We start from the raw sequence: 57671 nt of genomic DNA on the forward strand, positions 1-57671 counted from the left end.
CCGCCCAGGTTCAGCGCCGGGATGAAGAACAGGATCGCCAGCACCGGGCTCGCCGCGGCGAGCCCGCCGAGGCGGCGCAGCGACGCCGCGCCCGCCTGCCGCTCGATCAGCCCCACGACCAGGAACAGCGTGGTCTGCACGAGGATGTGGTGCACCACGTAGTAGATCGTGGCGCTCAGGCCGAGCGGCGTCGAGAGGGCGATGCCGAAGATCATGTAGCCGATGTGGCTGACCAGCGTGAACGAGAGCAGGCGCTTGATATCGGTCTGCGCAATGGCGCCGAGGATGCCGACGATCATCGTGAGCAGGCCCGCGACCATGAGTACGTTGTCCAGCGAGCCGCCGGGGAAGAGCAGCGTGCGCGCGCGGATGATCGCGTACACGCCGACCTTCGTGAGCAGGCCCGCGAAGACGGCCGTGACCGGGGCGGGCGCCGTCGGATAGGAGTCCGGCAACCACGTGGACAGCGGGAACACCGCCGCCTTGATCCCGAACGCCACGAGCAGCACCGCGAAGAGCGTGGTCCGCGTACCGGACGGTAGGTCCTGCAGCGTGATCGCCATGTCCGCGAGATTCAACGTGCCCGTCGCGAAGTACGCGTAGGCGATACCCAGCAGGAAGATCAGCGACGACACCATCGAGACCATCACGTAGGACACACCGGCGCGCACCCGGTCGGCGCTGCCACCGACGGTGAGCAGCACGAAGCTCGCGGCGAGCAGCATCTCGAAGGAGACGAACAGGTTGAACAGATCGCCCGCGAGGAAGGCGTTGCACACGCCCGCCGCGAGGATCAGGTAGGTCGGGTAGAAGATCGACACGGGCTGGTGCTCGTCACCGTCGCGGATACCCTGGCCGACCGAGTACACGAGAACGCCCAGCAGCACGACCGCCGAGACCAGCACCATGAGTGCGGCCAGCTGGTCGGCTACCAGGGTGATGCCGAGTGGGCCGCCCCCGCCGTCCCGGTCGCCCCAGCCGCCGATGTGCAACGCGACGGTGCCGTGGCGGTCGGTGTAGTAGAGCATCGCCGCCGCGACCGCGACGATCACGACCAGCGAGAGCAGCGAGATCGCCCGCTGCAGGCGCGGATGCCGGCCCATCACCATGGTGATCGCGGCGGCCATGATCGGCAGCACCGTCGGCAGCGGGATCAGGGTGTGCATGGTCGATTCGGTCATCATCGCGCGTCCCCCTCTCCGTCGCCGGGCGGCAGTTCCCCTTCGCGCGGCTCCCGCGGAAGCGGCAGGGCGCCGGTGTCGACGGCGTCGAGCCGGGCCCGCTGCAGGTCCTCGCCGGTCAACGGCTCACCGTCGGGCCCGAAGGCGTCGCCCAGGGCCGACGGCGCACCCGTGATCGGGTCGTCCGAGGCGTCGTAGTCCGGCTCCTCGGAGGCGATGTCGCCGTCGCGCTCGAGGACCTTCGCGTCCTCGGGATCGTCGTCGACCTCGTCGTCGGTGTTGATGGTGAAGGAGCGGTAGGCCAGCGCCAGGATGAACGCCGACAGGCCCATGGTGATGACGATCGCGGTGAGGATCAGCGCCTGGGCCAGCGGGTCCGCCTCCGAGGTGCGCCCCTCGGAGAAGTACCCGACGATCGGCGGGTTGCCGGGCGGCGACGCCAGCGCGAGCACCAACAGGTTCACCGCGTTGCCGAACAGGATGATGCCCATGAGCATCCGGGTCAGACTGCGGTCGAGCAGCAGGTACACGCCGGTGGCGATCATGACGGCGACCGCGGCGAACAGCCCGATGTCGATCATCATCGGAGCTCACCTCCCGCGGCGGACTGGACCGGGATGGGCGAGGTCATGTCCGCGGGGGATCCCTCCAGGTCGAGCCGGGCGCCGAGGCTGCGCAGGACGTCGAGGACGAGCCCGACGACGATCAGGTACACGCCGGCGTCGAAGATCAGCGCCGTGACCACCTTGACGTGGCCGAACACGGGCGCCGTGAACTCGAACGCCACCGACGACATCGCCGGCGCACCGAACAGCAGCGAGACGACGGTGCCGGCCGCGGCCAGCAGCAGGCCGGTGCCCAGGATGCGGCCCGCGTCCAGCGGCAGCGCCTCGCCGATCTCGTACCGCCCACCCGCGAGGTAGCGCAGGACGAGCGCGAGGCCGGCGGTGAGTCCGCCCGCGAAGCCGCCGCCGGGCGCGTTGTGCCCGGCGAAGAAGAAGTACACCGACACGACCATGATCGTCGGGAACACGAGCCGGGCGGTGATCTCCAGGACCAGCGACCGATGCCGCGGGTCGCGCAGGGCGCTGCCGATCAGCCAGGTGGTGCCGGGGGAGGCGATCTCCGCCGCGGCGCGCTCGGCACTGACCCGGGGCGCCGCGCCGAACCGTCGATTGCGGAACACCAGCGAGGCCACGCCCGTGGCGGCCACGAGCAGGACCGAGATCTCACCGAAGGTGTCCCACGCGCGGATGTCCACGAGGATCACGTTGACGGTGTTGTGGCCGTAGCCGAACCTGTACGCCTGCTCGGGAAGACGGTCCGCGACGGGTGCTGCCGTGCGGGCCGCGCGCGCCGCGACGCCGACGACGATGACCATCGCCGCGACCGCGACGCCGAGCAGCGCCCGCACGACGCGGGAGGGCCGGCTGCCGGTGATCGGGGCTTCCGCGGGCAGCTTACGGAGGACGAGCACGAAGACGACCAGGGTGAGCGTCTCGACCAGGAACTGGGTCAGCGCCAGGTCGGGCGCCCCGTAGATCGCGAACACCACACCCGTGCCGTAGCCGGTCACGCTGACGACGAGCACCGTCGCCAACCGGTTGCGCAGGAGGACCGCGGTGAGCGATGCGATGCACATCAGCAGCGAGATCGCGAGGAAGAGCGGCGAGGCGTGCAGGTGCAGGTCGGGCCGCGCGCGGCTGCCGACGGCGAGGACGATGACCGGGAGCAGCACCAGCGTGAGCAGGATCGTGCCCTGGGTGAGCGGCAGGGATCCGCGCTGCGTGCTCTGCGTCATGCGCAGCGACAACCAGTCCGCGGTGCGCAGTGCTCCGTCGTAGAGCCGGTCCGCGTTGCCGAGCAGCACGCTGTTCCGGCGGCGCAGCCGGGCGAACGGGCTGTGCGGCTGGGCGATGACGACGCCCGCCCCGATGATGAGCGCCGTCAGCAGGAGCGGCAGCGTGAAACCGTGCCAGAGTGCCAGGTGGTAGGGCTCCGACGCGGGAGCGAAGGCATCGTCGGGATAGCCGGACAGCACCTGGTCCAGCTGCCGGGAGGCGATCCCGTCGATGAGCGAGAGCGCGGCGAGCAGCGCCGGGCCGGCGAGGAACAGCGGGCCGATGGCATGCATCTCGGCGACGGCGCGGGTGGGTGCTGCGTGCCCTTTGCTGCCGAACGCGCCCCACAGGAAGCGGATGCTGTAGGCCATCGTCAGCGCCGAGCCGACGCACATCCCGACGAGCAGCACGATCGGGAGCGGCTCGGGGAGGGAACTGTGCAGCATCGTCTCGAGCGCGGCCTCCTTGCCGACGAAGCCGTACAGCGGCGGGATACCGGCCATCGACGCGGCGGCCAGCGCCGCGATCACCGCGAGCACCTTCTGGCGGTCGCCGAGGCGGGCGAGCCGCCGGATGTCGCGCGTGCCGGTCGCGTGGTCGATGATGCCCACGACCATGAACAGCGTCGCCTTGAACAGCGCGTGCGCGGTGAGCATCGTCATGCCGGCGAGCATGAGGTTCCGCTCACCCCCGCCGACCAGCACCATGAGCATGCCGAGCTGGCTGACGGTGCCGAAGGCGAGGATGAGTTTGAGGTCGAACTCGCGCAGCGCGCGCCAGCCCGCCAGGATCATCGTGAGAACGCCCAGGCCCAGCACGATCACCCGCCAGGCGTTCAGGTGGGCGAAGGCGGGAGCCAGCAGCGCGACGAGGTAGATGCCCGCCTTGACCATCGCGGCGGCGTGCAGATAGCCCGAGACCGGCGTCGGCGCCGCCATGGCGCCGGGGAGCCAGAAGTGGAACGGGACGATCGCGGACTTGCTGATCGCGCCGATCAGGATGAGCACGACGCCCACCTCGACGCCGAGGGAGATGCTCGACGGGTCCGCGACCGCGCGGGCGATCACCTCGGAGAAGAGGTAGCTGCCGTAGTGCTCGCCGAGCTCGACGATGCCGACCAGCATCGCGAGGCCGCCGAGCGTGGTGACCAGCAGCGCCTGGGTGGCCGCGCGGCGGCTGGTGGCGCGCTCGGCGTAGTACCCGACGAGCAGGAAGCTGAGCACCGAGGTGAGCTCCCAGAAGACGTACATCGCCAGCATGTTGTCGCTGACGACCAGGCCGAACATGACGGCCATGAAGGCGACCAGTTCGGCCGCGAAGGTGGGCAGCTTGCGGGTGCTCGACACGCCGGTGAAGTAGCCCGCGCAGTAGACGAGGATGACCGCACCGATCCCGAGGACCAGGACCGACATGATCGCGCCGAGCTCGGTGAGCCGCAGATCGACGTTCATGTGCAGGGCGGGGACCCACTGCAGGGACTCGGTTCGCGCGGGTTCGCCGGCGACGGGCCAGACGGCGATGACCCACACCAGAGCCGCGGCCGGGACCACCGCGAGTCCGAGGAAGGCGCGCGCGCCGAACCGTCCGACTGCGATCGGGGCGGCTAAGGTCGCCAATGACAAACAGATGAGGATGACGAGCAAGGGGCACTCCGTCCTTGGTGATCGGGGCGGAAGTTCATTGCTGATTCTACCGGTGAGGGATGTCGGGAGCTGCATGGACCAGATGACGGATCGTCCGACCACTTCGTTCGGGCCCGCGCGTCGGCGCGTCGGGCCGGCCGTCGCGTCCCTCCTGGCGGCCGCCGGTCTGCTCCTGGGCGCCACCGCGTGCAACGGTGATACCAAGGACGCGCCCACTGCCACGGTGACCCTCCCGGCCACCTTCCCCAAGGGCGATGTGCCGCTGGTCGACGGGAACCTCATCGACGCGGGCGAGCGCTCGCAGGGCGGCGTGACCGTCTTCAACGTGACCGTCCAGGCCAAGCCCGAGGGGTACGACGAGGCGAAGAAGAAGCTCGTCGCCGCCGGGTACACCGCGCTCGGCGACGGTGCCGGGTCTCCCGACAGTCGGTCGGCGCAGTTCTCCGGCAAGGGCTACATCGTGACCGTGAACGCGGCCTCGGCGGGCGCGATTCCCAACGCCGTCTTCTACCTCGTGAGCAAGGGATAGCCCCGGTCGGGTCGGCCGGGGGCGGCGTCTCCGGCGTCCGGCGTGGCTACGAGGTCCGACGGTCCGCGTACGCCTGCAGGTCCGCGACCTGGGCCGGGTCCAGCGACGGCCGCACGGCCTGCCGTGCCGCCTCGACGTCCGCGGCGGTGACGGTGGCCGTGTCCAGATCCCGGCGCATCGCGGTGAGCGCGGCCTCGCGCAGCAGCGCGGTGCAGTCCGCGGCCGAGTAGCCGTCGAGCCGCTCGGCCAGCGCCGGCAGGTCCACGTCGTCGGCCAGCGGGATCGCCCGCGAGCCCGTCCGCAGGATCTCCGCGCGGGCCTCGGCGTCCGGCGGCGGCACGAAGATCAGTCGCTCCAGCCGGCCGGGACGCAGCAGCGCCGGATCGATCAGGTCCGGCCGGTTCGTCGCGCCGAGCACCACCACGTCGCGGAGGGGCTCGGCACCGTCGAGCTCGGTGAGCAGCGCCGCGACCACTTTGTCCCCGACCCCGGAGTCCGAGGACTGCCCGCGCCGCGGGGCCAGCGCGTCGACCTCGTCCAGGAAGATCAACGACGGTGCGCTGCCCCGGGCACGGGCGAACAGGTCGCGGACGGCCTTCTCCGATTCGCCGACCCACTTGTTCATGAGCTCGGCGCCCTTGACCGCGTGCACCGACAGCTGACCCGACGCTGCGAGAGCGCGGACCACGAAGGTCTTGCCGCAGCCGGGCGGACCGTAGAGCAGCACGCCGCGCGGCGGCTCGACGCCGAGGCGCGCGAAGGTGTCCGGGTGGCGCAGGGGCCACAGCACCGTCTCCGTGAGGGCCTGCTTCGTCGAGGCCATGTCGCCCACCTCGTCGAGGGTGATCGAGCCGACCGACACCTCCTCGGTCGCCGATCGCGACACCGGCCGGATCACCGTGAGCGCACCCAGCAGGTCCGGCTGGGTGATCGACACGGAGCGATCGGTCGCTCCGCCGTCGAGGACTCGGGCGGCCGCCCGCAGCGCGGCCTCGCGGCACAGTGCCGCGAGATCGGCGGCCACGAACCCGGGCGCCCGCAGCGCGACCTCGTACAGGTCGACGTGGTCGGTGGGAGCCTCCCGGAGGAGCAGCTCGAGCAGCTTCTCCCGTTGCCTCGCGTCCGGCAGGTCGACGGTGACCGTCCGGTCCGCGAGGTCGGGCTCGCGCAGCCGCGAGTCGACCTCGGCCGGCGCGGAGGTGGTCGCGATCAGCGCGACGCGGGGCGTCGCGACGGCCCGGCGCAGCTCGTCGAGGATCATTGTCGACACGGGTTCGCGGGCGGCCGGCAGCAGCGCCTCGACGTCGCGGACCAGCAGCGCCGCGCCCGCGCCGTTCACCGCGGCCCGGACCCGCGCGACGGCGTCGCGCACCCGCTCCAGCCGCGCCTGCGGTTCCAGCGCGCCGGTGAGGGCACCGTCGACCTCGACGAGCGGGCGCGGCGCCACGACGGCCCGCGCCACGGTGGCCTTGCCGCCGCCGGTGGGCCCGGTGACGAGCACCCCGAGCCGCGCGGGCGCGCCGAGCTTCTCGAGCAGCTCCGGCTCGTCGAGCGCCAGCGACAGCCACTCGGTGAGGCGCTTGACCGCGGTGTCCGCGCCGACGAGGTCCGCGACGGGGCGCACCGCGGGCGCCTCGGCCTCGGGAACCTCCGCCGCGAGCGTCACGATCTCCGACGGTGCCGCGGGCGGCTGCTCGTCCGCCCACAGCACCGCGGAGTTCGGCTGCACCGACACCGGCCCGGGCCCGGGGTCCACGGTCACGACCGTGAGCAGTTCGTTCGTCCACGTGATCCCGACCAGTCGCGACAGCTGCTGGGTGGCCTCCGCGTTCGACGTGCCGGGCCCGAGGTCGCGCGGGAGCAGCGACACGCTGTCGCCGGGCATCATCACCTTGCCGAGGAGGGCCTGCCGGAGGGCGGCACCGTCGAGGGCGTTGCGCGTGAGGGCGCTGCCGCGCAGCAGCACCCGCTTCGCGCCGTGGACGACGGCGGGCGAGATCACGACTTCTCCGTCCTCGCGGAGGCCGCAGTTGGTGATCGTCAGTTCGTCCAGGAGCGCGACCCCGGGCGCGCTGCCCGACGGTGCCGCCGCCACGACCGCCGCGGTGCGGCGCGCGCCGATGAGCTCGATCCCGTCCCATTCGCGCAGGCCGAGCGCTGCGAGGGCCTCGGGGTGGATCCGGACGATGCCCCGCCGCGCCTCGAGGGCCGAGGTCTGCAGACGGACGGTGAGCGACAGGTTCGGCACCTTCGCCAGCTTAATGGTCGGGCACGTCGCGGCGGTGGGCCGTCAGTCCTCGCGGGTGGGGCGGCGCAGGCCGAGGCGGGCGGCGGACCGTCGGCCTCCCCGGCCCGCGGTCGCGGCGCGACGACGGGGCCGCAGCGGCCGCCGCTGCTCGCGCCGGATCGCGCGGCGTTCCGCGGGCTTGCTGTCCCACGCCGACGGGTGCGAGGCCACCCAGCGCTTCGAGCGCCACGCGAAGGGGATGTGCAGGAGGTAGATCGCGATCACCACGAGCAGCGCGACGTACGGGTAGGTGAGCATCAGCGCGACCAGGCCTGCGACCAGCACGAGCACGCCGGCGGCCTTCGCCGGTTGCACGGTCATGGTCTTGAAGCTGGAGGTGGGGATCCGCGACACGGTCAGCGCGGCCACGAACAGCGTCCAGACGGCGACGGTGGGCGTGCTCACCCACCAGCCCGTGCCCCACTCCTGCTGCGCGGCGAGCGGCGCCAGGACCAGCAGCGCGCCGGCGGGCGCGGGCACGCCGACGAAGAAGTCCCTGGTGTACGCGGGTGCCGTCGGGTCGGCGGCGAGGGTGTTGAAGCGGGCCAACCGCAGCACCATCGCGACCACGAACAGCAGCGCGACGATCCAGCCGGCGGGCGAACCCGGGAAGACCACGAAGTACAGGATCAGCGCGGGCGTCACGCCGAAGTTGATCGCGTCGGCCAGCGAGTCGAGCTCGGCGCCGATCTTGGTGGAGGCGCCCAGCAGGCGGGCGACTCGGCCGTCGAGGCCGTCGAGGATCGCCGCGACGACGACCAGCATGATCGCGAGGTCGACCTTGCCGGCCGCCGCGAACCGCACGCCGGTCAGGCCGGCGCACAGCGCGGCGACCGTCAGCACCGACGGCAGGATCATGATCCCGACGGGGCGCGGCTGCTCCTGGCGGGCCGGACTCACGGCTGCGCGACCGGGAGGTGCGCGATCACGGTCTCGGCCGCCACGGCGCGCTGGCCGCTGTAGACGGCGAGCTCGGTACCGGCGGGGAAGTAGGTGTCCACCCGTGAGCCGAACCGGATGATGCCGTAGGTCTCGCCCAGCTCGAGAGTGTCGCCGGGCGCGCAGTCGGTGCGGATGCGGCGGGCGACGAGGCCCGCGATCTGCACGACGCCGATGGGGCCGTACTCGGTGGCCAGGCGCACCGTCGTGCGCTCGTTGGCATCGCTGGCCTCGGGGAGGTCGGCGGAGAGGAACGTGCCGTCGGTGTGCACGACCGAGTCCACGACGCCGGCCAGCGGGGCGCGCTGCACGTGCGCGTCGAAGACGGACAGGAAGATGGACACCCGGGGCAGTGGCGCGTCGCCCAGGCCCAGCTCGCGGGGCGGAACGTGCTCGTCGACGAGGGTGACCTCGCCGTCCGCGGGCGCGACGGCCACGCCCTCCTGCGTGGGCGTCACGCGGGGCGGGTGCCGGAAGAAGGCGGCGCACGCGGCGGCCGTGACCAGTGCGGGCACGCGGATCCAGCCCGTGCGGTACCCGACCGCCGCGACCCCGAGGGAGCCCGCGATGAACGGGGTGCCCGCGGGGTGCAGCGGCGGGACGGTGTGCCGGATCAGCTCGGTGATGTGACCGATACCGGTGGAGTGCTCGGTCAGATGCCCGTCGACCGGCGTGCGAGGTCGGCGCGCCACCTAACGTCCCTTCGATGCAGTGCTCATGTCGGGTGACATCATCGCACCCGACGGTGCGATCACTTGCGTCCGGTGACCAGCTTCACTACGAACAGGAGGACCGCCGCACCTGCGAGGGCCACGAAGAACGTGGCGACCTTGCCGAAGCTCTGGGTATCCGCGTGGAAGACCGTCCGCGCGACGAAACCGCCGAGCCACCCGCCGACGCATCCGACGACGATGTTGAGGAAGATCCCCATCTGCTTGTCGGTGCCCATGAACTTGCTGGCGATCCAGCCGGCGAGGCCGCCGATGATGATCCAACCGAAGGTACCGACACGGGCGAAGTTCCCCGATGCGAGCAGGACGGCGTCTGCGTACTGGGTGATCATGTGTGCCTCCTAGTAGGTGCCGTTCAGGACGATCACGTCCACCGTCGCGCCCTCGGCCAGATGCTCGACCTCGGGCGGTACATCCAGCAGACAATCCGCCTGTGACAACCATCGTAAGTAGTGCGAACCCGGTCCGCCGAGAACCGAGACCGAATCGGAACCGTCGTCCTCGTTCGTCAGGCGTCCGCGCAGGTACTGCCGTTTCCCGGGGATCGAGTCCACCGGCTCGGCGAGCCGCGCGGACCGCCGGGGGCGGTCCGGCAGGCCCATCGCGGCCCGGAGTGCGGGGCGCAGGAAGACCTCGAAGGAGACCAGGGCGCTCACGGGGTTGCCGGGGAACGTGATGATGGGAACACGCGCGCCGCCCAGGTCGACCGTGCCGCAGCCCTGGGGCATGCCCGGCTGCATCGCGACCTTGACGAAGCCGACGCCGCGCGACGCGAGGGCGTCCTTGACCACCTCGTACGCCCCGGCGCTGACGCCGCCGGTGGTGATGACCAGGTCGATCCCGCCCGCCGTGACGCGCTCGGCGAGCCGCGCCAGGAGCGGGTCCACCGAGTCCTCGACGAAGTGCAGCACCTCGACCGTGACCCCGCCCGACTCGATCAGCGCGGCCGCCAGCATCTCGGCGTTCGACTCGTAGATCTGCCCCGGGAGCAGCGGCGTCCCCGGCCGGACCAGCTCCGACCCGGTGGACAGCACGGCGACGCGCAGCGGCTCGAGTACCGGCAGGGCGGTGAGTCCCAGCGCCGCCGCGAGGCCGACGGCGGGCGCGCTCACCCGCTCCCCGGCCCGCAGCGCCACTTCCCCGGCCTCGATGTCGCTGCCCGCGGCACGGAAGAACCGCCCGGGCTCGGGCGCGACGTCGATCCGCACGGCCCGGGTGCCGCCGTCGGTCTGCTCGACGGGGACGATGGCGTCGGCACCGTCGGGCAGGGGAGCGCCCGTCATGATGCGGCACGCCGACCCGGGCGGGAGCGCGGGCACGTCGGTGCGGCCGGCGGGGATGTCGAAGGCGACGGGCAGCACCGCGCCCGCCGGGGCGTCGGCGGCGCGGACCGCGTAGCCGTCCATCGCCGAGTTGGTGAAGGGCGGCAGGGAGATCGGCGCGAGGACATCGCGCGCCAGGACCAGGTCGGGACGGAGCCCGGGTGGCAGGTCGACGGTCCGCGGCGCCGGGATGAGCGCGGCGACCGCGGCCCGGTGCTCGTCGACCGACCTCATGCGCTCGGCGCGTTCGCCGGTGCCGGGGCCTCCGGCGGTGCCGGCGCGAGCCGGGTGAGCAGCAGGGCCTCGGCGAGCGCGGTGCGGCGCAACTCGTTCGGGTCGACGGACTCGTTGGGCGCGTGAATGCGGCACTGCGGCTCCTCGACGCCGAGCAGCGCGATCTCGGCCTGCGGTGCGGCTTTCCGTAGCTGCGTGCACAGCGGGATGGACCCGCCCTGGCCGCTGAAGGCGACCTCGGCACCGTCGTACGCCTCGACGAGGGCGTCGCGGAGGACGGCGTAGGCGGGGCCGGTGGTCTCCGCGGCGAAGGGCTCGCCGACGGCCTCGATGTGCGCGTCGACGTGCGCGCCCCACGGTGCGTTGTTGTGCAGGTGCGCGACGAGCAGCTCGGTGGCCGCGTGCGGGTCGGTGCCCGGGGGCACGCGCAGGTTGAGCAGGGCGGCGGCGCGGGGCTGGATCGCCGCGGCGGCCGTCGCGGTCGCGGGGGCGTCCAGGCCGATGACGGTGAGCGCGGGACGCGCCCACAGCTGGTCGGCGATGGTGCCGGAGCCGAGGATCGCGGCATCGTCGTAGATCGCGGCGTCGGCGGCGAACTGCGCCGGATCGTAGGGCTCCCCGGCCCAGCGGGCCGAGCTGTCGAGCCCGTCGATCGTGGTGTTGCCGAAGCCGTCCCGCAGGGTCGCGAGGAGGGCGATGAGGGCGGCGAGGGCGTCGGGGGCGGCGCCGCCGAAGGCGCCGGAGTGCAGGTCCGAGGTGCCGGTGCTGACCTCGACGCGGACGTTCACGGCGCCGCGCAGCGAGGTGGTCAGCGTCGGCCGGCCGACCGCGACGTTGCCGGTGTCGCCGATGACGATGAGGTCGGCCTGCGCGATCTCGGGACGCTGCGCCACGAGGTCCTCCAGACCCGCGCCGCCGCCCTCCTCGGAACCCTCGATGACGATGCGCACGCCGACCGGGAAGGTCCCGTCCTCCCCGCGGACCGCGCGCAGCGCCGTCAGGTGCGCCACGAGGTTGCCCTTGCAGTCCGCGGCGCCGCGGCCGTACCAGCGGTCGGTGCCGTCGGGGCCCGGACGGGTGGTCAGCGTGAACGGGTCGGACTCCCAGGCCTCGCGCGGCCCGGGCGGCTGGACGTCGTGATGGCTGTAGAGCAGCACCGTCGGCGCGCCCTCGGGTGCGGGCGCATGCCCGACGACCGCGATGGACCCGTCGGAGGTCGTGATCCGCTCGACGTTCCCGATGCCGGCCTCGGCGAAGGCCGTCGCGACCCACGCCGCGGACGCTGCATTGGGCTCGGCACCGAACTCGGGGGAGTCGTGCACCGACGGATGCGCGACCAGCTCGGCCAGGTCCGACCTGGCCCGATCCATCAAGGATTCGACGGTGCGCCGCAGGCTGCTGTCGGTCATCGGTTCACGATAGCGCGGCGCAGGGAGCGGACAAGCGTCCCGTGGTTCACTGAGATGACTCTGGAGGAGGAATCCATGGTGCGAATGTCGATCGCCGCGCTGGGGGCGGCGCTGCTGCTCGCCGGCTGTTCCACAACGGTGGCGGGCACACCCGAGGCCGATCCGTCGGGGATGCCGAGGCCGGACACGGGCTCGTACGCGACGGCTCCGCGGACCGTCGATCCGATGACGGAGAAGGTGCAGGCCGCCGCGGAGGGCTTCCGGATGATGGAGATCATCCCGCTCGCCACCCAGATCGACGGCTCGGTCCGGTACGCGGGGAGGCCGGGCATCGGTCGGATCTCGAGTTCGATCGGGTCCGCCATCGGGGACGGGGTCGCCACGGCGCTCGAGGGCCTGGAAGTGGGGGCGTACACGTCGGCGGGCGACAAGGCACCCGGTTCGACGTCGACCGATTCCGGTAAGGACCTGATCACGGGCGTGTTCCGGTTCAAGGACGAGGCAGCGGCGCGCGCGGCGGTCGGCAATCCGGCCGTCTTCGCCGACGACAAGGGGTTCGCGGGCTCCACGCCGACGCCGAAGGTGCCCGTGACCGTCCCGGGATACGCGGACGCGAAGGCGTACACGAAGACGACCACGTACTCGACCAGCACCGTCGGACTGGTCGCGAGCGGCCGGTACGTCCTCGCCGGCTGGACGACGGGCCCGCTGGACTGGGTCAAGAAGTTCTTCGACCTGCAGATCCCGGCGTTGAAGGACTTCACGCCGACGCCGGTGGACAAGTTCTCCACGTTGACGCGCGACCACGACGATCTACTCAGGTACACCCTCGCCGAATCGACCCCGACCATCTACCAGGCCACGCTGAACGCGCGGACGATGACGGCCATGCAGAACGACATCACCGCTGCCGTCAAGGATTTCGCCGACGCCGGCGTCGACTACGTCGCTCAGGCGGGTAACAATGTGTATCGGGCGCGGGACGCGGCCGGGGCAGCGCTGCTCGCGGATCGGTTCATCACCGAGACGCGGACCTTCTACGCCGGGTCGACCGAGTCGAAACCGCAGGGGGTGCCGGGCGGGCGCTGCCTGACCTATCCCTCGTACTCCGGGTCCAAGGACACCCGTACGTACTGTGTGGCGCCGGTCGGGCGCTACCTGGCGGAGGTCTCCGATACGCAGCAGACACGCGCGAACCAGGCCATCGGCGCGTCGTACCTGATCCTGCAGGGCGTGAAGTGAGAGTCCGCGCGGCACTGGCCGTCGCCGGTACGGCGCTTCTCCTCGCATCCTGCTCGTCCACGATCGCGGGTACCCCGGTCGCAGACCCGTCGGCGATGCCGAAACCGGACGTCGGCTCGTTCCCGACGACCCCACGCACCGTCGGGGCACTCACGGACACGCAGGCCCGCGCGGCCGAGGGCTACCGCATGGCGGAGATCATCCCCATGGCGCCCGATGTCGACGCCTCGCAGCGGTACAACGGGTCGATCTCGGTCGGAAAACCCAGTCTCGGACTGTCGTTCGGTGAGGGAGTGGGCAGTGCGCTCAAGGGCATGGAGGTCGGTGCCTACTCATCGGCGCAGTCGACCAAACCCGGGGTGTCGACCTTCGACACCCCGGGCACATCGCTGCTCATGGGCTTCGCCCGGATGAAGGACGCCGCAGCTGCTGCGGCGGCGGTGGCCGACCCGGCGATCCTGGCGGCCGAGAAGCCACAGTTCAGCACGTCGGAGCCGGCGAAGGAGCAGGTCGCGATCCCCGGCTACGCGACCGCGAAGGCCTACCGGATGACCTGGCCGGCGACCAAGACGGTGTCGACCGTCGCGGTGCTCGCGAGCGACCGGTACGTGCTGTTCGCCTACACCACCCTGACCGCCGACGCGGTGAAGAAGTTCTTCGACCTGCAGATCAAGGCGCTGGGCGGCTTCACGCCCACTCCCGTCGACAGGTTCAGCACCCTCACCAAGGATCGGGACGACCTGTTGAAGTACACGCTGGCGGGCGAGGGCAACCGTGACGTCGTGCTGCCCGCGCGGGCCGCGGTGGTCAACCAGTCGGACATCACCGGGTCGGTGAAGAACTTCGCGGACGCCGGCGTCGATCTCGTCGCCCGAGCCGGCAACACCGTCTACCGCGCCAAGGACGCGGCGGGCGCCCGGCTGCTCGCGGACGCGTTCGTCGCGGAGATCAAGGGCTTCTACGTGGGCAACACGGGTTCCACGGTCAAGGGCGTGCCGGGCGGTCAGTGCCTGACCTATCCGCCGTACAAGGGATCCAAGGACTCCCGGAGCTACTGCGTCGCCCCGGTGGGGCGGTATCTCGTCGAGGTCTCCGGCACCCAGCTGGAGAAGACCAGGCAGGCCGTCGGCGCCTCCTATCTCGTACTGCAGGGGGCGAAGTGACGGCGCGGGCGGCCCTCGTGGTCGCCTCGGCGGCTCTCCTCACAGCCTGCTCGACGACGGTGCCCGGCACCGCCGTCGTGGACCCTGCGGCGGTCCCGAAGCCGGACTACGGCTCCAACCGCATCGAGCCCCGTGACGTCGGGACGGCCGATACCGCACTGGGGCTCGTGCTCGAGGGCCGCCGGATGGCGGCGACCGCGCCGCTCCTGTTCACGATCGACCCCACGATCCGCTACAACAGCCAGGTCGAGACCGGGCGGCTCAACAGCGGGCAGCGCAGCGTGAAGTTCATGATCGGACAGCTCGGTGCCGACGCCTTCCGCGATCACGAGGTCGGCTTCTTCATCGGGGCGAGCGATCAGCAGCCCGGTGTCCGCAGCTCCTCGACCACGATCTCCCGCGGTAGCACGGTCGGGGTGCTCCGCATGCCGTCGCCGGCTCGGGCGGCGGCCGCCGTCACCGTCGGCCTGCGGGGGCGCGAGCCCGATGCGACCGCGGACACCCCGGAGAAGAAGGCGATCGCGATCCCCGGCTACGACACGGCGATCGGGTACTCGCAGGCGTTCAAGACCGGCACACCGAACGTCGCGTTCCTCGCGTACAAGCAGTACGTGATCTTCAGCTACGGCTCCTTCTCGCCGGAGCAGATCCGGAAGTACTTCGACGCCCAGACCAAGGGGCTCGACGGCTTCACACCCACCCCCGTCGACAGGCTCACGACGCTCCCCGTCGACGACTCCGGTGTCGCGAAGTACACCCTCCCGCCGAGCACCGAGGACCCCACGCGCACGGGAACACTGCCGATCGCGGTGGCTCTGCAGAACCAACTCGACGTCACCAGTGCCAAGAAGTCCTTCGACGACGCCGGGGTCGACGCGGTCGGTGTCGGCAACAGCACCGTCTACCGCGCGAAGGACGCGGCGGCGGCGGTCCGGATGCAGAGGTCCTTCGTCGACGACGTCCGGGGCTTCTACTCGACCAACACTCCCATCGCCGCGAAGAACATCCCGGGCGTGGTGTGCATGGTGCTGCCGATGTACCCGGGCAGCTCGATCACGACCAACTGGTGCATCGCGACGGCGGGCCGATTCGTGGTCGAGGTCGCGGCGGGGCAACAGCAACAGGCCGTCCAACGCATCGGCGCCGAATACCTGATCCTGCGGGACGCGAAGTGAGGCGCGTGGCGCGGCACCAGCGCTGACGACGAAGGGCGCACCCGTGTCGGGTGCGCCCTTCGGTCGTGCGGGGGTGGGCTACTTCGCCTCGGCCTCGGTCTTGATGTGGGAGAGGGTCTGCTTCATGCCGACCAGCAGGCCGCGCTCGAAGTCCTCGTTGCCGCCCAGGAGCGCGGCGACCAGGCCACTGCTCAGTGCGGTGGTCTTACCGCCGGCCGCCTCGCGGCGTTCGACGACGGTGGTCGTGTCGCCGTCCGGCACCAGGGTGAAGCTCCAGACGGTGTGGTTCTCGGCCACGCGGAAGGCCACGCGCTCGTTCGGCGTGAACTCGGTGACCCGGGTGTTCGTGGGCCAGACCTTCCAGCCCTGGCGGTTGATGTTCACCATGCGGGTGCCCAGCTTGACCGGGCCGCCGAGCACGAACACCTTCTTGCACTGCGGGCTGCGACGGCCCATCGCCTCGAGGTCGGACACGACGGCCCAGACCTTCTCCACGGGCGCGTCGATCACGACGCTCGACTCCAATACGGGGGTTGCCATGACCGGATCCTACCCACCAGTAGGAACCGCCCGACGGTGCCGTGCTTCCGCTGGGGGCGGAAGGGCCGGGATCGACCTTGCACTCGACCCCGGCGAGTGCTAGAAACGACTTAGCACTCGGATTACGTGAGTGCTAGGTCGGGTAGGTGAGACCGGGCCCTGCGCGCAACCCGCGCAGGTGACACGCCGGGTCGTCCGTCGCGGGCACCGAATCGACCTAGAAGACGTGTCCAAAGTACGGGCCGAACCGGCCCCTATCTGGAGGAATCACTTCGCAATGGCCAAGATCATCGCGTTCGACGAAGAGGCCCGCCGCGGTCTCGAGCGGGGCCTGAACGCCCTCGCCGACGCCGTCAAGGTGACGCTCGGCCCCAAGGGCCGCAACGTCGTGCTGGAGAAGAAGTGGGGCGCCCCCACGATCACCAACGACGGTGTTTCCATCGCCAAGGAGATCGAGCTCGAGGATCCCTACGAGAAGATCGGCGCCGAGCTCGTCAAGGAGGTCGCCAAGAAGACCGACGACGTCGCGGGCGACGGCACCACCACCGCCACCGTTCTGGCCCAGGCGCTCGTGCGCGAGGGCCTGCGCAACGTGGCCGCGGGTGCGAACCCGCTCGGCCTCAAGCGGGGCATCGAGAAGGCCGTCGCGGCCGTCACGGAGCACCTGCTCAAGGAGGCCAAGGAGGTCGAGACCAAGGAGCAGATCGCTGCTACCGCGGGCATCTCGGCCGGCGACCCCGCCATCGGCGAGCTCATCGCCGAGGCCATGGACAAGGTCGGCAAGGAAGGCGTCATCACCGTCGAGGAGAGCAACACCTTCGGGCTCCAGCTGGAGCTGACCGAGGGCATGCGCTTCGACAAGGGCTTCATCTCGGGCTACTTCGCCACGGACGCCGAGCGTCAGGAGGCCGTGCTCGAGGACGCCTACGTGCTGCTCGTCGCCGGCAAGATCTCGACCGTCAAGGACCTGCTGCCGCTGCTGGAGAAGGTCATCCAGGCGGGCAAGCCGCTCGCGATCATCGCCGAGGACGTCGAGGGCGAGGCCCTGTCGACGCTCATCGTCAACAAGATCCGCGGCACCTTCAAGTCGGTCGCCATCAAGGCCCCCGGCTTCGGCGATCGCCGCAAGGCGATGCTGCAGGACATGGCGATCCTCACCGGCGGCCAGGTCATCTCCGAGGAGATCGGCCTGTCGCTCGACACCGCCGGCCTCGAGGTGCTGGGCACCGCGCGCAAGGTCGTCGTGACCAAGGACGAGACCACCATCGTCGACGGTGCGGGCTCGCAGGAGCAGATCGCGGGCCGCGTGGCTCAGATCCGCGCCGAGATCGAGAACAGCGACTCCGATTACGACCGGGAGAAGCTGCAGGAGCGCCTCGCGAAGCTGGCCGGCGGCGTCGCCGTCATCAAGGCCGGTGCCGCCACCGAAGTCGAGCTCAAGGAGCGCAAGCACCGGATCGAGGATGCCGTGCGCAACGCCAAGGCCGCCGTCGAGGAGGGCATCGTCGCCGGTGGTGGCGTCGCTCTCGCGCAGTCCGGTTCCGTGTTCGACGCTCTCGCGCTCGAGGGTGACGAGGCCACCGGCGCGTCCATCGTCAAGGTCGCGCTCGACGCCCCCGTCAAGCAGATCGCCTTCAACGCCGGCCTCGAGCCCGGCGTCGTGGCCGAGAAGGTCCGCAACTCGCCGTCCGGCACCGGCCTCAACGCCGCCACCGGCGTGTACGAGGACCTGCTGGTCGCCGGCATCAACGACCCGGTGAAGGTCACCCGCTCGGCGCTGCAGAACGCAGCCTCGATCGCGGCGCTGTTCCTCACCACCGAGGCCGTCGTCGCCGACAAGCCGGAGAAGGCCGGAGCGCCCATGGGCGATCCGACCGGCGGCATGGGCGGCATGGACTTCTGAGTCCAGCCACCCGGCTAGGGATTTCGGGCCCGGCATCGTCGCGAACGACGGTGCCGGGCCCTTCCTGTTCCTGCCTTCGACGTCAGCGCTGTTCCGCGGCCACCATGGTTCGGGCTGAGGTTCGGGCTGACCCGGACCGCGGTCCACAGAGCGCTTCTGCTTCCTCATAGCGTTGCAGCGTTATGAAGAAGCGGGACCGATCGCTTGAACGGCAGGCGCCGCAGTCCCAGCGGGCGGCAACCCCGTCGCGACGGCCGAACCTCCCGTTGGCAGAATCGATCGGAGCACTCACCGGACGATGAGGAGAACAGAGCGTGACCGCGGAGACCTTGCAGTTCCAGGCCGAGACCGATCAGCTGTTGTCGCTGATGATCCACTCCGTGTACTCGGAGAAGGACGTCTTCCTGCGCGAGCTGATCTCCAACGCCTCGGACGCCCTGGACAAGCTTCGCTTGGAGGCGTACCAGGACAAGGACCTCGAGGCGGACGCCTCGGATCTGCACATCGAGCTGCGCCCGGACCCCGAAGCCCACACGCTGACCATCGCCGATAACGGCATCGGCATGAGCCGCGACGAGGTCGTCGACCTCATCGGCACGCTCGCCAAGTCCGGCACCGGCGAACTCAAGCGCAAGCTCGAGGCCGCGAAGCAGGCCAAGGAGCAGGGCGCCTCGGCGGAGCTCATCGGCCAGTTCGGCATCGGCTTCTACAGCGCCTTCATGGTGGCCGACCACGTCGTCCTCGTCACTCGCAAGGCGGGCGAGGACACCGCCACCCGATGGGAGTCGGAGGGGCACGGCACATACACGGTCACCGACCTCACCGGCGACGACGCTCCCACACAGCACGGCACCGCGATCACGCTGCACCTGCGCGCAGCAGACAGCGACGACAGCCTCCACGACTACGCCTCCGAGCACGTGCTCCGCACGGTCGTGCGCCGCTACAGCGACTTCATCGCCTTCCCGATCCGGCTGGTCCTGCCCGTCGTGGAGGACGGTGAGGGTACCGAGGCCGACGATGCCGCACCGTCCGGCCCGGAGACCCTCAATTCCATGCAGGCGCTGTGGGCCCGCCCGAAGGACGAGGTCTCCGACGAGGAGTACGCCGACTTCTACCGGCACACCAGTCACGCCTTCGACGAGCCGCTGGAGACCATCGCGGTTCGCGCCGAGGGCACCTTCGAGTACCAGGCGCTGCTGTTCATCCCGACGATGCCGCCCTTCGACATGTTCTACCGGAACGCCAAGCCGGGCCCCGCGCTCTACGTCAAGCGGGTGTTCATCATGGACCACTGCGAGGCGTTGCTGCCCCCGTACCTGCGGTTCATCACCGGCGTCGTAGACGCACAGGACCTCTCGCTCAACGTCTCTCGTGAGATCCTGCAGAACGACCGCCACCTGGTCATGATCCGCAAGCGCCTCGTCAAGCGCGTACTGCAGACGATCACGGCGATGCGGGAGAACGAGCGGGAGAAATACGAGACCTTCTGGACGGCGTTCGGCGCCGTCCTCAAGGAGGGACTGCTCGACGATCAGGACAACCGCGAAACCCTGCTCAAGGCATCGTCGTTCGCGTCGACCTTCAGTGAGGACGGCACCACCGGACTCGCGGAGTACGTCTCCCGCATGCCGGAGGCGCAGGACGTGATCTACTACGCGGCCGGCGAGTCGCGGCGCCAGCTGGAGTCGTCGCCGCACCTGGAGGCCTTCGCCGCCAAGGGCTTCGAGGTGCTGCTGCTGACCGACCAGGTCGACGAGCTCTGGACCACCGGGGCGGAGTTCGACGGTAAGCGGTTCGTCTCCGTCGCGAAGGGCGAGGCCGATCTCGGCGACGACGCCCCGGAGGCGGAGGGCTTCGAGTCGCTCACCGCCTGGCTCGCGACGACGCTGGAGGACAAGGTCTCGGGCGTGCGTCTCACCTCCCGCCTGACCACCTCGCCCGCGTGCCTCGTGGGTGGCGAGTTCGACCTCACCCCGCAGCTCGAGCAGATGTACCGGGCCAGCGGCCAGGAGGTGCCGCGCACCCGCCGCACGCTGGAGCTCAACCCGGAGAACGCACTCGTGCTCGCGCTGCGCGCGAAGGTCGGCGACGGCGAGCCCGCCGACGATCTGCAGGACGCCGCCGAGATCCTCTACGGCACCGCGGTGCTCGCCGAGGGCGGTGCCGTGGACGACCCGGCCGAGTTCGCCGCGGTGCTCGCCCGCCAGCTCGCCCGCAACCTCGGCTGATCGACGGCGGCAGGCGTACCGTCGGAGCCATGGACGATGCGACGGCTTCCCGGGACCTGCTGATCGACTCCTTCGCGAGGATCGCCGAGCACGCGGAGGCCGTGACGGACGGGCTCACCACCGACATCGCGGACCGTCGGATCGTGCCGGACGCCAACACGATCGCGTGGCTGGTGTGGCACAGCGCCCGAGTGGTCGACGCGCAGCTCGCGCCGATCGCCGGCGTCGAACAGGTCTGGACCGCGCAGGACTGGTACGGCCGGTTCGGTCTCGATCTGCCCGCGGAGTCCACCGGATACGGGCACAGCCGCGCGGAGGCGGCGCAGGTGCACGGCAGCGACGCGCTGCTCATCGGCTACTTCCGCGATGTCACCGCCATGGCCCGCGCCTATCTGGAGACCGTCACTCCGGGCGAGCTCGGCCGCGTGATCGACGAGGCGTGGGACCCGCCGGTCACCGTCGCGGTGCGGCTGGTGAGCATCGTCGACGACTGCGCCCAGCATCTCGGCGCCGCCGCTTACCTCAAGGGCGCCCTCGAGTCCACGATCTGACTCACTCCGTGCCGGGCCCGAAGGTCTTCACGGCGTGCAGTGCCAGCTCCACGTACACGCGCCGCTCGTCGATCGAGTGCCCGAGCATCTGCTCCACCTGCCGGATCCGGTACCGGACGCTGTTGGGGTGCAGGACGAGCGTCGCGCCCGCCGCCCGCGCATCGCCACCCGCGCCGAGGTAGGCGAGCGCCGTCTCCCGCAGGCGCGCGGCGGAATCGGTCCCGCTGGCGAGGTCGCCGAGTTCCCGCCGGATCAGGGTCCGTGTGCCCTCGGGCCCCGCGATTCCGTGGGCCAGGCAGGCCAGCTCGACGTCCCGGTACGCGACGGTCCGCCGGCCCGTCCGTCGTGCGACCTCCAGCGCTGCGGCGGATTCGTCCGCGCTGGTGCGGAATCCGTCGATCCCGGGGTGCGGCGCGCCGAGGGCGCAGCGCACCGTCGGGGGAAGGTCCGGGGCGTCGGGCACCGCCGCGCCCGTGCTCCAGCAGCGCAGTGACCGCGCCCCGGTCCGCAGGGCCAGACGGTGCTCGCCGCCCACGGCCCGGTGCACCGCGAGGCCCGCGCGCTCGAGATGTCGCTGCACCTCGCCGTCGGGCACGCCCTCGTCCACCCACAGGGTGTACGCCGTGTGCACGAGGTTCACGGGGTAGCCGAGTGCGGCGCTGGCCTCGGTGGGGTCGACGTCCTGACCGGACAGCAGCGCCTCGACGGTGGCGGCCTGCCGGGCGAGCGCGCCGCGCTGCCACTGCTCGCGCTCGGCGACGAAGGTCCCGATCATCTCCTCGATCGATGCGTCGAGCCACTGCGTGGTGCGGGGCCAGAAGTGGAGCAGCACCTCGGAACGGACCTCCGCGTCGGGGATCTCGGCGGCCGCGGTGGCGGTGAACAGATCCCACGCCGCGGCCTGGCCCACGCGGTAGACCGCGAGGAGCACGCGGAGCTCGTGTCCGCGGCGCGCCATGGTGCGGGCCAGGTCGTGGGTCTCCTCGCCGGGACGGATCGTGATCGTCTCGCGGGTGGCGTTGCCGAGCACGCCGCGCCAGTGTGCCCGGGTGCTGGCGTCGAGCTCGGCGCGCAGCAGGGGCTCGTCCATCTCCGGGAGCGCCGCGACGATCGCGTCGTCGACGTCGCGCACCATCGCGTCCAGCGCCTGCTCGTTCTCCCTCGCCCGTGCGAACTCCGCGAGCCACCGGCGGGCGGGCGGCGTCAGTGCCGTCATGACGACGGCGTTTGTTCGGGGGGACAAAAAGTGGGCCGAACGTTGCTCATGACACCAAGAATATGACGATCGTCACACCAGAAGATAGGAGTGTCGAACAACACAGCATCGCCGCCCCGCGAGAGGACACCCCATGAACCCCGGCTTCACCACACCGCGCAGCGCCACCCTCACCGCGGTCGTCGACACCTTCGTGGCCTCGGTGCCCCGCGACGACGATCCCACCGGATTCTGGGCCGTCAAGGGCAGCGACTTGCAGGTCGACTCCGCCGTCGAGCAGTACCTGCTCGCGAACCTGCCCGCCGAGCAGGTGGAGGGGCTCGGGCAGCTCCTCGACGCTGCGGCCGGGATGGGACTGACCGCGGAGGCGCCGCAGGAGGTGCGAGAGCAGATCGTGGCGGGCATCGCCGGTAGCGGCGCGGAGGCGGGCCTCGCCCTCGCCGGCGTGTGCCAGCTGTCCACGATGATCGCCTACGGCCTCATGGACGAGCAGGGCCGCAATCCGCTGTGGGCCGGGATGGGCTACCCCGGTCCGGTGTCCGCGCCGCCCGCCACCCCGAAGACCATCACCGCGATCGCGCCGACCGCGGGCGAGACCCTGACCGCGGACGCTGTGGTCGTCGGCTCCGGCTCGGGCGGCGGTGTGGCCGCGGCCGAGCTGGCCCGCGCCGGCAAGAAGGTCATCGTGGTCGAGGGCGGTTCCTACCGCAACGAGGCCGACTTCGTGCAGAACGAGCTGTTCGCCTACCAGACGCTGTTCCTCCGCGGCGGCTTCTTCCCCTCGTCCGACGGCATGATCATGCTGGCGGCGGGCGGCACCGTCGGCGGCGGCAGCACCGTCAACTGGTCCAACTCGCTCAAGACCCCCGAGATCGTCCGCAAGGAATGGGCGGCGGCCGGCCTCGACGATGCCCTCGGCCCGGAATTCGACGAGCACCTGGACGCGGTCTTCGCCCGGCTCGGCTGCAACGAGGACGTGGCGCTGCAGAACGAGCCGCACCAGCGGCTCTCCGAGGGGGCTGCGGGCCTGGGCTACACCTATCGCAAGGTCGACCTCAACATCGCCCCCGACCGGTTCGACCCGGTGCGCAGCGCGTACAGCGGCATGGGCGATCAGACGGGCGCCAAGCAGGGCACCATGAAGACCTACCTGCAGGACGCCTCCGATGCCGGCGCGCGGCTGCTGCCGAACACCCGGATCGCCACCGTCACCACCGTCGACGCGGCCGACGGTACGCGCACCGCGACCGGCGTCGAGGGCGTCCACACCGATCCGGAGACCGGCGCGCAGACGCCGGTGCGGATCGACGCGCCCGTCGTCGTCGTGTCCGCGGGCAGCCTGGAGACGCCCGCGCTGCTGCTGCGCTCGGGGATCGGCGGCCCCGCCGTCGGGCAGAGCCTGCGGCTGCACCCGGCCACGCTGGTCAGCGGCATCTACGACGAGCCGCAGAACCCCTGGTACGGCCCGGCCATGTCCGGCGTGATGAACGAGTTCGCCGACGCCGACTCGGGGTACGGCTTCCTCATCGAGTCCGTCCAGCACCTGCCGGGCCTGTTCAACAGCGTCGTGCCGTGGCTCGGGGGCGCCGCGCACAAGGAGCTGACCGCGCAGTACGGCAACCGTGCCGACTGGGTGGTGCTGGTCAAGGACCGCGGCACCGGCACCGTCACCATCGGCCCCGACGGCGAGGCCGTCCACGCCTACCCGTTCGACGACGAGCTGGACCGGAGGCACTTCCGCGAGGGGATCGTCGCGTCGATCCGCATGCAGGAGGCCGCAGGCGCCCGACGGATCCACGTAGCCGGCCAGCGATTCGAGCCGTGGACCCGCGGCGAGGATCTCGAGGCGTTCATCGAGCAGGTGAACGCGATCCCGATCGGCCCCGGCGGCACCCCGGTGTTCAGCGCGCACCAGATGTGCAGCGCCCCGCTGGGCGCCGACCCTGCGACCTCGGTGGCGAAGCCCTCGGGCGAGCTGCACGACACCCGGGGTGTGTGGATCGCCGACGCCAGCGGCATGCCCACGTGCTCGGGCGTGAACCCGATGATCACGACGATGGCGCTGGCCCGCCGCACCGCGACCAACCTGTTGGCCGCGAACGCCTGATCGCCGCACGGCATCTCCCGCGGCGACGAATCGTTCCCGCGATCACCCCGGTGATCGCGGGAACACGTCGCTGTCGGGGGAGGGAGACGGGCGGCGGTCCGCTACAGCTCGGCGACCTGCGGCAGCACCTCGGCGCCGATCCACTCGACGTGGTCGAGATCGCTCATGTCCAGCACCTGCAGGTACACGCGGGACGCGCCCGCCTCGGCGAAGACGCCCAGCTTGTCGACGATCTCGTCCGCGGACCCGGTGAGGCCGTTCTCGCGGAGCTCCGGCAGCTCGCGGCCGATGGTTGCGGCTCGGCGGGCGACGGTGTCCTCGCTGGAGCCGCCGCACACGACCTGCGCGGCGGACTTGATCACGGACCCTGGGTCACGGCCCGCGGCCTCGCAGGCCGCGTCGATCCGGCCCCACACCGCGGCCGCCTCGGTGACCGGCACGAACGGGGTGTTGTACTCGTCCGCGAACCGTGCCGCGAGCGCCGCGCCGCGCGTGCGGCCCGCCCCGCCGAGCACGATCGGCACGTGCGCCTGCGCCGGCTTGGGCAGCGCGGGGGAGTCGACCACGGAGAAGTGCTCACCCTGGAAGCTGTACGGGCCCTGAGCCTCCCACAGCCCCGTCACGATCTCGAGAGTCTCCTCGAACCGGGCGAAGCGCTCCTTCACCTCGGGGAAGGGGATGGCGTACGCGCGGTGCTCGTCGGCGAACCAGCCCGCACCGAGGCCCAGTTCCACACGCCCGCCGGACATCTCGTCGACCTGCGCGACCGAGATCGCCAGTGGGCCGGGGAAGCGGAAGGTCGCCGAGGTGACCAGGGTGCCGAGCCGGATCGACGAGGTCTCGCGCGCGATCCCGCCGAGCGTGACCCACGAGTCGGTCGGGCCCGGCGCACCGTCGACGTTCATGGCGACGTAGTGGTCCGACCGGAAGAAGGCGCCGAATCCGGCGGCCTCCGCGGTACGGGCCACGGCGAGCTGGTCGGCGTAGGTGGCGCCCTGCTGGGGTTCGACGAAGATGCGTAGCTCCATGCCCACCACTCTGCCCTATCCCGGCCCGCCCGCGGGGGCGGGCCGGGGAGCTCAGCGGCGCGGGAACATCAATCGACCCGCACCGCTGCCTGCTGCGTCACCGTCGCCACCAGTTCCCCGGACCGGGTGTAGAAGTGCCCGGTCGAGAGTCCGCGCCCGCGGCGCGCCACCGGCGAGTCCGTGGCGAACAGGTGGAAGGCGTCGAACCGCACCGGTCGGTGGAACCACAGCGACTGGTTCAGCGTGGCCGCCGCCACCCGGTCGTAGCCCCAGGACAGGCCGTGCCGCATCACGATCGGGTCCTGCACCGTGATGTCCGAGGCCCACGCCAGTGCGGCGTCGTGGAGCACCTGATCGTCGGGGAGCGCGCCGTCGGCCCGCATCCATACGCGGTTGCCGCCCTCGCCGGCCCCCGTCTCCCGGCGCACCCACGCGGGATCCGACGCGAACCGCATGTCGATCGGGTGCGAGGCCTCCACGAGGGCGCGCAGCTCGCGCTCGCGCCCCGCGAAGGACTCCTGGATCCGAGGCAGCGACTCGGGGGGCGCGACCCGTGGCGCGGGGTCGGCGTGCGTCAGGGGATCCGGGGCGTCGGCCTGGTACGCGAGCGTCATGACCGCGACGATCCGGCCGTCCTGTTCGACGGTGACCTGCCGGTTCGCCGCCGACGGGACGTCACGCAGCGCCAGCACCCGGTAGACGAGGTCCTCGGTCACGGAACCCAGTTCCACGAAATGCGTGTGCGCCGCGTGCAGGGGCAGCCCGTCGACGGTGCGCCCCGCGGCGACGATCGCCTGCGCCAGGATCTGCCCGCCGAAGGTGTGCACGCCGACCTTCGCGGGGTGCCGCCCGACGAAGACGCCCGGCGCCTCGCCGTCGACGAGCCGCAGCACGGCCAGGAGGTCCTCGAAATCCGTGACCTCGACACCGGTCTCGCGCGCCGCGGGCACGGCACGCCGGGCGATGCCCGCCACCGTCCGGCCCTCGAGGAAGTCCCGTGGGCTCAGCGTCCAGCCACGGCGCCGCGCCCGCGAGACCACCTGCAGCGACAGCAGAGAATCACCGCCGCGGTCGGTGAAGTCGTCGTCCGTACCGGTGTCGTCGCCCAGGAGGTCCCGGAAGATCGGCAGCAGTGCCCGTTCCGCGTCCGTCGACGGTGCCCGGTCCTCGCCTGCCGAGGCGGCCGCGGGCGCGGGCAGGGCGTCGCGATCGAGTTTGCCGGTGGCGCCCAGGGGGAACCGCTCCAGCACGACGTACGCGGTGGGCACCATGTGGTCCGGCAGGCGCTGCGCCGCGGCCGCGCGGATCGCGTCCGCGTCGGGGACGGCACCGTCGGACGGCACCAGGTACGCGACCAACCGCTGTTTCCCGGTGGCGTCGTCATCGCGGACCAGGACCGCGGCGGCGCGCACCGAGTCCTGCTGCGCGAGAACGGTCTCGATCTCGCCCAGCTCCACCCGTAGGCCGCGGATCTTCACCTGGTGGTCGCCGCGGCCGAGGAACACCAGGTTCCCGTCCTCGCGCCAGCACACCCGGTCGCCGGTGCGGTACATCCGGGAGCCGCTCGGCCCGAACGGGTTCGCCGTGAACGCCGCCGCCGTCAGGTCGGGCCGGCCCAGGTAGCCGCGGGCCACCGAGGTGCCGGCGAGGTACAGCTCGCCGACGACGCCGACGCCCACGGGGAGGAGGGCGTCGTCGAGGACGTACGCGTCCACGTCCGGATCCGGGCGGCCGATCGGCAGGGGGCCGGGATCGGACGGGTCGTAGCGCCAGGTCACCGCGTTGACGGTGACCTCGGTCGGCCCGTACGCGTTGAACAGGGCCTTGCGGCCCTCGCCCCACCGCCGCGCGAGCGCCGGGTCGAGCCGCTCGGCGCCGACCACGAAGAACACGTCGTCGGGCACGGCGCGGTCGTCCGGCATCGCCGCGAGGAACGACGGCAGCAGGTTGACGCCGGTCACGCGGTGCTCGGCGATGTAGTCCAGCAACTCGTCGCCCGGCAGCCGCACCTCGTCCGGTGCGATGACCGACGTGCCGCCGGAGAGCAGTGGCCCGAGCATCTGCCACACCGCGACGTCGAAGCCGGTCGACGCGAACTGCAGGTAACGCTCGCCGCGCCGCATCCCGACGACCTCCTCCTGCAACGAGATCAGGTCCGGCAGACCGCGCAGCGGGACCGCGACGCCCTTCGGCCGCCCCGTCGTGCCGGACGTGTAGATCACGTACGCCAGCGCGTCCGGGGTCAGGCGCGAGCGCGCCTCCGCCGGGTCTCCGGGGTCGACGGTGCCCTCCTCGTACGCCAGGTGCCAGACGGGGGGCTCCGCCGCGAGCTCCGCGGGGATCTCCACGGAGCCGGTCGTCACCACCAGTGCGGGCGCGGCGTCGTCGAGAATGTACTGCAGGCGATCCGCCGGATGCGCGGGGTCGAGCGGCAGGTACACGGCGCCCGCGGTGAGGATCGCGAGGAGCGCGATCGTCATCTCCACATCGCGCTCGGCGAACACGGCGACGGTGTCCTGCGGCGCCACGCCGCGCCGGATCAGTTCCCGCGCAGCGGTGTTCACCGCGCCGCGGAGCTCCGCGAAGGTCAGGCTCCGGTCGCGGCACACGAGCGCCTCGGCGTCGGGCGTCTCCGCGGTGCGGGCGGCGAGTTCGTCGAGGATCGGCCCGCGGCGGTGGGACGAGGGCACGCGCCCCAGGTCCAGGACCCGCCGCTCCTCGTCGCCGGGCAGGTGCCGCAGGCGGCCCACCGGGAGATCCGGCGCCGCGACCAGGGACTCGAGCAGCCGCGTCAGCCACCGCGCGTAGCCGCGCACCACGGATTCGTCGAGCAGCTCCGGCCGGTAGCCGAAGCCGATGCGGATCGTCTCACCCGGCAGCACGATCAGCGTGAGCGGGTAGTGGGTGGCGTCGGCGATGTCGACGCCCGTGAGATCCAGGTCCGCCGTGATCGATTCGGTGTGCCGGTCCGACATCGGGAAGTTCTCGGTCACCACCATCGTGTCGAACAGCTCGCCCACGCCGGCCAGCCGCGTGATCTCGGTGAGACCCGCGTGGTGGTGGTCGGCGACGGCGAGCGAGCGGGCGTGCACGTCCGCGATGACGGTCGCGGCCGGGGTCGCCGGTGTGAAGCCCACGCGCACCACGATGGTGTTGCCGAGCTGCCCGACCATGCGGCCGACACCGTCGACCTCCGGCGGGCGGCCGGACACCGGACAGCCGAAGGTCACGTCCCGGCGGCCGGTGAGCCGCCCGAGCAGTACGCCCCAGGCCGTGTGCAGCACCGAGGTCAGTGTCGCGCCCTGCGCGCGGGCCAGGGCCTCGACGCGCCGCGTGAGATCGGTACCGAGGTCGGCGTACACGCGCTCTGCGGCCTGCGCCGGGCCCGCCGGCCGGGCGGGCACCAGGTGCGTCCCCGCGTCCAGACCGGCCAGTTCACCGCGCCACGCGGCCCGCGTCTCCTCGTCGTCGCGGTCCGCGAGCCATCGGAAGTACTCGCCCAGCGGTTCCGCGGCCGGGGCGACGGGGCCGCCGCCCAGTTCCGCGTAGAGCGCGAGCAGCGTGCGGCCGACGATCGGCATGGACCAGCCGTCGAGCAGGCTGTGGTGGTTGGTGATCGCCAACCGGTGGGTGTCGTCCCCGGTGTGGCACAGCAGGAATCGGATCAGCGGCGGCTCGGTGGGATCGAAGGGGCGGGTGCGTTCGGCGAGCGCCTCGGCCTCGAAACGGTCGGGCGCGGAGCGCAGGTCGACGAACCGGAACACCGGCGCCGGCTCCGCGGGGATCACCTGCACGACCCGGTCGTCGGTGTCCGCGGCCTCGACGTGGGCCAGGTACGCGCGCAGCGCGGGCGTGCGGCGCAGCAGCTCCTCCGCGGCCCGCCGCATCCGATCCGGGTCGACGGTGCCCGACAGGTGCGTCGCCGCCTGCACCACGTAGGCGTCGGCGTCGCCGTCGGCGGCGAGCATCGTCTGGTACGCCAGCCCCACCTGCAACGGTGTCGCAGGCAGGACGTCGACGATCGCACGATCGCCCTGCAGCACGTCCAGCTCCGTCTGCGGGACTCGCACCAGTGGAACATCGGACGGCGTGAGAGCGCCCCGGCGCCCGCCGAGCGACCGCGCGTACGCAGCGAGCGCGTCGAGGGACCGGGCCCAGAGCTCCTGCAGCTGCTCGACGGTGCGCTCGGGCACCGCGCGGGACGCCGCCGTCCACTCCGTGCGCAGGCCGTCGCCCACGCGGAAGCAGTTGATCGCCAGTACCTGCTCGAGCGCCTTGGCGGGCGGGTCGAGCAGACCGAAGGGCTCCTCCTCGGGGAGTCGCCAGCCGGCGTGGGGCGTGTCCGCGAAGCGGCCCAGGTAGTTCAGCACGATGTCGGGTGCGGATTGCTGCGCGCCGCCCGGTCCGTCGCCCGGCACGGCTCCGTCGTCGGGGAGCAGGCCGTAGCCGATGCCGCCGTCGGGAACCGCGCGCTTGGACTCCTTGACCGCCCGCAGCAGCCGCCCCGCAGCGGATCCTCCGCGCAGCGCGTCGGCGAGTCCGCCTGCGGACGGATCGCCGCCCGCGACCGCGTCGAGAGGGAGCCGTAGCGGGAACTCGGTGGTGAACCAGCCGATGGTACGCGCCAGATCCGCACCGGGCGTGAGCGGTTCGCGGCCGTGGCCCTCGACCGTCACGGTCGCGGCCGCGGGAACGGCACCGCGCGCCCCGTGCGACCACGCGGCGATGGTGAGTGCGAGCGCGGCGAGCAGGACGTCGTCGACGCCCGCGCGGAACGCCGCGGCCAGGTCGTCGAGCAGCGCCGTCGTGACGGCCGCCGTCTCGGTGTGCGTGATCCGCGCCGTCGCCACGGTGTCGACGCGCGGGTCGAGTCGACGGTCCGCGATCCGGAGCACCGCGGCGTCCGCGGCCTCCCACAGCGCGGTCTCTGCGGGGCGCGGCGGGGTACCGGCCAGGGCCAGCGCATGGCTGCGCCAGCTGGTGGCCGCGGGCGCGATCGCAGCCCCCGCGTAGGCGGCCTCAAGGTCGGGCACCAGGATCCGCCACGAGACCCCGTCCACGACGAGATGGTGCGCGACGATCACGAGGCGGTCCTCGTCGCTGCCGGTCCGGACGAGCTCGGCGACCAGCATCCGGCCCGCCCGCGGGTCGAGCCGGGCGCCGAGGCGCTCCGCGACGGACCGGGGGTCGGCGGCACCGTCGGACACGCTGACCACCGGGGTCCCCTTCGAGTCCGAGGAGGGTGCGGGCGGCACGACGAGCACGCCGTCGTCGCCGACCTGGAGCCGCAGGGCGTCGTGGGCGCGCAACGCCTCGTCGAAGGCCGCCGCGAGGGCGGCCTCGGACAGGGCTGCGGGGACGCGCAGCGCGGTCCACTGCGCGTAGCCCGCGATGACATCGAGGTCGGCGGCGGCCGCGAGGAGCGACCGCACGATCGGCGTCGGCGGGACCTCGCCGAGCGGCTCGTCGGGCGGCGCGGCCACGGCGTCGGCGGTTCCCTGCGCCGCGGCCGCGAGCGCGGCGAAGGTCCTGCCCGACAGGAACTCCCGCGGACGGATCTCGAGGCCCTCGGCGCGGAGCGCGCTGCTCACGGTGATCGCGGAGATGCTGTCGCCGCCGATCGAGAACAGGTCGTCGTCGATCGACACCGATTCGAGGCCGAAGGCCGCCGCGACCACTGCGACCATGGTGCGCTCCGCGTCGGTGCGCGGGGCGCGGCCCTCGGAGCGCAGCTGCGGCGCGGGCAGCGCGGCGCGGTCGAGCTTGCCGTTGATGGTGACGGGCAACTCGTCGAGCACGACGACCGCGCTGGGTACGAGGTGTTCCGGCAGCCGGTCCGCGAGGTCGGCGCGCACCGCGTCCGCGTCGACGGCGCCCGTCACGTAGCCGACCAGGCGGGGGCGACCGCCGTCGGTCCGTACGATCACGGCGGCCGCGGTCACGCCGGGGACCTCCGCCAGGGCGGTCTCCGCCTCGCCGAGCTCGATCCGGTATCCCCGGATCTTGACCTGGTCGTCGCTGCGGCCGAGGAACTCGAGGCCCCGGGCAGCGCTCCAGCGCACTCGATCGCCGGTCCGGTACATGCGGGACCCGGGTGCGCCGTGGGGGTTCGCGACGAACCGCTCGGCCGTCGTGCCCGGCATACCGAGATAGCCGCGGGCCAGGTGCGGACCCGCGAGGTACAGTTCGCCGGTCTCGCCCTCCGGCACCGGCTCGAGAGCACCGTCGAGCACCATCGCGGTGGTGCCGGCAACGGCTCGTCCGATGGTCGGTGCGGCCCCGGTGATCGGCGCGACGGTCGCGTCGACGGCGGCCTCGGTGGGGCCGTACAGGTTCAGCGCAGGGACCCCGCTCGCTGCGACGGTGCGCCACAGCGCCGGCGGGGTCGCCTCGCCGCCGAGGAGCAGCAGCGCCGGCGGGTGCGCGGAGGTCAGCAGCCCGGCGTCGAGCAACGGCTGGACCATCGACGGGGTGGTGTCCACGACGTCGATGCGGTCGGCGGCGTACGCCGCCGCGAGCGCCTCGGCATCACGACTGATGCCGGTGTCGTAGAGGTGCAGCTCGTGCCCGTCGAGCAACCACAGCAGTTGGTCGAGAGAGGCGTCGAAGGAGAAGGAGTAGGTGTGCGCGGTCCGCAACCGCCCCTGCCGGGCGATGCCCTGGGCGGGAGGAGGGGACTCCGTGTGCGCGGTCCGCAACCGTTCCTGCCGGGCGGCGTGGGGCTGCAGCGTGCGACGGTGGTGCCGCAGCAGGCTCGCGAGGCCGCCGACCCGGCCGAGCACGCCCTTGGGGCGGCCCGTCGAGCCGGAGGTGTAGATGACGTACGCCAGATGATCCGGGTGGCGGGGCGATGAGAGTTCGTGGGGTGCAAGAGGTTCTGCCGAGTGGCCGGACAGCTCCGCGACGGCCCCGTCGAGGTCGACGACCGGGACGGCGCCGCGCCACGGTTCGCCCGCGTGTGCGGTATCGGTGAGGATGAGGGCGGGTCGGGCGTCGGCCATCAGGTCGCGCAGTCGCGCGTCGGGGTGGGCGAGGTCGAGGCACACGTAGGCGGCACCCGCGTCGAGGACCGCGAGTAGCGCGACGATCAGGTCGGCGGAACGGGGGAGCGCGATCGCGACCACGTCGTCGGCGCCGACCCCACGGGCACGCAGGAGTCGCGCGAGACGGTGCACGCGGGCGGTGAGGTCGCCGGCCGTGAGGCGTTCCGTGCCCGCGACGAGGGCCGGGGCCGACGGGTCGAGCGCCGCGAGCGCGTCGATCGCGGACGGCAACGGCGCGTCGTCGGGCGTGTGCCAGGCCTGCAGCAGGGCCGCGGACTCTGCGGCGCCGCGGAGCGGGACCTGCCCCACCGCCGGGCGGTGCTCCGCGGTGAGTCCCTCGATCAGGGCCAGCATCGCGGCCATACGGCGGTCGACGCGGTCCTGGTCGGCTGCGCGGGAATCCACCTCGAAGCCGAGCAGGAGACCGCCCGCGCCCCCCTGATCCGGCCCGCTCCCGGCGTCGCCGGTGGGAATGACGCTGAGTCCGTAGTCCTCCGGCGGCCCGCCGGCGACATTGCGCATGACGCCGGACGCCCCGCCGAACGTGAGGGTGAGGTCGAAGGCCTTGAGGTTGATGCCGCGGCCGTGCAGGATCGCGCCGGCCCCGGGTGCGCCGAGGTCGCGGGGGAGGTCCTCGCCGCGGTAGCGCTGGTGTGTGCGCATCTCGCGCATGGCCTCCGCGACGCGGGCGCTGAGCTCCGGCAGCGTGTCGCCGGCGTCGACGCGCACCCGCAGGGGCAGCACGTTGACCGCCATCGCCGGGGTGCGCAGCGCGACGGAGCCCGTGCGGCACATGAGGGGGAGTGCGAAGACCACGTCGGAGACGCCGGTGCTGCGCTGCAGGAACGCCGCGTAGCAGGCGATCATCGCCTCGCCCCAGGTGGTCCCGGACTCGCCGGCCACCGCGGCGAGGCGCTCGCGGACCGCGGCGTCGACGATGCCGCGCGCGCTGAGGGTGCCGGCCGCGGCACCGTCGACCTCGCTGCGCGGCGGGATGTCCGGGAGCGGCGTGAACCGGTCCCGCCAGTAGGCCCGGTCGGCGTCGTGCTGCTCACCCGCGCGGTACTGCGCGTCGTCGGCGATCAGCTCGGCGAAACTGCCGAACGGACTGGGCCGCAGTGCGGTTCCATCGACGGCGGCGGTGTACCGCGCGGCCACGCGGCGCGAGAGCATGGCCGCGGAGTAGCCGTCGAAGACCAGGTGATGGCCGAGCTGGGTGTACCAGACCTCGCCGTCGGCGAGGACGAGCACGCGGTGCGCGAACAGCGGCCGGTCGGTCATCGCGCGGCACTGCGCCGCGATCCGCGTGCGCTCCGCGAGGACGGCGGCCTCCGCAGCGGCGTGCGGATCGCTCTCCCCGCGCAGGTCCAGGACCTCGGGGAGGGGCGTCGGCTCCGTCGAGATCCACTGCCGCGGACCGTCGGCGGTCTCGCGGACCCGCACTCGGAGGCTGTCCGCCTCGTCGACGGTGTCGGCGATCGCCCGGCGCAGCGCGGCGGTGTCGATCGCGGAGCCCCCGCCGATCTCGATCACGTCGCCCACCACGTAGAAGGGCGAATCCGGTTCCAGGCGTTGGGCGTTCCAGATCCCCAGCTGCGCCGCGGTGAGCGGGAGCAGCGCCTCGGGGGAGTCGGTTTCCGCCCGGCCCGCATCGTGGGGAGCGTCGAGATCGGCACGGGTCACGGGCGCAGAGCCTCCTGGAGTGAGAGCGGGCGCAGGTCGGTCCACGTCGTCTCGACGTGGGCGAGGCATTCGGTGCGGGCGGCCGGCCCGAACACCGGCCGCCAGCCGTCCGGCACCTCGGCGAACGCGGGCCACAGCGAGCGTTGGTCCTCGTGGTTGACCAGCACGAGGAAGGCGCCGTCGGTTTCGTCGAACGGATTCACTCGGCCAGCCCCAGCAGCGCGTGCCAGTGGCCCAGCTCCGGCTGCTCGGCGAGGTCGGGGAACTCGACCGCGGCGCCGGCGGTGCGCCAGCGCTCGATGAGCGTCATCACCCGCACCGAATCCAGGCCCAGGTCGAACAGGTTGTCGTCGAGCGTGATCGACGACGGGTCGCTCTGCAGCAGCTCGGCGACGTCGGCGCGGACCTGCGCGGCGGTGAGGGTGGGGGCGGTCATGAGTGCGTACTCCTGAAGGTCGGCGAAGGGTAGTGCATGCCTATCCAAAACTAGGTTAGTCTACCCTGACCTACGGACATCCTCGAAGAAAGGTCCCCCGTGAAGAGACAGTTCCGTACCCTCGCCGCCGTCGCGTGTGCGGTCGCGTTGGTCGCAGGCTGTGGCGACTCCGGCGCGAAGGACGCGCCGGCGGACACCGCGACCCGCACGATCAGCACCGTCAAGGGTGACGTCACCGTGCCCGCTGCCCCCAAGCGCGTGGTGCTGCTGAACTACTCGCTGGCGGGCTACGCCTTCGACCTCGGCCTGCCGATCGTCGCGATGACGCCGGAGGCGACCGACAAGACCAGCGTTCCCCGCGACGCGTGGAAGGCGGACTTCGACAAGGCCGGAACCACGTTCCTGCCCTGGCCCTCGACGGGCTTCGACATCGAGGCGATCACCGCGCAGAAGCCGGACCTGATCCTCGCGGGCGGCCTCGCCTTCCCGTTCAAACAGGCCAGCGACAGCTATGACAAGCTGAGCAAGATCGCGCCCACGGTGCTCGTGGACAACAAGCTCGACACCTGGCAGAAGCAGTTCAAGTGGATCGCGGACTCCTTCGGCGAGCCGGGCGTCTACACGGACGCCGTGAAGCGCTACGACGCCCGTATCGAGCAGGTGAAGGGCAACATCACACTGCCGCCGAACCCGGTCTCGTTCCTGTCGATGACCGCGGACAAGCGGCCCTTCGTGCTCATCGAGAACCGCGGCCTGCCCGCTGAGTTCGCCCGCCTGGGCTTCACGACCGACCCGCTGTTCGCGAGCGGAAAGTACAAGCCCTACCAGGCCGGCGGCGACTCCTTCGAACTCAGCAGCGAGCTGCTGCCCTCGGTGATCACCCAGCCGACGGTCTTCATCATCGGCTTCAACCGCGACACGTTCGACGTGGCCAAGCTGCGCAGCGAGCCGGTGTACGCCGCGCTGCCCGCCTTCGCCGCGAACCACGCGTACGACCTGCCGTACTGGGTGCAGCGCCCCGATTTCGACCGGGCGATGGACACGCTGGACGTGGTGGAGAAGACCTTCCACAAGAAGTAGGAAGCAGAACGGAGTGCAAGCGTGACGTGGAACGATTTCGTCCTCACCACGACCGGTGTCTCGCAGGTCGCCCGGAACCTCCTGCGCCTCGAGTTCGAGGTCGGCGGGGGATCGGGCGAGGGCTACACGCCCATCGTCCCCGGGGACGAGGCCATCGCGTTCTACTTCTCGCCGGACGGCGCCGAGCTGCGGGCCGTACCGTCGGACGATCCGAAGGCGCTGGGCGGCTGGGAGATCGACGACGAGGCCCGCAGCCTCGGTCACCGCAACTACACCGTGCGCAGCTACGACCCCGACACCCGGCGGATGGTCGTGGACGTGGCCGAACACTGCCACGGCCCCGCCATCGACTGGTTCCGGGCGGCGCAGCCCGGTTGGCGGCTCCTCGCCGCCGGGCCGCGCTCCTGGTACGAGCCGCCCGCGGACGCCGTCCGGCACGTGCTCGCGGGCGACCTGGCGGCGCTGCCGGCGCTCGCCCGGATCCTGGAGGGTACTGCGGCGGGCATCGAGGTCACCGTGATCGCGGAGGTGCTGGACCGCAGCGAGATCGACTACCTGCCCCACCGCCCGGGGACCGAGATCATCGAGGCGATCGGGACCGGCAACGGCGCCGCGCCCAGCCGCCTGCCGGAGCTGCTGCGCACCGTCGACCTGCCCACCGACGCCTACCTCTGGCTCGCGGGCGAGGCGGCGGACACCCGCGCCGCCAAGAAGCACGTGCGCGGGCTGGGGTGGGCGCGGGACCGCGCCGATGTCGTCGGCTACTGGCGGTTCGACGCCGAGGAGTGGACGAAACGCTTCGAGGCCGCGGGCGAGGACAGGCTCCGCAGCGTGTTCGCCGACGCCCTCGCCGCGGGGCTCTCCCGCGACGAGGCGACGGATCTCTACGAACAGGCCCTCGAGGCCGCTGGGTTGTAGCCGTGTCAGCGAACGGAGTCGGCGGCGGCCTTGAGCAGCGGTGTGTAGCGCTCGAGCAGCCACGGCATGTTCAACGCGTTCGGCGAGCTCACGGCGAAAACCAGTGGCGGATCGGTCAGCGGCACATAGGATTTGAGCTGCACCGCGGAGAGGCTCGCGAACACCGGGTTGGCCTCGACCGCCCGCTGCGTCTCGGGCGCGAGGTACCACGCCGTGAGGACGTCCGCGTTGTACTGCGAGACCTTCTCCCAGCTGACCGGCACCGCGAACTTGCCGGCCGGCGACTCCTCGCGGAGCTTCGCCAGACCCGGCAGCGGGGTGAAGCCGAGACCCTGCAGCAACTGCACGCGCGGATCGGTGTCGAAGTACAGGTTCAGGCTGTCGGTGGTGGTGGCGCTGGCCGCCGCGACCGTCTTCCCCGCGAACTCCGGGTGCGCCGTCTTCGCCTCGCCGATGCGTCGCTCGGTGTCGGTGACCAGCTGCTTCGCCTCGGTGTCGCGACCCAGCGCCTTGCCGACGATCGTGGTCTGATCCTGCCACGAGGTCTGCCAGGCGCGGCCCGGCGGCGCCACCGTGGGGGCGATCCGGCTCAGCTGCGCGTACTGGTCCGCGGTGAGTCCGGACTGCACCGACAGGATCACATCCGGCTTGAGCGCGGCGATCTCCTCGATCGGGACCGCCTTGCTGGTCTCCTGCAGCAGAACCGGTTTCGCGTCGCCCAGCCGGTCCTTGACCCAGGGCAGGATCCCATCGACGGTGCCCGAGTCGGACTTCATGTCGCGCATGCCCACCGGTGTGACGCCGAGCGCGATCGCGGCCTCGGTGCTGCCCCACCCGAGGGTCACGACGCGCTGAGGCCGCCGCGCGATCTCGGCCGTGCCGAGGGGGCTGGTGATGCTCACGGGGAAGCCGGCGTCGTGCTGCGCGTGGTCCTCGCCGCCGGGTGTGGAGCCGCACGCCGCGGTGCCCGCGAGAAGTGCTGCGGCTGTGGTGATGACCAGCGCCGATCGCGCGAGTCGGGGTCGGAAGAACACGGTTTCTCTCCTGGTTCGCCGGGGCTGTGGCACTGGACACAGCGGATGGATCGACTGGCGAACCGTACCGCATTTCAGGTATGCCTATCCTATCTAAGTTGGTCGGCACGAGGGAGACACATGGCACAGCAGCACGCGATCGTCGACGTGATCGGGATCGGAGCGGGCCCGTCCAACCTGGGCCTGGCCGCCGCCGTCGACGAGCGCAACCGCACCGGCCTGCCCCCGATCTCGATGACCGTGCTCGAGCGCAAGTCGTCCTTCGCCTGGCATCCCGGCATGCTGCTCGACGGTGCGACCATGCAGATCGCGTTCCTCAAGGACCTTGTGACCCTGCGCAATCCGCGGAGCCCGTTCACCTTCCTGAGCTACCTCGAGGCGCGCGGTCGGCTCGTGGACTTCATCAATCACCAGACCTTCTTCCCGACCAGGGTCGAATTCACCGACTACCTCTCCTGGGTGGCCGAGACCGTCGCCGCGCGCATCGAGTACGGCACCACGGTCACCTCCGTCGAGCGGCTCGACGGCATCGCCGGCGACGGTGCGCGGTGGCTCGTCCGGTACGCCGGCCCGGACGGTGCGGGCGAACTGCGCGCCCGCTCCGTCGTCGTGGCGACGGGGCTGCGGGAGCGGCTTCCCGAGTGGGCGGAGCCCGGATCCCGGCTCTTCCACAACCACCGGCTGCTCGAGCACCTCGCGGCGGCGGATCTGGATCCTGCGGCGCCGCACCGCTTCCTGGTCGTCGGCGGCGGGCAGAGTGCGGCCGAGGTCGCGCAGTACGTGCATCGCAGCTATCCGGCCGCAGTGGTGGAGAGCGTCTTCAACTCCTACGGCTTCCAGCCCGCTGATGACAGCCCGTACGCCAACAAGGTCTTCGATCCCGCCGCTGTCGACGACTTCTACGATGCTCCCGCCGAGGTGCGCAGCGAGCTGATGACGCGGCACGCCACCACCAATTACGGCTGCGTGGACCTCGAGCTGATCAACGAGCTCTACGCCGTCGAGTACCAGGAGAAGGTGTCCGGCCATCGCCGCCTGGTGATGCGTCCCGCCACGGTCGTGACCTCGGCGGTAACGTTCGAGACGGGCGTGCGGGTTACCTTGCGTGATCGCATCGCCGACGCGACCAGCGGCCAGGACTACTCCGCCGTGGTGTGCGCCACCGGTTTCCGCTCGATCGGCGTCTCCGACGTGCTCGCCGGATGGGACGTCGCGCCCGAGCGGCTGGGCGTCGGCCGGGACTACCGCCTCACCCTCGACGGCGAGGCGCTCGACGGCCTGTACGTGCAGGGCGCCACCGAATCCACCCACGGCCTCGGGTCGACGCTGCTGTCGAACGTCGCCGTCCGGGCCGGCGAGATCCTCGACGGGATCGTCGCCGACACCGTTCTCACCACCGTCGCGAAGGGAGCATGATGCGCGTCGTCACCTTCGGCTTCCAGACCTGGGGCCACCGCACGCTGTCCGCCGTCCTCGACGCGGGCCACGAGGTCACCCTCGCGGTGACCCACCCCGTGTCGAACAACCCGTACGAGATGATGTGGAACGACTCGGTGGAGCAACTGGCCACCGACCGCGGCGTGCCCGTGCACCTCGCGAAGAAGCCGGACGACGCCCTGTTCGAGGCCGTCACGGCGGCCGAGCCGGACATCATCGTCGCCAACAACTGGCGCACCTGGCTGCCGAAGTCGATCTACGACATGCCGCGCCTGGGCACGCTCAACATCCACGACTCGTTGCTGCCGCGCTACGCTGGCTTCTCGCCGCTGATCTGGGCGCTGATCAACGGCGAGACCCATGTCGGGGTCACCGCGCACGTGATGGACGACGGGCTCGACACCGGCCCGATCATCGCGCAGGAGTCCGTCGCCGTCGGGCCGGCCGACCGCACCGTCGACCTGTTCCATCGCACGGTGGACCTGATCGGTCCGCTGGTCGCGCGGTCCCTCGGCGAGCTGGAAGCCGGTACCGCGCAGCCGATCCCGCAGGACCCCGCCGCGGCGACGTACTTCCACAAGCGTTCCGACGCCGACAGTGCGATCGACTGGTCCTGGCCGGCCGACGCGATCGAACGACTGATCCGCGCGCAGTCCGACCCGTATCCGAACGCGCACACCGTCTTCCGTGGTGAGCGACTGGCGATCACCGCCGCCTCGGTCTCCACCAAGCGGTACGGCGGCACGCCCGGTCGGGTGTGCGTCCCCGACGGCGAGGGCATCGCCGTCGTCGCCGGCCCCGACGCCTGGCGCGGTGGCAACCCCGCCCTCGTCGTCGAGCGCGTCCGGACCGCCGATGGTGCCGAGTACCCCGCCGCGAAGATCCTCGGCGACTCCGGCGCTTACCTCGGCGCCTGACCCGCCCGTCGCGACCACCAGCCCAGCCCAGCCCGACGAACAGGACCACCGACATGGCACGACCGGATCACCGCGCCCGACACCACGAGCGGATAGGAGAGGTACTCGGCGGTGCGACGGAGGGCGCCGAGCGCGTTCCCTATCCGATCGGCCTGCGCGAGTTGGAGGTCCGCGGCACCCGACGGGTCGGCGCGGGACTGATCCGCGTGACCCTCGGCGGTCCCGAGCTCGAGGGCTTCCAGACCCATGCCGCCGACGACCACATCAAGTTCCTCTACCCCGACGAGAGCGGCGAGCTCAACCTGCCCCGCAAGGAGGGGCTCATGCTGCACTGGCCGCGCGACCCGCGGCCGATCAGCCGCGAATACACCGTGCGCCGCTACGACGCCGCCGCGGGCGAGCTCGACATCGACATCGCCCTGCACCCCGGCGGCCTCGGCTCGGACTGGGCCGAGGCGGTCGCTCCGGGCGCGCGGATCCACGTGGCGGGCCCGCCCGGCGGCGTGGTCGTGCCCGCTCGCTACGACAGGTACCTGCTGGCCGGCGACATCACCGCGCTGCCGGCCATCGACCGCTGGCTCGAGGAGCTGCCGCGCGACGCCGCCGGCTGGGCGCTCATCGAGGTGATCGACGCCTCCGAAGAGATCCCGCTCGACCCGCCGCCGGGCTTCCAGGTCCGCTGGCTGCACCGCGGCGAGCTCGCGCCCGGCACCTCCGACGTGCTGGAACGCGCCGTCGCCGAGCTTCCGCAGGAGGTGCCCGACGGTGAGCGGTGGTACTGCTGGCTGGCCGGCGAGGCCGGGGTTCTCAAGCCCCTGCGCCGCTGGGTCGCCGACGCCTGGAAGCTGCCCAAGCACGACCAGGACATCACGGGCTACTGGAAGCTCGGCGTCGCCGACTTCGACGAGGACGACCACTGATGCACGCATTCGTGACCGGCGCGGCGTCGGGGATCGGCGCCGCGACCGCCCTGCGGCTCGCGCGGCGCGGCCCCGTCGCCCTCGCCGACCGTGACGCCGACGGCCTGGTCGCGACCGCCCGCGCCGTCTCCGCCGCGGGCGGCACCGCGTCCTCCCACGTGGTCGACGTCAGCGACGGCGCCGCCGTGCTCGCCGCCCTCGACGCCGCCGAGCGCGCGGGCGGGCCGGTCGACGCCCTCGCGCACTGCGCCGGCGTCCTCGTGGCCGGGCCCGTGCTCGACGCGTCCGCCGCCGACATCGCCGTCGCACTCGGCGTGAACCTCACCGGCACTGCGAACGTCCTCACCGCTGTCGTCTCCCGGATGGCCGAGCGCGGAACGGGTTCCGCAGTCGTCGTCGGGTCCAACGCCGGCAACGGCCCGCGCGTGGGCCTGGGCGTGTACGGCGCCTCGAAGGCCGCGGCGCACAACCTCGCCCTGACCCTGGCACTCGAGGTGGCGGGCAGCGGCGTGCGGGTCAACGTGGTCGCGCCGGGCTCGACCGCGACGCCGATGCAGACCGCGTTCGGGGGTGCCGCGGCCGCGCAGGCGGCCGTCGCCGGCGACCTGTCGCGGCACCGCCCGGGAATCCCGCTGGGCCGCATCGCCGATGCGGACGACATCGCCGGGGCGATCGAGTACCTGCTCTCGCCCGACGCGCGCCACGTGACCGCGCAGGTACTCACCGTCGACGGAGGAGCCACCGCATGACCAGCACCGAGACCCGGTACTTCCCGCCCGAGTTCGCGGAGCGCTACCGCGCGGCGGGGTACTGGAACGGCGACACCTTCGCCGGCTTCCTGCCGGAGGCCGCGGAACGGTTCGGCGACGCCGAGGCCCTCGTGGGCGAGGACTGCACGGGTGATCCGGTCCGGCTGACCTACCGCGAACTCGACGCCGCCGCCGCGGTCACCGCGGCGGGGCTGGTCGCCCGCGGCATCGGCTCGGGCGACCGCGTCGTGCTGCAGTTGCCGAACACCGTCGAGTACGTCTCGGTCCTGTTCGGGCTCTTCCGGATCGGCGCGGTCCCCGTGTTCGCGCTCCCCGCGCATCGTCGCAGCGAGCTCACCCACTTCGTGTTGACGTCCGGGGCGAAGGCCCTCGTCACCGCCGCGTCGATCAACCGGTTCGACCACCGCGGCCTCGCCGCGGAGGTCGCTGCGGAGACCGGCGTGCGGGCGTTCGTGGTGGACGACGAGCCCTTCGGCGCCGGGAACGCGGATGGGACGCCCGTCACTGTCGCCGGGAGCGCAGCGAGCGGGACGCCCGTCACCGTCGAACCGGAATCCCTGGCCTTCCTGCAACTCTCGGGTGGCACCACCGGCGTGCCGAAGCTGATCCCGCGCACCCACGCCGACTACCTGTACTCGGTCCGGGAGTCCGCGAGGATCTGCGGGCTCGGACCCGGTACCCGGTTCCTGGTGGTCCTGCCCGTGGCGCACAACTTCCCGATGAGCAGCCCGGGCATCCTCGGAGTGCTGTGGGCGGGCGGCGCCGTCGTGCTGGGGACCGATCCGGCACCGTCGCGGGCCTTTCCGCTGATCGAGGCCGAGAAGGTGACCATGACCTCCCTCGTGCCGCCGCTGGCGATGCTGTGGTTGCAGGCCCGGCCCACCGCGACCGCGGACCTGTCCACCCTCGAGGTGTTGCAGGTGGGCGGCGCCAAGTTCACCCCCGAGGCCGCGCGCCGCGTCGAGCCCGAGCTGGGCTGCCGGCTGCAGCAGGTCTTCGGCATGGCAGAGGGCCTGGTCAACTACACGCGTGCCGACGATCCCGAGGACCTCGTGCTCGGCACCCAGGGGCGGGCCATCTCGCCCGACGACGAGGTGCGGGTGCTCGACGAGGACGGCCTCCCCGTCGCACCCGGCGAAGCCGGCCTCCTCTGGACTCGGGGCCCGTACACGATCCGCGGCTATCTGGGCGGCGTCGACGCCGAGTCCTTCGACGCCGAGGGCTTCTACCGCACCGGCGACGTCGTCCGGCGGCTGCCGAGCGGGCACCTCGTGGTGGAGGGGCGCGCGAAGGACCAGATCAACCGCGGCGGCGAGAAGATCGCCGCGGAGGAGGTCGAGAACCACCTCATCGCGCACCCCGCCGTGATCGACGCGGCCGTCGTGGCGATCGCCGATGACTTCCTCGGCGAGCGGACCTGCGCCGTCGTCTTGACCGCGGGCGCGCGGCCGACCGTTCCCGAATTGAAGAAGTTCGTCCGCGCCCGGGGCGTGGCCGAGTACAAGGTGCCCGATCGCATCGAGTTCGCCGACGCGTTCCCGACCACGGGCGTCGGCAAGATCAGTCGCCGCGAGCTGCGGCGCACCCTGGCGGAGCAGCTCTCCAGGGCGGACCAGGAGGACCAGCAGTGAGCCTGCCCAAGAGCATCGTCTACGACCTGCCCGGCATCGAGTGCGCCGACACCGTCGACTGGGCCGTCGAACCCGGCCGCGCCGCGCTGCTCATCCACGACATGCAGGAGCACTTCGTCGGCCCGTTCCGGCGCGATGCCGAGCCCCTGCGCACCGTCGTGCCGAACATCGTGGCCCTGCGCGCCGCGGCCCGCGCCGCGGGAGTACCGGTCGTCTACACCGCGCAGCCGGGCGACCAGGACCCCGAGGAGCGGGCGCTGCTCACCGACTTCTGGGGGCCCGGGCTGGCGACCGCGAACCAGGACATCATCGCCGAGCTCGCCCCGGCGGACGACGACGTACTGCTCACGAAGTGGCGCTACAGCGCCTTCGCCAAGTCCGATCTCGCCGAGCGGATGCGCGCCTGGGGCCGCGACCAGCTGGTGATCGCAGGGATCTACGCCCACATCGGGATCATGACCACCGCCCTCGACGCGTTCATGCGCGATGTCCAGCCCTACGTGGTCCGCGACGCGGTCGCGGACTTCTCGGTGGAGGATCACGAGCGTGCACTCACCTACGTGTCGACGCGATGCGGCAGAGTGGAGAGCACGGATCGGGTATTGGAGGCACTGCGATGACTCAGGAGAGCGAGCATCCGCACTTCCTGCTGACCGCCGCGGGGCGGTCCCACGCGGGGAGCGGCGTCCGCGCGGTGTTCCCGGACCCGCATGCGGCGGCCGCGGCCCTGCGCGACGGTAGCGCCCCCGTCGTCGTCGGTGCCCTGCCCTTCGACCTGCACGATCCCGCCGCGCTGACGGTGCCCGTGCGATTCGGTGCCCTGTCCGTGCGCCCCGTCGCGGAACTGCCGACGCTGACGCTGACCGCGCAGCACCCCGAGCCCGCCGAGCACGTCGAGCGGGTCGAGCGGGCCGTCCGGCTCATCACCGGCCCCGGGGACCTGCGCAAGGTGGTCCTCGCGCGCGCGGTCGATTTCGAGGCCGCCGAGCCGCTCGATCCGCTCGCCGTGGCCGCGGCGCTCGCGGACCGCGATCTCGAGGGCAATGCCTTCGCCGTCGACCTCGCGGCGGCGGGCGACGCGTTCCGCGGGCGTGCGCTGGTCGGCTCGAGCCCCGAGGTGCTCGTCGCGCGGATGGGCGACACCGTCTACTGCCACCCCTTCGCGGGCACCGCGTCGACGCCCGAGGGCCTGCTGGATTCCCCGAAGGACCGTGAGGAGCACGCCTACGTCGTCGACGAGATCGCGGCCGCGCTCGCGCCCCTGTGCGCCGAGCTGGACGTGCCCGGCGCACCGTCGGTGACCCGGGCCGGGCCCGTGTGGCACCTCGGGACCAGGATCGCCGGGACGCTGCGTGACCCCTCGACCACCGCCCTCGACCTGGCGCTGGCCCTGCATCCGACCCCGGCTGTGTGCGGCTTCCCCCGCGCGAGCGCCGCCCGCGCCATCGCCGACATCGAGGGCGAGCGGGGCTTCTACGCCGGCGCCGTCGGGTGGACCGACGCGAGCGGCGACGGGCACTGGCGCGTGAGCATCCGCTGCGCCGAGGTCGCCGGAACCGCGCTGCGGGCCTACGCGGGCGGCGGTATCGTCGGCGCGTCCGACCCGCGGGCCGAGCTCACCGAGACGCACAACAAGCTGCGCACCGTGCTCGGCCCCTTCCTCGTGACCGAGACCGCCCGGAGCTGACCCGATGACGGATTGGACCGGCAGTCGCCTGCCGGTGTTCTTCGAGGCGCCCGAGCAGCAGCCGGACCACCGGCCGATCGAGGTCGACGACGACACCACGCCCCGCACACTGGTGCTGCGCACCATGTTCGGCAGCCCGTCGCGCACGCTCCCCGCGGGGCTGCTCATCGTCGGGCACCAGGTGGGCGAGGCGCTCGTCCCCGTCGTGATGGGGCTCGCCATCGACCGCGCGATCAAGACCGGCGACTGGGGTTCCACGGTGCGCTGGGTCCTGGTACTCGCCGTGCTGTTCGCCCTCCTGTCCTTCAGTTTCCGGTTCGGCTCACGGATCGGCTTCCTCGGCATGAACACGGTGCAGCATCGGCTGCGCACGCAGGTCACCGACCGGATCCTCGACCCGCGGGGACTGGGTGGCGGGCACCCGCCCGGCGTACTGCTGTCCATCGCAACCTCGGACGTGCAGCGGCTGGCCATGTCGGTAGCGCTCGGCCTCTATCCGGTCGGCGAGCTGGCGGCGATCGTCTTCTGCGGCGTCGTGCTGCTGTCGATCTCCTGGCAGCTCGGCCTGCTCGTGCTGCTCGGGGCCCCCGCGATGCTGTGGTGCCTCGACAAGGCGGGTGCCGCGCTGCGCGCCCGGAGCGAGGCCGAGCAGCGGGCGGCGGGCGAGGCGGCGGGCTCCGCGGCCGACCTCGTCGCCGGGCTCCGGGTGGTCAAGGGCATGCACGCCGAGAGGGAGGCCGATCGGCGTTACCGCTCGGCGAGCGCCCGCGCCCTGTCCGCCGTCATCCGCGCCCGCCGTTCGGAGGGCGCCTACGTCGGCTCGATGGAGGCCGTCGCCGCGGTCTTCGTCGTGCTCGTGGGCGTGCTCGCCGGGGTGCAGGCGGTGCACGGTGACCTCAGCGTGGGGCAGCTCATCACCGTCGTCGGCCTGACCCAGGTGGTGATGTCGCCGCTGCAGGCGATGGGCACCAACGTCGGCAAGGCCTGGGTCGCCGGCAACGCCTCCGCGAAGCGCGTCCTCATGGTGCTGCAGGCCCCGTACGCCCGGGACGCCGGCACCGTCGCCGAGCACGACGGTGCCGTGCCCGTCCGGATCACGGGCCTGCCGGTGGACGGAGGCACCGTCGACCTGGAGCTCCCGCCCGTCGGCGTCACCGCGATCGTGTGCGCCCCCGGGACCGCGACCGTTGCGACGACCCTGCTCGCCCGGACGGGCGCCCCGGCTCCCGGCCGGTCGGTCACCGTCGGGACCACGGACCTGTACAGGCTCGACGAGCCGGCCGCGCTGCGTGCCGTGCGTGTCGCGCCGCACGCCACCACCCTGTTCGAGGGCACCGTCGCCGACAACGTGGGCGCCGGCGCGGTGCCCGACCGGGTGGCGGCCGCGCTGCTCGCCGCCGCCTGCGACGACGTCCTCGAGGTGCTCCCGAACGGGCTCGAGACGCCCGTCGGTGAGGCCGGCCGGCTGCTGTCCGGCGGCCAGCGGCAGCGGGTCGCGCTGGCCCGCGCGCTGGCGACCGAGACCCGCACTCTCGTACTCGTCGACCCCACGAGCGCCGTCGACTCCGTCACCGAGGCCGCCATCGCCGAGCGGCTCGGCCCGGCCCGCGCGGGTCTCGCGACGGTGGTGTTCACGCAGTCGCCGACGCTCATCGCCGCGGCCGACACCGTGCTCACGCTGAGCCGCGACGGCGAGATCGTCACGGCCGCACCGGAGGTACGCGCATGACCATCGCCACCGACACCGCTGCGGGCGCCCTGCCCGTCGCCGGTGGACGCGAGACCTTCCGCTACGCCCGCGGGCTGCTCGCCGGGAAACGCGGGCCGCTGCTCGTCGTGTTCGCGGTCCTGCTCGTGGGCGCCGCCCTCGGCCTCGCCGTGCCCTGGGGATTCGGCGCGATGGTCGACATCGCCATCGACGGCGGCGGGTACCTCGAGGTACTGCGCATCGGCGGCCTCATGGTGGTCGCGGCCATCGCGTCGGCGGCGTTCACCGGCATCGGGATCGCGCTCACGGCCCAACTCTTCGAGACCGCCCTCGCGCGGCTGCGCGAGTCCATGGTGGGCGCCGCCTTCCGGCTCCCGCAGGCGCGTGTCGAAGAGGCCGGTTCTGGCGACCTCGTCTCCCGCGCCACCGACGATGTCAGCGTCGTCAGCCAGGCGATCTCGCGGGGTGTGCCCGCACTCGCCCGGTCGGGCTTCTCCGTCGTGGTCACCATCGGCGGCTTCGCCGCGCTCGACTGGCGGTTCCTGCTCGTGGTGCTCGTGGTGCTGCCCGTGTACGCGCTGGGCGCCCGCACGTACGTGCGCACCGCGCCCCCGGTCTACCGGTCCGAGCGGGCGGCGATGGCCGTGCGGGCGCACCACATGCTCGGCTCGATCCGCGGCCTGCCAACGGTGCACGCCTTCGACCTCATGGAGCGCTCGAGCCTGCGGGTGAGCACCGCGTCGTGGGGCGTCGTGCGCTGGACCATGCGGGCGCGGATCGTGCAGAACCGGCTGTTCGGCCGGGTCAACCTCGCCGAGTTCGTCGGCATGGCCACGATCCTGCTGCTCGGCTACGTGCTGGTCGACCGCGAGCTCGCGACCGTCGGCGCCGTGACCACCGCGATGCTGCTGTTCCTGCGGCTGTTCGGGCCCATCGGCGCGCTGCTCATGGTGATGGACGACATCCAGTCCGCGGGCGCCTCGCTCGCCCGCATCGTGGGCGTCATCCGACTGGCGGACGGGGAGGCGGCACCGTCGGGCGCCGTGGACCGGACGGACGGGCGGCCCCGCGTGGAGGTCGACGCCGTCGCCTTCGGGTACGGCGGCGGGCGCCGCGTGCTCGACGGGGTGAGCGTCGTCCTCGAGCCGGGGGAGACGGTGGCCGTCGTCGGTACCTCCGGCGCGGGCAAGTCGACGCTCGCCGCGCTCATCGCCGGGGTGCACGTGCCCGACGCCGGCGCGGTCCGGATCGGCGGCGCCGACGTCGCGACGCTCCCCGAGGACGCCGCGCCCGTGCTGCTCACGCAGGACGTGCACGTCTTCGCCGGGACCCTCGCGGAGGACCTGCGGATGGCCGCGCCCGACGCCACCGACGAGGACCTGCGCGCCGCACTGGACCGCGTTCGCGCCCGGGAATGGGTGGAGCTGCTCGACGACGGACTCGACACCGTCGTCGGGGCGGGCGGGCACGCACTGACCCCGAAGCGCGAGCAGCAGCTGGCCCTCGCCCGACTCGTCCTGCTCGACCCCCCGGTGGTGATCCTCGACGAGGCCACCGCCGACGCCGACAGCGCCGACGCCGACGTCCTCGAGGACGCTGCGCAGGCCGCGCTCGCCGGGCGCACCGCGATGGTGGTGGCGCACCGTCTGAGCCAGGCGGCGCGGGCCGACCGGATCCTGGTGATGGAGCACGGTGCCGTCGTCGAGGAGGGCACGCACGAGAGCCTGCGCGCCGCGGGCGGACGGTACGCCCGGCTCTGGGCCGCCTGGTCGCGGCACCGGTGACGTGGCGGCGGACCGTCGCCTGGCGGACCGTCAGGCGCCGTGGAAGGCGCGGTAGACCGCCGAACCGTAGAACGTGCCGATCCCCTCCGAATCGCCGCGCCAGGAGGCCGGCGCGTCGTCGGGACGATCGGCGAGCATGGATCGCACGGCCGCCTCGCAGACCGAGACGAACAGCTCCATCAGCATCGGCAGCTTCTCGTCCAGGCCCTGCATGTCCCACCACCGGGTGAGCGCGGGCCGGATCCATTCCTCCGCCTGGTGCGCCAGAGTGGCGCGGGCGGCCACGACGCGGTGCACCACCTCCGGGTCGGTGACGCCGGAGAACAACAACTGCCAGGTGTCGGCGCGTTCGTTCACCGCGTCGAGCAGGCCGCGCATGCCGATGATGAAGGCCTGCTCCGGATCCTCCCCGTGGGCGCTGTGCAGTGACGCGAGGACGAAGGTCATCATCGTCTCGGTCTCGCGGTCGAGCAGCTCGGTGATGAGCGCGACGCGGTCCGGGAAGCACGAGTAGATCACGGGGCGCGTGACCTGCAGGCGGTCGGCGACGGTGCCGATCGTCACGGCACCGAGACCGTCGCGCGCGGCGATCTCCAGCGCGGCGTCCAGGACCTGGGGGCGGCGACGCTCGGGACCGAGGTGTTCGGCGCGGCGGCGTCCGCGGTTGGCGGTGGTAGGCATCACGGCGGAGTTTACGCGGGTCGGAGGCACCCCGCGTTCATGCGACGTTCACCCGCCGGTCCGGACCTGCCCGTACGCTTCCGGCCGTGATGGATCTCGACCTGCCCGTGGGCATCGACTTGAGCGCGGTCAGCGGCCGCGAGGCGCTGCAGAGGATCGTCGACCTGCGGGCGACCGAGGGTTTCTCCGTGAACGACGACGATGACGACGACCCGGTGCTGCTCACTCCGGAGCGGCACGTCGTGGACACCTGGCGCGAGGGCTACCCGTACTCCGAGCGGATGGCGCGCTCGGAGTACGAGCGGGACAAGCGGCTGCTGCAGATCGAGCTGCTCAAGCTGCAGCGCTGGGTCAAGGACACCGGCCAGCGCCTGGTCATCGTGTTCGAGGGCCGCGACGCCGCCGGCAAGGGCGGCACCATCAAGCGGTTCATGGAGCACCTCAATCCGCGTGGCGCGCGCGTGGTGGCGCTGGTCAAGCCCACCGAGCGCGAGGCCGGCGAGTGGTACTTCCAGCGCTACATCGACCACTTCCCGACCAAGGGCGAGATCGTCCTGTTCGACCGCTCCTGGTACAACCGCGGCGGCGTCGAGCGGGTCATGGGTTTCTGTTCCGACGAGCAGCACGAGCGCTGGACGCACCAGGTGCCGCTGTTCGAGAAGATGCTGGTCGAGGACGGCATCGACGTGACCAAGTTCTGGTTCTCCGTGACCCAGCTCGAGCAGCGCACCCGCTTCGCGATCCGGCAGATCGATCCCGTGCGGCAGTGGAAGCTCTCGCCGATGGACCTCGCGTCGCTGGACAAGTGGGACGGCTACACCGCGGCGAAGGAGGAGGTGTTCGCGGCGACGGACACCGACTACGCGCCCTGGACCGTGGTCAAGAGCAACGACAAGAAGCGCGCCCGCCTCAACGCCATGCGCTACATCCTCGACAAGTTCGACTACGACAACAAGGACATGGAGGTCCTCGCGTCGGGGCCGGATCCCCTCATCGTCGGGCGCGGCCGGGACCTGATCGGGGACTGACGGTGCGCCGCGCGGACCGGTTCGCGGGGCCGACGGTGCGCCGAGCGGACCGGGGCCGACGGCACCGTCGAGTACCGTTGTCGCCGTGCGTTCTCTGACGGCCCTCCTCCTCGTTCTGGTGGCGATCCTGGCCACCTTCGTGGCGGTCCCCGCCGTCTGGGCGAAGAACACCGTGCTCGACCGCGGGGCGTTCATGACGCTCATGGAGCCGCTGGGGCACGACCCGGCGGTGCAGGACGCGATGGCGCAGGAGATCTCCCAGCAGGTGCAGCGGCTGCTCACCGAGCAGGGCGACGCCCGCCCGCCGCTCGCCGCGATCACGCCCTATGTCTCGGCCTACACCCACGGACCGCAGTTCCCGGGCGCCTTCAAGGAGGCGATCGGCCAGGTGCACACGTGGCTGCTGGTGCGGCCCACCGCCGAGCAGCGGTTGCGCGGCGCGACCACCGCGGAGATCGACCTCGCACCGATGATCCGCGACGTGGCCGCCGCGAACAACGTGAAGGTGACGGTCCCGGAGCGGGTCACGATCGATCTGTCCGGCACAGGGGCCAACCGGGACCTGTTCCGGGCCGGACGGTACGCCGACATCGCCGACAAGCTGCGGCAGGTGGCGTGGATCGCGCCGCTGGTGGCGGTGGTGGCCGCGCTCCTGGCGCTGCTCGCCGCGCACCGTCGCGGATTCATGCTGTTCTACCTGGGTCTCGGCGGCGCGGTCGCTGCGGGCGTGACCTGGATGCTGTGCGTGGCGGCACCGTCGTACGTGACGGGCCGCAGCGGCACCGGCGGACTGAGCCCGGTCATCGACGCGGCGCTGGGGCAGGTGACCGCCGACCTGACCCCGTGGATCGCGACCGAGGCGGCGGTCGGCGGCGCGCTCGCCCTGTTGGGGCTGATCTTCGGCGGGCTCGGCGCCGTGGCGGCGCGTCGGGCGGATCGGCGGGACTGGTGAGGTCCACCGCCCGGCCGACCGTCGCCACGCTGACGTACAAGGACGGGACCACGAACCCCGTCCGGATCTTCCGCGGGCCGGATCCCACCGCGCCGGTGCTGATGATCTGGCCGGGCGTGAACGTGCCCGCCGGGTACTTCGACGACTTCGGGCGCGGCCTCATCGACGCGGGCTTCAACGCGGTGGTCTCCGAGCTACGGGGGCAGGGCGATTCGCGGCCGCGTGGTGCCGGCGGTTCCCATGGTTTCCAGGACGTCGTGCTGGAGGACTATCCGGCGGTCTCCGCGCTGGCGCGGCAGAAGTTCCCCGGTGCGCCGCGGATCCTGGTGGGGCACAGCCTCGGTGGGCTGATGGGCGCCATGTACGCCGCGCGTGCCCGGCGGAACCTGGCCGGGGTCGCGCTGATCGCCTGCGGCACGGGCTATTACAAGCTCGACGGTCTCTCCGGCACCGCCCGCCGGATCGGCACCTCCGTCGCCGCGCGCGCCGCGGCCCGACGGGGCCACTGGTCCGGCCCGGACGGGCTGGGTGAGGTGCCTGCCGGGATCGTGGCCGATTTCGACCATCTGGTGCAGACCGGCGACTTCAACGTCGCCGGGGCCGATATCGATTACGAGGCCCGGATCGCGGCGACGAAGACCCCGGTGTTGACGCTGGCGATCGCCGGCGACGAGCTGGTGAGCGACAAGCAGTCCCGGTTCGTGGGGGAGAAGTTTCCCGCGTCCGTGCACCGCCGGATCGCGGAGCCGCTGGGCCACAACCAGTGGATCCTCTCGCCCGATGCGGTGATCCCCGCGCTGTCGGGGTGGATCGCGCAGGCTCTGCCGCGCGGGTGAGGGTGGTCGGCGCCGGGTAGGTGTAGTCGGTCGCGGAGGCGATGCGTCCGACGCATACCCGATGAGATTGCAGGTCAGAGACGTTTCTGCGGATTCTGGTGATGCGCGAGACGCATCGCCGCTCCGTCGGCGTGGGCGGCGCGGCCCTCGTCGGTAGCGGGTGCGTACCCGTGTTCGTCCCACGCGCGACGCCGATCCGCGGTCCCGCCGTTCGCTCCCCCGTCGGAAGCCGTGCGTGCGGTAGGGGAGCGGCCTACCCCCGCGCGGCGTTCGGTCCCCTACGGGGCGCCGGGCGCCGGGCGCCGTCGATCGTGGTGCTGGAGGGTCAGCTCGCGAGACCGGTGACCAACACCGGGTTGTGCGCGGGCGCCAGCCACTTGAGCAGGGTGATCATGCCGTCGCGGCTGATCGCGACGCAGCCGAGCGTGGGCTTGCCGTCCGTGACGTGCAGGAACATCGCGCCGCCCTTGCCCGGCGTGTGGGCCGGGTTGTTGTTGAAATGTACGGCGTAGTCGTAGACGGGACCGGCGCCGTAGAGGTTCTCGCTGCCCGGACCGGGGCTGATGGCACGGGTGACCATCGTGTCGTAGGTCGGTGAGCTCTGGTTGCCGTCCCACCACTGCTGGTCGCCGACCTTGGTGTACGGCAGCGTCGTGCCCGGGTTCTCCTGCCGGCCGAACGCCTGGTCCAGCGCGAAGACGCCGAACGGGGTGCGGGGGACATCGTCCTTGCCCTCGCCGATGCCCTGCTGGCCGACCTTGCCGGGGACCGGCCCGTAGACCTTGGTCCAGCCCGTCTGGAGCAGCGCCCACGCCGAAACCTGGACGTCGGTCGAGGAGAACGACGGTGCCGCCACCGTGATGACCTCACGTGCGGTCGGCGCGGCCGCGACGGCGGCGTCGAGCAGCGCCTTGTCGGCGTCCGCCGCGGCGGCGTGCGGGACCGTCAGCGACGCGGCGACCGCTGCTACCGGTACAGCAGTCAATCCCAGGAGCATCTGACGCCTCTTGAGCAACATGTGTCTCAGTATGGCAGCCCTGGCTGAGAGCGGGCTGGTAACTAGGCCCGGTCGTTGCGGAGGTGCCGTTCCACCCGCTCCACCTTGGCGGTGAGCTGGCCGCTGTGGCCCGGGCGGATGTCGCACTTGACGACGAGCGAAACGCGGGGCGCGGTCTCGGCGAGGCGGTCGACGCACGCCTTGATCACGCCCATCACCTCGTCCCACTCGCCCTCGATGGTGGTGAACATCGAGGTGGTCTCGTTGGGCAGACCGGAGGCGCGCACGATGGCGACGGCCTCCGCCACCGCCGCGGCGACGCCGCCGTCGGGGCTCTGGTCCCCACCCATCGGGCTGATCGAGAACGCTGCGAGCATGTCTCCTCCTCAGGTTCGGTCGGCGTCGGCCGACGGTGCCAGTTCCCGCCACAGGAACTCGTAGGCGAGAGCGGATTTGAAGGCGGCCTGCTTGTTGTCGGCCGCGCCGCCGTGGCCGCCCTCGATGTTCTCGTAGTAGTCCACGTCGATGCCGCGGGCCTGCAGCGCGGCGACGAACTTGCGGGCGTGGCCCGGGTGCACGCGGTCGTCACGGGTGGATGTGGTGACCAGCAGTGCGGGCAGATCGCCGGGCGCGCCGGCGGTTTCGGGCAGGTTCTGGTACGGCGAGTACTCGCTGATGTAGGCCCACTGCGCGGGATCGTCGGGGTCGCCGTACTCCGCCATCCACGACGCCCCGGCGAGGAGCTGGTGGTAGCGCCGCATGTCCAGCAGCGGAACCTGGCAGACGATGGCGCCGAACAGTTCCGGATACCGCGTGTACATCACGCCCATGAGGAGGCCTCCGTTCGACCCGCCCTGCGCGCCCAGCTGCTCGCGGGTGGTGATGCCGCGGGCCACCAGATCCCTCGCGACGGCGGCGAAGTCCTCGTAGGCGCGCAGCCGGTTCTCCTTCAACGCGGCCGTGTGCCAGTCGGGTCCGTACTCGCCGCCGCCGCGGATGTTCGCCAACACGTACACCCCGCCCCGCTCGATCCACGCCGCGCCGGACACCGCGGCGTAGTCCGGCGTGAGCGAGACCTCGAAGCCGCCGTAGCCGTAGAGCAGCGTCGGCTTGGGGGAGGCGGAGCCCGACGGTCCGCGTTTGCCTACGACGAAGTAGGGGATCTGCGTGCCGTCGTCGCTCGTGGCGAAGAACTGCTCGGCGGTGACGCCCGCGGCGTCGTAGAAGGCGGGCGCCGACTTCAGCGGCTCTACCGACCCGCCGGCCGTGCCGTGCAGCAGCGTGGGCGGCAGGGTGAAACCGCTGGCGGTGGCGAAGATCTCGTCGCCCTCGCGGGGATCGGTGTAGTAGACGCCGATCTCGGCCAGCTCGGGGAAGCCGCGGGTCTCGCGCTTGTCCCAGGTGCCGGGCTCGAGGGTGTGCAGCTCGGAGCGCACGTCCCGCATCGTCGACAACAGCAGGTACGACTTGGTCCACGCGTACCCCGCGAGGGCCGTGTGCGCGTCGGGGGTGAAGACGGTGCTGTACTCGCGCGATCCCGCCCGGTAGGCGTCGAAATCGAAGGCCACCAGCGCCCCCGGCGGCACAGTGCCGGTGGGCAGCTCCCACGCGGACTTCGGGCGCACCAGCAGCCGCGACTCGTGCACGTCCGCATCGGCATCGGTGGGCACGTCGATCCGCTCGAGCGCCAGCGTCTCCGGCTCGAGCAGGTAGATCTCGCTGTTGTAGAAGTCGATCGCGCGGGTGACGAAATGCCGTTCGTAGCCGGGGGTGTCGTCGTATCCGGCGCCGATTGAAACGTCGGAGTGGTGGCCCTCGTACACCAGATCCGCGTGGCCCAGCGGGGTGCCGCGGCGCCACCGCTTCACGAGCCGCGGATACCCGGAGTCGGTGAGCGAGCCCGGCCCGAAGTCGGTGCCCACGTACACGGTGTCCTTGTCGATCCACGAGATCCGGCTCTTGGCCTCCGGGAGGGAGAAGCCACCGTCGACGAACCCGCGGCGCGAGATGGAGAACTCCCGCACCACCGTCGCGTCGGCGCCGCCGCGCGAGAGGGAGACGAGCGCGCGGTCGTACCGCGCACCGTCGGGCGACTCCGCGCGGAGGACGGCGGCCCCGCCCCACACCCAGTTCTCGCCCTCGGCCTCGCGGAGGGCGTCGACGTCGATGACGACGTCCCACTCAGGGCTGTCGGTGCGGAAGGACTCGAGCGTGGTGCGGCGCCACAGGCCGTACGGGTGGTCGGCGTCGCGCCAGAAGTTCCACAGGTACTCGCCGCGGCGGACCGGGTAGGGGATGCGCTGGTCGGTGTCGAGGATCGCGAGGACGCGCGACTCGAGGTCGTCGAACCGTGGTCCGGTCAGGCGCGCGGTGCTCGCGGCACCCTGTTCCCGGGCCCAATCCAGGGCAGTGGCGGATTCCACTTCTTCGAGCCATGCGTACTGGTCCATGGACTCCACACTAGGGCTAGGCTGAAAGCCGTGGCTGATCACTTTGACACTGTTGTTCTCGGCGCCGGCCCAGGAGGCTACGTCGCCGCTATTCGCGCCGCCCAACTCGGGCAGAAGGTCGCGGTCATCGAGGAGAAGTACTGGGGCGGTGTGTGCCTGAACGTGGGCTGCATCCCGTCGAAGGCGCTCCTGAAGAACGCCGAGCTGGCGCACACCTTCACGCACAAGGCGCAGCTGTTCGGCATCTCCGGTGACGTCTCGTTCGACTTCGGGGCCGCGTTCGACCGCAGCCGCAAGGTGTCGGAGGGGATCGTCAAGGGCGTTCACTTCCTGATGAAGAAGAACAAGATCACCGAGATCAACGGCTACGGCACCTTCGTCGACGCCAAGACCATCCAGGTCGGCGACCAGACGGTGACGGGCGACAACATCATCATCGACACCGGCTCGACGGTGCGCCTCCTCCCGGGCGTCACGCTGTCGGACAACGTGGTCACCTACGAGGAGCAGATCCTCACCCGCGACCTGCCCGCGTCGATCGCCATCGTCGGCGCCGGTGCCATCGGCATGGAGTTCGCATACGTCCTCAAGAACTACGGCGTGGACGTCACCATCATCGAGTTCCTCGACCGCGCGCTGCCCAACGAGGACGCCGACGTCTCCAAGGAGATCGCCAAGCAGTACAAGAAGCTGGGCGTGAACATCCTGACCTCCACCAAGGTCGAGTCGGTCGACGACCAGGGCTCGCAGGTGGTCGTGAAGTACACCGGCCCCAAGGGCCCGGGCGAGATCACCGTCTCCAAGGTGCTCATGTCGATCGGCTTCGCGCCGCGCGTCGAGGGCTTCGGCCTGGAGAAGACGGGGGTCGCCCTCACCGAGCGCGGCGCCATCGCCATCGACGACTACATGCGCACCAACGTGCCCGGCGTGTACGCCATCGGTGACGTCACCGCGAAGCTGCAGCTGGCGCACGTCGCCGAGGCACAGGGCGTCGTGGCCGCCGAGACCATCGCCGGTGCGGAGACGCAGGCGCTGGGCGACTACCGCATGATGCCGCGCGCCACCTTCTGCCAGCCGCAGGTCGCCTCGTTCGGCCTCACCGAGCAGCAGGCCCGCGACGAGGGCTACGACGTGAAGACCGCGACGTTCCCCTACTCGGCGAACGGCAAGGCCCAGGGCCTCGGCGACGCGGTCGGGTTCGTGAAGCTGGTCTCCGACGCCAAGTACGGCGAGCTGCTCGGCGGCCACCTCATCGGCCCCGACGTCTCCGAGCTGCTGCCCGAGCTGACCCTCGCGCAGAAGTGGGACCTCACGGTCAACGAGCTCGCTCGCAACGTGCACACGCACCCGACGCTGTCGGAGGCGCTGCAGGAGTCGATCCACGGCCTCGCCGGCCACATGATCAACCTGTAGGAAGCGCACCCTCGTCGGCCCGGCATCGTCTTCGACGGTGCCGGGCCGACGTGCTTTTCCCTTCGAACTGAGGAGTTTCGACGATGTTCCGCGCCACCCCCGGAAAGCTGCCCGCCGCCGACACCGCCGAGGTCGGGGGCGTCGCCCTGCCCGCCGGTCGACTCGTGACCGCAGAGGAGGGGGACGGCACCGTCGTCGCCTGGATCAGCACGGAGATGCTGGCCGCGGACCGGCTCGACGGGCTGGTCCGCGAGCTCGCCGCCGCGTTCCCGCGGACCGGGCTCTGGCCGCTGCAGGCCAAGGGACTCGAGGACGACGACCTCGCCCGACCCTGGGGCGACGGCGAGCTGGAGGGACCGTCCGGCCGCGAGGTCCCGGACGCCCTGGCCGCGCTGACCCGCGCGGGCGTCGACGGCGCCACCGACGACCCCGACGACGAGGAGGACGAGCCGAGCGTGCCGCCGGTGACCACGCTCGCGCCGGCCGTCCCGGGCGCCGACCTCGGGGCCGGATCGCTCGCGACGGGCGGCGACGGCGGCCTACTGCTGGTGCCGGTCGCGCGGCCCGCGGACGTGCCCGCCGCGCTCGGCTGGATGGGCGCGGTGAACTACGACATCTCCGGTGAGGATCACGCGGCGGTGCTCCGCTCGTGGGAGGACCGGTTCGGGGCGGTGCTCGTCGGCATCGGGTTCGACACGCTGCTCGTGCAGGTGGGGCACCTGCCGGAATCGGCGGAGCAGATCGACGGGCTGCTCCGCGAGCACTACGCCTATTGCCCCGACAACATCGACCAGGGCCTGAGCGCCGACGACTACCGCGCCGGCCTCACCGAATGGACGCACTGGTCGTTCTGGTGGGACTGACCGGCTGAGTTGGACACTCGTCCCGGACCCTGGCAGGGTCGGGTGCGCGGCGTGGCGATGCCACGGCGCCGGGTCGAGAAGGGGCATCGGTCACCGTCGGACGTCCGCGCCGTGAGGCAGCAGTGGAACGC

At 71.8% G+C, this 57671-nt stretch carries 44 protein-coding genes (1 of these 44 running past the window's edge); 24 read left to right on the plus strand and 20 right to left on the minus strand.

From position 1 onward, the window contains the following. The 3 genes in view from ABZX10_RS01360 to ABZX10_RS01370 are tightly spaced (each overlapping or abutting the next) and all read right to left on the minus strand, a layout consistent with a single transcriptional unit that may run on beyond the window. Positions 1-1181, minus strand: partial view of a Na+/H+ antiporter subunit D gene (locus tag ABZX10_RS01360; RefSeq protein WP_355533713.1) — the 5' portion only. The gene continues 538 nt to the left of window position 1, outside the view; only the first 1181 of its 1719 coding nucleotides appear in the window; its start codon is at positions 1179-1181; its stop codon lies off the left edge, out of view. Beyond that, a complete protein-coding gene (locus ABZX10_RS01365) occupies positions 1181-1765 on the minus strand; it encodes a Na(+)/H(+) antiporter subunit C (RefSeq protein WP_355533715.1) in 585 nt (194 codons plus the stop codon). The genes ABZX10_RS01360 and ABZX10_RS01365 overlap by 1 nt, the downstream gene beginning before the upstream one ends. After that, the gene (locus ABZX10_RS01370) at positions 1762-4665 is read right to left on the minus strand and encodes a Na+/H+ antiporter subunit A (protein ID WP_355533717.1); all 2904 of its coding nucleotides are present in this window, start codon (positions 4663-4665) and stop codon (positions 1762-1764) included. The genes ABZX10_RS01365 and ABZX10_RS01370 overlap by 4 nt, the downstream gene beginning before the upstream one ends. Before the next feature lie 82 nt (positions 4666-4747). Between ABZX10_RS01370 and ABZX10_RS01375 the strand changes: the two genes are divergently transcribed. Beyond that, a complete protein-coding gene (locus ABZX10_RS01375; protein WP_355533719.1) occupies positions 4748-5194 on the plus strand; it encodes a hypothetical protein in 447 nt (148 codons plus the stop codon). Between the two features lie 46 nt (positions 5195-5240). Here the strand turns inward: ABZX10_RS01375 and ABZX10_RS01380 are convergent, their stop codons facing one another. Genes ABZX10_RS01380 through ABZX10_RS01405 form a run of 6 tightly spaced genes read right to left on the minus strand, consistent with a single transcriptional unit; the run spans position 5241 to position 12116 of the window. Further along, a complete protein-coding gene (locus ABZX10_RS01380; protein WP_355533721.1) occupies positions 5241-7442 on the minus strand; it encodes an AAA family ATPase in 2202 nt (733 codons plus the stop codon). Positions 7443-7484: 42 nt separating this feature from the next. Further along, positions 7485-8381, minus strand: coding sequence for a phosphatidylcholine/phosphatidylserine synthase (locus ABZX10_RS01385; protein WP_355533723.1), 897 nt, complete (start codon positions 8379-8381; stop codon positions 7485-7487). Beyond that, the gene (locus ABZX10_RS01390; protein WP_355533725.1) at positions 8378-9112 is read right to left on the minus strand and encodes a phosphatidylserine decarboxylase; all 735 of its coding nucleotides are present in this window, start codon (positions 9110-9112) and stop codon (positions 8378-8380) included. Before ABZX10_RS01390 ends, ABZX10_RS01385 begins: the two co-directional genes overlap by 4 nt. Positions 9113-9171: 59 nt before the next feature. Next, the gene (locus ABZX10_RS01395) at positions 9172-9483 is read right to left on the minus strand and encodes a GlsB/YeaQ/YmgE family stress response membrane protein (protein WP_355533727.1); all 312 of its coding nucleotides are present in this window, start codon (positions 9481-9483) and stop codon (positions 9172-9174) included. Between the two features lie 9 nt (positions 9484-9492). Further along, positions 9493-10707 (minus strand): gephyrin-like molybdotransferase Glp, encoded by a 1215-nt coding sequence (glp, locus tag ABZX10_RS01400; protein WP_355533729.1) that lies wholly within the window; start codon positions 10705-10707, stop codon positions 9493-9495. Continuing rightward, positions 10704-12116 carry a M20/M25/M40 family metallo-hydrolase gene (locus tag ABZX10_RS01405; RefSeq protein ID WP_355533731.1) on the minus strand — a complete coding sequence of 471 codons (1413 nt, stop codon included), beginning with the start codon at positions 12114-12116 and terminating at the stop codon, positions 10704-10706. The genes glp and ABZX10_RS01405 overlap by 4 nt, the downstream gene beginning before the upstream one ends. 75 nt (positions 12117-12191) lie before the next feature. On the opposite strand from ABZX10_RS01405, the gene ABZX10_RS01410 reads away from it, so the two are divergent. The 3 genes from ABZX10_RS01410 to ABZX10_RS01420 all read left to right on the plus strand — a co-directional run bounded on the left by ABZX10_RS01410 (position 12192) and on the right by ABZX10_RS01420 (position 15696). Then, on the plus strand, positions 12192-13358 hold the full coding sequence (locus tag ABZX10_RS01410; RefSeq protein ID WP_355533733.1) for a hypothetical protein: 1167 nt from the start codon (positions 12192-12194) through the stop codon (positions 13356-13358). A gap of 95 nt (positions 13359-13453) precedes the next feature. After that, positions 13454-14521, plus strand: a complete 1068-nt coding sequence (locus ABZX10_RS01415; protein ID WP_355533735.1) for a hypothetical protein — start codon at positions 13454-13456, stop codon at positions 14519-14521. Next, the gene (locus ABZX10_RS01420; RefSeq protein ID WP_355533737.1) at positions 14518-15696 is read left to right on the plus strand and encodes a hypothetical protein; all 1179 of its coding nucleotides are present in this window, start codon (positions 14518-14520) and stop codon (positions 15694-15696) included. Before ABZX10_RS01415 ends, ABZX10_RS01420 begins: the two co-directional genes overlap by 4 nt. A gap of 78 nt (positions 15697-15774) precedes the next feature. On the opposite strand, the gene ABZX10_RS01425 is transcribed toward ABZX10_RS01420, so the two are convergent. Further along, entirely contained in the window at positions 15775-16236 is a 462-nt protein-coding gene (locus ABZX10_RS01425) for an SRPBCC family protein (RefSeq protein ID WP_355533739.1), read from the minus strand. 277 nt (positions 16237-16513) lie between these two features. On the opposite strand from ABZX10_RS01425, the gene groL reads away from it, so the two are divergent. The 3 genes from groL (at position 16514) to ABZX10_RS01440 (ending at position 20921) form a co-directional block, all read left to right on the plus strand. Beyond that, positions 16514-18139, plus strand: a complete 1626-nt coding sequence (gene groL, locus ABZX10_RS01430) for a chaperonin GroEL (protein ID WP_355533741.1) — start codon at positions 16514-16516, stop codon at positions 18137-18139. Between the two features lie 314 nt (positions 18140-18453). Further along, positions 18454-20370: a molecular chaperone HtpG gene (gene htpG / locus ABZX10_RS01435; protein WP_355533743.1), complete on the plus strand. Its 1917-nt coding sequence runs from the start codon at positions 18454-18456 to the stop codon at positions 20368-20370. A gap of 29 nt (positions 20371-20399) precedes the next feature. Further along, positions 20400-20921, plus strand: a complete 522-nt coding sequence (locus ABZX10_RS01440; RefSeq protein WP_355533745.1) for a DUF664 domain-containing protein — start codon at positions 20400-20402, stop codon at positions 20919-20921. Between the two features lies 1 nt (position 20922). Here the strand turns inward: ABZX10_RS01440 and ABZX10_RS01445 are convergent, their stop codons facing one another. Next, positions 20923-22137: a helix-turn-helix domain-containing protein gene (locus ABZX10_RS01445; RefSeq protein WP_355533747.1), complete on the minus strand. Its 1215-nt coding sequence runs from the start codon at positions 22135-22137 to the stop codon at positions 20923-20925. 133 nt (positions 22138-22270) lie between these two features. On the opposite strand from ABZX10_RS01445, the gene ABZX10_RS01450 reads away from it, so the two are divergent. Next, a complete protein-coding gene (locus tag ABZX10_RS01450) occupies positions 22271-24244 on the plus strand; it encodes a GMC family oxidoreductase N-terminal domain-containing protein (RefSeq protein WP_355533749.1) in 1974 nt (657 codons plus the stop codon). 101 nt (positions 24245-24345) lie between these two features. Here the strand turns inward: ABZX10_RS01450 and ABZX10_RS01455 are convergent, their stop codons facing one another. From ABZX10_RS01455 to ABZX10_RS01470, 4 genes are all read right to left on the minus strand, one after another. Next, a complete protein-coding gene (locus ABZX10_RS01455; protein ID WP_355533751.1) occupies positions 24346-25272 on the minus strand; it encodes an LLM class F420-dependent oxidoreductase in 927 nt (308 codons plus the stop codon). A 68-nt stretch (positions 25273-25340) separates the two neighbouring features. Further along, complete coding sequence (locus ABZX10_RS01460; RefSeq protein ID WP_355533753.1) at positions 25341-33998, minus strand: amino acid adenylation domain-containing protein; 8658 nt, start codon at positions 33996-33998, stop codon at positions 25341-25343. Beyond that, entirely contained in the window at positions 33995-34201 is a 207-nt protein-coding gene (locus ABZX10_RS01465) for an MbtH family protein (RefSeq protein ID WP_355533755.1), read from the minus strand. The genes ABZX10_RS01460 and ABZX10_RS01465 overlap by 4 nt, the downstream gene beginning before the upstream one ends. After that, positions 34198-34434, minus strand: a complete 237-nt coding sequence (locus ABZX10_RS01470) for a phosphopantetheine-binding protein (protein WP_355533757.1) — start codon at positions 34432-34434, stop codon at positions 34198-34200. Before ABZX10_RS01470 ends, ABZX10_RS01465 begins: the two co-directional genes overlap by 4 nt. A gap of 99 nt (positions 34435-34533) precedes the next feature. Here ABZX10_RS01470 and ABZX10_RS01475 point away from each other — a divergent pair, with 99 nt between their 5' ends. Both ABZX10_RS01475 and ABZX10_RS01480 read left to right on the plus strand, forming a co-directional pair. Next, the gene (locus tag ABZX10_RS01475; protein ID WP_355533759.1) at positions 34534-35514 is read left to right on the plus strand and encodes an ABC transporter substrate-binding protein; all 981 of its coding nucleotides are present in this window, start codon (positions 34534-34536) and stop codon (positions 35512-35514) included. A 21-nt stretch (positions 35515-35535) separates the two neighbouring features. Then, positions 35536-36432 (plus strand): siderophore-interacting protein, encoded by an 897-nt coding sequence (locus ABZX10_RS01480; RefSeq protein ID WP_355533762.1) that lies wholly within the window; start codon positions 35536-35538, stop codon positions 36430-36432. A gap of 5 nt (positions 36433-36437) precedes the next feature. Here ABZX10_RS01480 and ABZX10_RS01485 read toward each other — a convergent pair whose 3' ends face one another. Next, positions 36438-37466, minus strand: coding sequence for an iron-siderophore ABC transporter substrate-binding protein (locus ABZX10_RS01485; RefSeq protein WP_355533764.1), 1029 nt, complete (start codon positions 37464-37466; stop codon positions 36438-36440). Positions 37467-37586: 120 nt separating this feature from the next. Between ABZX10_RS01485 and ABZX10_RS01490 the strand changes: the two genes are divergently transcribed. Genes ABZX10_RS01490 through ABZX10_RS01530 form a run of 9 tightly spaced genes read left to right on the plus strand, consistent with a single transcriptional unit; the run spans position 37587 to position 48320 of the window. Then, positions 37587-38882, plus strand: coding sequence for a SidA/IucD/PvdA family monooxygenase (locus ABZX10_RS01490; protein ID WP_355533766.1), 1296 nt, complete (start codon positions 37587-37589; stop codon positions 38880-38882). After that, on the plus strand, positions 38882-39820 hold the full coding sequence (locus ABZX10_RS01495; RefSeq protein WP_355533768.1) for a methionyl-tRNA formyltransferase: 939 nt from the start codon (positions 38882-38884) through the stop codon (positions 39818-39820). Before ABZX10_RS01490 ends, ABZX10_RS01495 begins: the two co-directional genes overlap by 1 nt. A gap of 53 nt (positions 39821-39873) precedes the next feature. Continuing rightward, the gene (locus ABZX10_RS01500) at positions 39874-40740 is read left to right on the plus strand and encodes a siderophore-interacting protein (protein WP_355533770.1); all 867 of its coding nucleotides are present in this window, start codon (positions 39874-39876) and stop codon (positions 40738-40740) included. Next, positions 40740-41489 (plus strand): SDR family oxidoreductase, encoded by a 750-nt coding sequence (locus tag ABZX10_RS01505; RefSeq protein WP_355533772.1) that lies wholly within the window; start codon positions 40740-40742, stop codon positions 41487-41489. The genes ABZX10_RS01500 and ABZX10_RS01505 overlap by 1 nt, the downstream gene beginning before the upstream one ends. After that, a complete protein-coding gene (locus ABZX10_RS01510; protein WP_355533774.1) occupies positions 41486-43141 on the plus strand; it encodes an AMP-binding protein in 1656 nt (551 codons plus the stop codon). The genes ABZX10_RS01505 and ABZX10_RS01510 overlap by 4 nt, the downstream gene beginning before the upstream one ends. Then, positions 43138-43761, plus strand: a complete 624-nt coding sequence (locus ABZX10_RS01515) for an isochorismatase family protein (RefSeq protein ID WP_355533776.1) — start codon at positions 43138-43140, stop codon at positions 43759-43761. Before ABZX10_RS01510 ends, ABZX10_RS01515 begins: the two co-directional genes overlap by 4 nt. Then, the gene (locus ABZX10_RS01520; RefSeq protein WP_355533778.1) at positions 43758-44828 is read left to right on the plus strand and encodes a chorismate-binding protein; all 1071 of its coding nucleotides are present in this window, start codon (positions 43758-43760) and stop codon (positions 44826-44828) included. The genes ABZX10_RS01515 and ABZX10_RS01520 overlap by 4 nt, the downstream gene beginning before the upstream one ends. A gap of 4 nt (positions 44829-44832) precedes the next feature. Further along, the gene (locus tag ABZX10_RS01525; RefSeq protein ID WP_355533780.1) at positions 44833-46557 is read left to right on the plus strand and encodes an ABC transporter ATP-binding protein; all 1725 of its coding nucleotides are present in this window, start codon (positions 44833-44835) and stop codon (positions 46555-46557) included. Beyond that, positions 46554-48320: an ABC transporter ATP-binding protein gene (locus ABZX10_RS01530; RefSeq protein WP_355533782.1), complete on the plus strand. Its 1767-nt coding sequence runs from the start codon at positions 46554-46556 to the stop codon at positions 48318-48320. Before ABZX10_RS01525 ends, ABZX10_RS01530 begins: the two co-directional genes overlap by 4 nt. Positions 48321-48350: 30 nt before the next feature. Here the strand turns inward: ABZX10_RS01530 and ABZX10_RS01535 are convergent, their stop codons facing one another. Next, positions 48351-49001, minus strand: coding sequence for a TetR/AcrR family transcriptional regulator (locus tag ABZX10_RS01535; protein ID WP_355533784.1), 651 nt, complete (start codon positions 48999-49001; stop codon positions 48351-48353). Between the two features lie 89 nt (positions 49002-49090). Here ABZX10_RS01535 and ppk2 point away from each other — a divergent pair, with 89 nt between their 5' ends. From ppk2 to ABZX10_RS01550, 3 genes are all read left to right on the plus strand, one after another. Beyond that, complete coding sequence (gene ppk2 / locus ABZX10_RS01540) at positions 49091-50029, plus strand: polyphosphate kinase 2 (RefSeq protein WP_355534075.1); 939 nt, start codon at positions 49091-49093, stop codon at positions 50027-50029. Between the two features lie 85 nt (positions 50030-50114). Beyond that, entirely contained in the window at positions 50115-50981 is an 867-nt protein-coding gene (locus ABZX10_RS01545; protein WP_355533786.1) for a hypothetical protein, read from the plus strand. Beyond that, entirely contained in the window at positions 50978-51817 is an 840-nt protein-coding gene (locus tag ABZX10_RS01550; protein WP_355533788.1) for an alpha/beta fold hydrolase, read from the plus strand. Before ABZX10_RS01545 ends, ABZX10_RS01550 begins: the two co-directional genes overlap by 4 nt. Positions 51818-52142: 325 nt before the next feature. Here the strand turns inward: ABZX10_RS01550 and ABZX10_RS01555 are convergent, their stop codons facing one another. The 3 genes from ABZX10_RS01555 to ABZX10_RS01565 are packed head-to-tail and all read right to left on the minus strand — an operon-like array spanning position 52143 to position 55303. After that, positions 52143-52835 carry a L,D-transpeptidase family protein gene (locus tag ABZX10_RS01555; protein ID WP_355533791.1) on the minus strand — a complete coding sequence of 231 codons (693 nt, stop codon included), beginning with the start codon at positions 52833-52835 and terminating at the stop codon, positions 52143-52145. Positions 52836-52876: 41 nt separating this feature from the next. Beyond that, complete coding sequence (locus ABZX10_RS01560) at positions 52877-53191, minus strand: thiamine-binding protein (protein WP_355533793.1); 315 nt, start codon at positions 53189-53191, stop codon at positions 52877-52879. Between the two features lie 9 nt (positions 53192-53200). Next, the gene (locus tag ABZX10_RS01565) at positions 53201-55303 is read right to left on the minus strand and encodes a prolyl oligopeptidase family serine peptidase (protein WP_355534077.1); all 2103 of its coding nucleotides are present in this window, start codon (positions 55301-55303) and stop codon (positions 53201-53203) included. Between ABZX10_RS01565 and lpdA the strand changes: the two genes are divergently transcribed. Both lpdA and ABZX10_RS01575 read left to right on the plus strand, forming a co-directional pair. Further along, positions 55295-56677: a dihydrolipoyl dehydrogenase gene (gene lpdA / locus ABZX10_RS01570; protein ID WP_355533795.1), complete on the plus strand. Its 1383-nt coding sequence runs from the start codon at positions 55295-55297 to the stop codon at positions 56675-56677. The genes ABZX10_RS01565 and lpdA overlap by 9 nt on opposite strands. A gap of 83 nt (positions 56678-56760) precedes the next feature. Further along, on the plus strand, positions 56761-57540 hold the full coding sequence (locus ABZX10_RS01575) for a DUF4253 domain-containing protein (protein WP_355533797.1): 780 nt from the start codon (positions 56761-56763) through the stop codon (positions 57538-57540). Positions 57541-57671: the final 131 nt, after the last annotated feature.

Origin of the sequence: Tsukamurella sp. NPDC003166 (assembly GCF_040611135.1) — a bacterium.
Lineage (GTDB): Bacteria > Actinomycetota > Actinomycetes > Mycobacteriales > Mycobacteriaceae > Tsukamurella.

What these genes read in the sequence shown, in the direction of transcription:
- groL (WP_355533741.1), top strand. Translation starts at nt 16,514, where the DNA reads ATGGCCAAGATCATCGCGTTCGACGAAGAGGCCCGCCGCGGTCTCGAG.
- ABZX10_RS01500 (WP_355533770.1), top strand. Translation starts at nt 39,874, where the DNA reads ATGGCACGACCGGATCACCGCGCCCGACACCACGAGCGGATAGGAGAG.
- ABZX10_RS01520 (WP_355533778.1), top strand. Translation starts at nt 43,758, where the DNA reads ATGACTCAGGAGAGCGAGCATCCGCACTTCCTGCTGACCGCCGCGGGG.
- ABZX10_RS01405 (WP_355533731.1), bottom strand. Translation starts at nt 12,116, where the DNA reads ATGACCGACAGCAGCCTGCGGCGCACCGTCGAATCCTTGATGGATCGG.
- ABZX10_RS01555 (WP_355533791.1), bottom strand. Translation starts at nt 52,835, where the DNA reads ATGTTGCTCAAGAGGCGTCAGATGCTCCTGGGATTGACTGCTGTACCG.
- ABZX10_RS01535 (WP_355533784.1), bottom strand. Translation starts at nt 49,001, where the DNA reads ATGCCTACCACCGCCAACCGCGGACGCCGCCGCGCCGAACACCTCGGT.
- glp (WP_355533729.1), bottom strand. Translation starts at nt 10,707, where the DNA reads ATGAGGTCGGTCGACGAGCACCGGGCCGCGGTCGCCGCGCTCATCCCG.
- ABZX10_RS01495 (WP_355533768.1), top strand. Translation starts at nt 38,882, where the DNA reads ATGCGCGTCGTCACCTTCGGCTTCCAGACCTGGGGCCACCGCACGCTG.
- ABZX10_RS01375 (WP_355533719.1), top strand. Translation starts at nt 4,748, where the DNA reads ATGACGGATCGTCCGACCACTTCGTTCGGGCCCGCGCGTCGGCGCGTC.
- ABZX10_RS01415 (WP_355533735.1), top strand. Translation starts at nt 13,454, where the DNA reads ATGCCGAAACCGGACGTCGGCTCGTTCCCGACGACCCCACGCACCGTC.
- ABZX10_RS01445 (WP_355533747.1), bottom strand. Translation starts at nt 22,137, where the DNA reads ATGACGGCACTGACGCCGCCCGCCCGCCGGTGGCTCGCGGAGTTCGCA.
- ABZX10_RS01525 (WP_355533780.1), top strand. Translation starts at nt 44,833, where the DNA reads ATGACGGATTGGACCGGCAGTCGCCTGCCGGTGTTCTTCGAGGCGCCC.
- ABZX10_RS01560 (WP_355533793.1), bottom strand. Translation starts at nt 53,191, where the DNA reads ATGCTCGCAGCGTTCTCGATCAGCCCGATGGGTGGGGACCAGAGCCCC.
- ABZX10_RS01470 (WP_355533757.1), bottom strand. Translation starts at nt 34,434, where the DNA reads ATGACCGCCCCCACCCTCACCGCCGCGCAGGTCCGCGCCGACGTCGCC.
- ABZX10_RS01365 (WP_355533715.1), bottom strand. Translation starts at nt 1,765, where the DNA reads ATGATGATCGACATCGGGCTGTTCGCCGCGGTCGCCGTCATGATCGCC.
- ABZX10_RS01575 (WP_355533797.1), top strand. Translation starts at nt 56,761, where the DNA reads ATGTTCCGCGCCACCCCCGGAAAGCTGCCCGCCGCCGACACCGCCGAG.
- ABZX10_RS01410 (WP_355533733.1), top strand. Translation starts at nt 12,192, where the DNA reads ATGGTGCGAATGTCGATCGCCGCGCTGGGGGCGGCGCTGCTGCTCGCC.
- ABZX10_RS01490 (WP_355533766.1), top strand. Translation starts at nt 37,587, where the DNA reads ATGGCACAGCAGCACGCGATCGTCGACGTGATCGGGATCGGAGCGGGC.
- ppk2 (WP_355534075.1), top strand. Translation starts at nt 49,091, where the DNA reads ATGGATCTCGACCTGCCCGTGGGCATCGACTTGAGCGCGGTCAGCGGC.
- ABZX10_RS01440 (WP_355533745.1), top strand. Translation starts at nt 20,400, where the DNA reads ATGGACGATGCGACGGCTTCCCGGGACCTGCTGATCGACTCCTTCGCG.
- ABZX10_RS01395 (WP_355533727.1), bottom strand. Translation starts at nt 9,483, where the DNA reads ATGATCACCCAGTACGCAGACGCCGTCCTGCTCGCATCGGGGAACTTC.
- ABZX10_RS01530 (WP_355533782.1), top strand. Translation starts at nt 46,554, where the DNA reads ATGACCATCGCCACCGACACCGCTGCGGGCGCCCTGCCCGTCGCCGGT.
- ABZX10_RS01510 (WP_355533774.1), top strand. Translation starts at nt 41,486, where the DNA reads ATGACCAGCACCGAGACCCGGTACTTCCCGCCCGAGTTCGCGGAGCGC.
- ABZX10_RS01455 (WP_355533751.1), bottom strand. Translation starts at nt 25,272, where the DNA reads ATGGAGCTACGCATCTTCGTCGAACCCCAGCAGGGCGCCACCTACGCC.
- ABZX10_RS01505 (WP_355533772.1), top strand. Translation starts at nt 40,740, where the DNA reads ATGCACGCATTCGTGACCGGCGCGGCGTCGGGGATCGGCGCCGCGACC.
- ABZX10_RS01450 (WP_355533749.1), top strand. Translation starts at nt 22,271, where the DNA reads ATGAACCCCGGCTTCACCACACCGCGCAGCGCCACCCTCACCGCGGTC.
- ABZX10_RS01425 (WP_355533739.1), bottom strand. Translation starts at nt 16,236, where the DNA reads ATGGCAACCCCCGTATTGGAGTCGAGCGTCGTGATCGACGCGCCCGTG.